The organism is Streptomyces sp. NPDC050549 (genome assembly GCF_040655035.1).
Classification (GTDB): Bacteria; Actinomycetota; Actinomycetes; order Streptomycetales; family Streptomycetaceae; genus Streptomyces.
Genome location: NZ_JBFAJD010000032.1, coordinates 55,444 through 108,035 on the forward strand (window position 1 = coordinate 55,444; position 52,592 = coordinate 108,035).

Consider the following 52,592-nt stretch of genomic DNA (forward strand, 5'->3'; position numbering starts at 1 on the left):
CGACATCGCGGTCCTCACCCTGGACCGCCCCCTGGACCAGCAGTGGATGCGGCTGGCCCACCTCAACGACCTCGGGTACGTCACCCCGGGCGCGAAGGCAACGGTCTACGGCTGGGGCCTGACCTCGGGCACCGGCACCGAGCTCTCCGCGAACCTGCGCAAGGCCACGCTGCCGGTCGTCGACGACGCGACCTGCGACAGCGCGATGAAGTCGGTCCTCGGGGACGACGAGTTCATCGAGGGCTCGATGTTCTGCGCGGGCACCCCCGCCTCCGGCACCGACGAGGGCACCACCAGCCCCTGCAACGGTGACTCCGGCGGCCCGGTGATCGTCGACAACAAGGTCATCGGCATCGTCTCCTGGGGCGTGGCCGGCTGCACCGCGAAGGGCGCCTATCCGGTCTTCACCAAGGTCGGCTCGTACGCCTGGGCCGCGCAGCCGCGCATCGACGACACGGACCTGTCCTTCGACGGTCGCGCCGACGTGCTGGGCCGTACGCCCTCGGGCGGCCTGTTCGAGCAGGACAGCAAGGGCACCTCGCTCGCGCAGCGCGCCTACCTGGGCAGCGGCTGGCAGACGGCCAGTTGGGGCCTGCAGGCCGACCTGGACCGGGACTACTACCAGGACCTGATCGTCCGCGACAAGACGGACGGCCACCTCTGGCGCGACTACCTGGACCACTCCACGGGCGAGTTCACGTGGATGCAGATCAGCTCGGTGTGGGGCGGCTACAAGTCGTACGCGATCCCCGGCGACCTGACCGGTGACGCCCGCCCCGACCTGGTCGCGGTGGACGCCGACGGCTCGGTCTACCTCTACCCGGGCAAGGGCAACGGCCAGTTCTACGGCCGGGTCAAGGTCGTCGACAAGGCGTGGAAGAACGTCAAGATCTTCGGTCACGGAGACCTGACCGGCGACGGCCGCGCCGACCTCCTGGTCCGCAACTCCTCCGGTGTCCTGTACCTCTACGCGGGCACCCAGGCCGAGCACACTCCGTGGAAGCCCCGCGTCCAGGCCCGTACCGGCTGGAACTTCACGTCCTACGTCGCCAACGGTGACGTCACGGGAGACGGCATCGCGGATGTGATCACCCGCGACTCGGGCGGCACGCTGTGGCTCTACCCGGGCACCAACAAGGCGACGACCGCGCTCTTCGGGACGCGGATCAAGCTGGGTACCGGCTACAACCAGTACAACCTGCTGTTCTGATCCGAACGCCGTGACTCGGCGGTCCGGTCAGGCTTCGCAGCCGCAGGACCGCCGGGTCACCAGGCGGGAGGGAAACACCTTCAGCCGCTCACGACGGGAGCCCGCCACGCGGAGCCCGTCGTCGAGGACGAGGTCCACGGCCGCCCTGGCCATCGCCGGACGGTCCGAAGCGATCGTCGTCATCGGCGGATCGGCGAGGGCGGCTTCCTTGATGTCGTCGAAGCCGATCACGCCGAGTTCGCGGGGTACGTCGATGCGCAGCTCGCGTGCGGCCCGCAGCAGGCCGATCGCCTGGTCGTCGGTGGAGCAGAAGATCGCCGGCGGCCGCCGCGGCCCGGAGAGGATTCCCAGGGCGACCTTGTAGGCGTCGTAGCGGTTGTACGGCGCCTCGAAGAGCCGGTCCTCGGTCGGCAGTCCGGCCTCGGTCATCGCGCGCCGCCAGCCCTCGACGTGGTCGGAGACCGGGTCGCCGACGGCCGGGGTGTCCGCCGTACCGCCCATGCAGGCGACGTAGTCGTAGCCGTGCTCCAGGAGGTGGCGGACGGCGAGCTGGGCGCCGCCGAGGTCGTCCGTGACGACGGCGACGTCGTCGATGGCCTCGGGGCGTTCGTGGAGAAGGACCACGCGGGCGTCCCAGGCCTCGATCTCGGCGGCGGCGAGGTCGTTCAGCGCGTGGCTCACGAGGATCAGGCCGGAGACGCGCATCCCGAGGAACGCGCGCAGGTAGTGGACCTCACGCTCGGCGACGTAGTCGGAGTTCCCGACCAGCACCATCTTTCCGCGCTCGGACGCGGCCTGTTCGACCGCGTGCGCCATCTCCCCGAAGAAGGGCTGGCGCGCGTCCGGCACGATCAGGCCTATGAGGTCCGTGCGCCGCGACGCCATGGCCTGGGCCACCCGGTCCGGTCGGTACCCCAGTTCCTTGATCGCGGCGAGGACACGCTCGCGCGTGGCCGGGGCAACCGGCCGGGGTCCGTTGTTGATGACATAGCTGACGACGGCGGTCGAAGTACCCGCCAGTCGCGCCACATCATCCCGAGTCACCTTGGCCACGCGCGGAGTCTACGCGGATTGACCTGCTCTGGGCAGGGCGTTTCGAAGCTTCTCGTCGCTTCCGCACAGCATCTCCGTGCGGAAGCGACGAGAAGCCGTGCGGGAGCGATGCCCTGCCCGGACGCGGGTTACGCCTGCGCCGGGATCTCGGCCGCGTCCAGGGCGGCCGAGTCGGTCGTCTCGTCCGCATCCTCCGGCTTTGCACCTGCGAGAGCGGCGCTCGCCTTGAGCTTCGCCTCCTCGCCGCCCCGGTCGCCCTTCTCGGGCGTAACGAATCGATAACCGACGTTCCGGACGGTCCCGATCAGCGACTCGTGCTCGGGGCCGAGCTTGGCGCGCAGGCGTCGTACGTGGACGTCGACCGTCCGTGTGCCGCCGAAGTAGTCGTAGCCCCAGACCTCCTGCAGCAGCTGGGCGCGCGTGAAGACGCGGCCCGGGTGCTGGGCGAGGTACTTGAGGAGCTCGAACTCCTTGAAGGTCAGGTCGAGGACCCGGCCCTTGAGCTTGGCGGAGTACGTCGCCTCGTCCACGGAGAGGTCGCCGTTGCGGATCTCCATGGGGGAGTCGTCGTTGACGATCTGCTGGCGGCCCATGGCGAGGCGCAGCCGCGCCTCGACCTCGGCCGGGCCGGCCGTGTCGAGGAGCACGTCGTCGATGCCCCAGTCGGCGGTGACGGCGGCGAGGCCGCCCTCGGTGACGACGAGGATGAGCGGGCATCCAGGTCCGGTGGAGCGGAGGAGCTGACACAGGCTGCGTACCTGAGGCAGATCCCGGCGGCCGTCGATGAGGATGACGTCGGCACCGGGGGTGTCGACGAGAGCGGGGCCTTCCGCCGGTGCCACGCGCACGTTGTGCAGCAGCAGGCCAAGGGCCGGAAGCACCTCCGTAGACGGCTGGAGGGCATTGGTCAGGAGCAGCAGAGAACTCATAAGTCTGGTTCCTCCTCGGTCCCTGCGAGGACGTGTGTCATGCGGCACAGCGTTTGCGGTCCCGGGGGCCCTGTACCACCGGCGGCCACCTGTGGTTTCCCGTGGTGTACCGCTTCGTATACAACGCTCCTGGAAGCACAAAAGGACCCGGGGGCTTCTCTGCCCGAGTCCTCTGTCCAGCAGAATAGCCCACATGAGCGCTGGTACGGCAGGTCATGTGGCACGATCCACCGTTCGTCCGAACTCTGAGACGATCAGACGCACACCTTTGCGGACGTTTCTGCACACCGACGACGGGGTGACGATCGATTCCGTATACGACCCGGCAGCGGCCGTATACGACGCCTCCGCGCCATCTTCCGGTGACCTGGTGTTCGTCGTCGCGCACGGTTTCACGGGCGATGTGGACAAGCCGCATGTGCGTCGGGTGGCCGAGGCGTTCGCCCAGTACGGGGCCGTGGTCACGTTCTCCTTCCGGGGCCACGGAAGGTCCGGCGGACGCTCCACGGTCGGCGACCGCGAGGTGCTCGATCTGGCGGCGGCGGTCGCCTGGGCGCGCGAGCAGGGGCACGCGCGCGTGGTCACCGTCGGCTTCTCGATGGGCGGTTCCGTGGTGCTGCGGCACGCGGCGCTCTACCGCCCGGAGGGTGACGCGGACGGTCAGGGGCGCAGGGGGCGCACAGAAGCGCACACGGACGCGGTGGTTTCGGTGAGTGCGCCGGCCCGCTGGTACTACCGGGGCACCGCCCCCATGCGGAAGCTGCACTGGCTGGTGACCCGCCCCGAGGGCCGCCTCGTCGGCCGCCTCGGCCTCAAGACCCGTATCGAGCGCGGCGGTTGGGACCCGGTCCCGCTCTCCCCGGTGGAGGCCGTCCCGCGTATCGCGCCCACCCCGCTGCTCGTCGTGCACGGCGAGATCGACGGCTACTTCCCCCTCGACCACCCCCGCATGCTGGCCGAAGCCGCCGGTGACCACGCCGAACTCTGGCTGGAGCCCGGCATGGGCCACGCCGAACACGCGGCCGGCGACGACCTGCTGGCCCGCATCGGACGCTGGGCCTGTTCGCAGGGCGGCTAGCCTGGCCGTTGCAGCCCCCGATCGATTGAGGAAGCGGATGCCAAAGGTCACGGTGCGCTACTGGGCCGCCGCGAAGGCCGCGGCCGGGATCGCCGAGGAGCCGTTCGACGCGGCCACCCTCGCCGAGGCCCTCGCCGAGGTGCGCGAGCGACACCCCGGGGAACTCGCCCGCGTACTGCTGCGATGCTCCTTCCTCGTCGACGGTGACCCCGTGGGCACCCGCGGGCATGAGACGGTACGGCTGGCCGAGGGCGGCACGGTCGAGGTGCTCCCGCCGTTCGCAGGAGGATGAGCGAAGCGATGAGCAACCAGCCGTACGAGGGCTATGGCGAGGGCTACGACCCCTACGCCCAGCAGCAACAGCCGCAGCAGGCCCAGCAGGCGCAGGCCTGGCCCGGGCAGCAGCAGGCGTACGACGACCCGCAGGCCGCGCAGCAGTACACCCAGCAGTGGCAGGGCCAGACCTGGGACACCCAGGTCCAGCAGTCGAGACCCTCGGCGTCCGACCTGGCGTACTTCCCGCCGCAGAACTACCAGGCGCCGACGCCGAGTTACGACCCCTACGCGCAGGCACCCGTAACCGCGCCCCCGGCTCCCGCCGCCACGGAAGAGGCCGTCGCCTACGGCCCGCCCTCCCTCGCCGGGAACGCCCGGATCACCGACGCCCAGCGGGCCCGGCTGGAGGGCCGCTCGCCGATCATCGAACCCGGCATGCAGCCCGCCGGCCTCACCGCCCTCCTGGCGCTCCTCCTCTCCGTCACCGCGCAGATCGGGTCGTACGCCCTCGTCGTACCGCTCGTCGTGCTCCAGGCGGTCACGGCGGCAGGCTGGTTCCGGCTGAACGGAATGTGGCCCGCCCGGCAGGGCATCGCGCTGGCCTTCGCGGGCGCGCTCGTCGCGGACGTGGCGCTGCTCGCGGCCGGCCGGGACAACGGCCCCGCCGCGATCCTCGGCACCCTCGGCGTCTGGGTCCTGCTCTCCCTCGTGATGCAGATGCGCTCGCACGCCGACCCGGACACCCGGATCACGAGCCTGATGGCGACGGTCGCCTCGGTGGCCCTGGCCATCGTCGCGACCGGCCATCTCGCGGCCGACCCGGACGCGGTCACCGTCGGCGCGGCCGCCGTGGCGGTCGCGATCCTGGCCCGCGCGCTCCCGCTGCCGACCGTGGCGTCGGTCGGCGTCTCCCTCCTCGCCGCCGCCGGCGCGGGCATCGCGGTCGGCGGGACGACCGGCCTCGGCGCGAAGGGCGCGCTGCTCGGCGCGGTCGCGGCCGGCTGCGCGCTGATCGGCCACCGGGTGGCGAGCTACGACTACCCGTCCCGCTTCGTCCACTTCACGGCCGGTGTGGCCCTCCCGCTCGCCGCGGCGGCCCCGGCGGTCTACGTACTGGGGCGCGCACTGGCGTAAGCACGCTGCTTGTCACAGGTGATCGACAATTTCCTGCTGCACGCATCTCGCGGGACTACGCTCGCGATTCGCGGCCACTCGGTCGTTGCACCGCTTTCGTCGACGACCGCCAGGTGGGGGAACACCGTAAATGCGTGGGCTACGAATACTTCTGACCGTCGTGGTGATTCTGGGCATCCTGTTCGTGGTCGTGGACCGGGTCGCGGTCTACTTCGCGCAGGACGAGGCGGCGGGCAAGGTCCAGACGAGCGAGAACCTCGCCTCCGCCCCCGACGTCTCCATCAAGGGCTTCCCCTTCCTCACCCAGGTCGCCTCCGGTGAGCTGGACGACGTCGAGCTCGGCATCAAGACCTACGAGGCGACCACCGCGAACACGACGGGCAGCGGCACCTCCACGATCCGGATCGACGACCTCAAGGCCGACATGAAGGACGTCAAGTTCTCCAACGGCTACAGCTCCGCCACCGCGGCCAGCGCGACCGGCTCCGCGAGCATCGCCTACGACCAGCTGCTCAAGGCCGCCAAGTCCGAACCGACGAACATCTTCACGGGGGTCAAGGCCCAGGTCGTCAACCTCTCCGACGGCGGCGACGGCAAGATCAAGGTCGACGTCAAGATCTCGGTCGGCGGCCAGGAGACGACGTATCCGGTGCTCAGCACGGTCACCGTCGACGGCGACACCGTGAAGGTGCACGCCGACAACCTGCCCAAGCTGGTAGTCGACCTCGCCGACTCCCGGATCCGCTCGATCACCGACTTCCAGCAGACGATCGACCAGCTGCCGGGCGGGGTGAAGCTGGCCAGTGTGCAGGCCGCGCAGAACGGTGTGGAGATCAAGGTGAAGGGTTCGAACGTCAGGCTGGCCGGGTAGGACGGACCGGGTCCGGTGGACGGCGGCTGTCCGAGGGGCGAGACGGCAGTGTCCGTACGGCAGTTGTGAGGGCAGCGAAGGGCGTACGGATTCCCGGTGACGTGGCCGCTGCCACCCCGCCGATCTCACATCACGGACGATCGCGTCTCAAAATACGACACACCGGTGACATGTCCCGTCGTCCGTCCCTACGATCGACCCCATGAGGCAACAGGCGGATCTCACGAAGCGGCGGGCAGTGGACCTGTGCCGCGTCGCCGCCATGCTCTGTCGCACTTTCTGAGCGGAAGCGCAGGCTTCCGTCTTCCCCCGTGCCCTTGATCTCTGGGCACCCGCGCGAGCGCGCACCCCTCTCTCACGCACCGCACCGCCGTAACTGCCCCGGAGGAGAAACAGCATGAGCCGCAGTGACGTCCTGGTCGACGCCGACTGGGTCGAGGCAAACCTCGACAACGCGGACATCGCCATCGTCGAGGTCGACGAGGACACGTCCGCGTACGAGAAGAACCACATCCGCAACGCCATCCGGATCGACTGGACCAAGGACCTCCAGGACCCGGTACGCCGTGACTTCATCGACCAGGAGGGCTTCGAGAAGCTCCTCTCGGCCAAGGGCATCGGCAACGACACGCTGGTGATCCTCTACGGCGGCAACAACAACTGGTTCGCCTCTTACGCCTACTGGTACTTCAAGCTGTACGGCCACGACAGCGTCAAGCTGCTCGACGGCGGCCGCAAGAAGTGGGAACTGGACGCCCGCGAGCTGGTCGAGGAGGTCCCGACCCGGGCCACCACCGACTACAAGGCCAAGCCGCAGAACAAGTCGATCCGCGCCTTCCGCGACGACGTCGTGGCGGCCATCGGCTCGCAGAACCTGGTCGACGTCCGGTCGCCCGACGAGTTCTCCGGCAAGCTGCTCGCCCCGGCCCACCTCCCGCAGGAGCAGTCGCAGCGCCCGGGCCACGTCCCGTCCGCCCGCAACATCCCGTGGTCGAAGAACGCCAACGACGACGGCACCTTCAAGTCGGACGACGAGCTCAAGGAGCTCTACGCCGAGGAGCAGGTCGACCTCGCCAAGGACACCATCGCGTACTGCCGTATCGGCGAGCGCTCGGCCCTGACCTGGTTCGTGCTGCACGAGCTGCTCGGTGTCGAGAACGTCAAGAACTACGACGGCTCCTGGACCGAGTACGGCTCCCTGGTCGGCGTTCCGATCGAGCTCGGCGCCAACAAGTAATCCCCCGCACAACCGCTGCGACCTGAAGGAAACAAGACATGTGTGGAGCGAAGGCCGGCGGCCCCGACGCCTCGACGATCAAGCCCGGTGAGACCACCATCCAGGGCCAGGTGACCCGTAACGGCGAGCCGGTGACGGGCTACGTCCGTCTCCTGGACTCGACCGGCGAGTTCACCGCGGAGGTTCCCACCTCCGCGACGGGCCAGTTCCGCTTCTACGCGGCCGAAGGCACCTGGACCGTCCGCGCCCTCGTTCCGGGCGCCACCGCCGACCGCACGGTCGTCGCCCAGACGGGCGGGCTGGCGGAGGTGGCGATCGCGGTCTGACCGCCGATTCACTGTCGAGGGGCCGCACCTTTTCCTGGGCGCGGCCCTTTGGCGTGCCCGGGCCTACCCTGGAGACATGCTGGCACGCCGCCGTCGCACCTACTTCGTCATGATGGGCATCTGCATCGGGCTGTTCGTCCTGGCCTGGGGAGTCGTGCGGATCTGGTCTGTGCCCGCGGCCGTCGGTATGTGCGTGGTCGCGATGGTGATCCCGCCGGTCGCCGCGATGGTCGCCAACCGCAGGGGCCCCGACGACCGCTGGTGGGACGACCCGTCCGGCGACCCGAAGTCCGACGAGTGGTGGGACGAGCTGGACGGCAAGAAGCGCAGGCCGTAGGGCGGGTGGGTAGAGGGCGGGCATGTCGCCTACGAGACTGTCCACCGTGGTGCTCGACGCACAGGACGCGCACGAGCTGGCCGGCTTCTACCTCCGCCTCCTCGGCTACGAGATCCGGGCCGAGGAACCCGACTGGGTCCTCATCGGCCCGCCCGACGGCGGCACCGGCCTCTCCTTCCAGACGGTGCCGGAGTACGTCCCGCCCGTGTGGCCCACGCGCAGACCCGGCGAGCAGCAGATGATGCTGCACCTCGACATCGAGGTCGACGACCTGGAGGGCGAGACGGCGAGGGCGGTGGCCGAGGGTGCCACGCTCGCGGCCGACCAGCCCCAGGGCGACGTACGGGTCTTCTTCGATCCGGCGGGGCACCCGTTCTGCCTGTGGCGACCTACACAACCGGCGGGTTGAGGCGGGCGAAGCCTTCCTGGCGCTGGTAGGGGAAGTACGGGTAGGGCGCTGTCCTGCCGCTCGCCGCATCGACTTTCGCCATCTGGTCGGGCGTGAGCGTCCAGCCGACGGCACCGAGGTTCTGGCGAAGCTGCTCCTCGTTGCGGGCGCCGATGATGACGGAGGAGACGGTCGGCCGCTGCAGCAGCCAGTTGATGGCGATCTGCGGAATGCTCTTGCCGGTCTCCTGAGCGATCTCGTCGAGGGTGTCGACCACGCGGTAGAGGTGTTCGTCCTCGACCGGCGGGCCGTAGTCCGCAGTGCTGTGCAGTCGGCTGCCTGCCGGTAGCGGTTGGCCGCGGCGGACCTTACCGGTGAGCCGTCCCCAGCCGAGAGGGCTCCAGACGAGGGCTCCGAGGTCCTGATCGAGCCCGAGGGGCATCAGCTCCCATTCGTAGTCGCGGCCGACGAGGGAGTAGTAGACCTGATGTGAGGCATAACGCGGGTGCCCGTGCTTCTCCGCGATCGAGAGGGACTTCATCGCCTGCCAGCCGGAGAAGTTGGAGATGCCGAGGTAGCGGACCTTCCCTGCTCGTACGAGGTCGTCGAGTGTGGACAGGACCTCCTCGATCGGCGTGCCGGCGTCGAAGGCGTGCAGCTGGAACAGGTCGATGTGATCGGTGTCGAGTCGGCGCAGGGCGTCCTCGCACGCGGTGATCAGGCGCGAACGGGAGGAACCCGCATCGCCCGGACCGTCACCCATCGGCAGGCCGGTCTTGGTGGACACGATCACCTGGTCCCTGCGGCCTTTGATGGCTTCGCCCAGCACCTCCTCGGAGGCGCCGCCGGAATAGACGTCGGCGGTGTCGAACATCGTGATCCCGGCGTCGAGGCAGATGTCCACGAGCCGGCGTGCTTGCTGTGCGTCGGTGGTGCCCCAGGCACCGAACAGCGGCCCTTGGCCGCCGAAGGTACCGGCCCCGAAGCTCAGTGCGGGGACCTTGAGGCCGGATGCACCCAGCCGCCTGTATTCCATGGCTGTTCCTCTCTCGCCGCCCGACTTGGCTAATGGTTCTGGAGTTCCATTAGTATGGGGCTCAACCTAGCAGGCGTGAGCGATTAACGAAACTGGAGTCCCGTTATGGGATTTGAGGATGCGGATCCAGGGACCGTCCGTCCCGGAGGGCGCACGGCACGGGTGCGTGCGGCGGTGCTGCGGGCGGCCGGGGACGCCTTGGCGGAGCATGGCTTTGCCCACCTGGACCTCGCCGACATCGCGCGCCGTGCCGAGGTGGGCAAGACCACGGTCTACCGCCGCTGGGGAACGGTGACCGGCTTGGTGGCCGATCTGCTGCTGGACATGGCCGAGCAGTCACTGCCGCGCACCGAGACCGGCTCGCTGCTCGGTGACCTCAAGGCCAACGCCCGGCTCGTGCAGCGCACGTTGGCCGACCCGCGGCAAGGAGCGCTGTTCAAGGCGGTGATCGCCGCCGCCACCTGCGAGGCGAAGACGGCCGAGGCGCTGCACCGCTTCTACGCCATCCGCGTCGGGGAGTGGGCACCCTGCGTCCAACAGGCCGTCGACCGGGGTGAGTTGCCCGAGGGCACCGATGTCCACGAGGTCGTCCGCGCTGTCTCCGCCCCCCTCTATTACCGCCTGCTGACCAGCGGCGACCGCCTCGACGAAGCCGCCGCGGACCGGGCCGCCGAGGCCGCCGTGGCCGCGGCGCGGGCAGGAGCGTACGTGCGGATCAAGCCGTCGCGATGATCGCCACCAGCAGGCCGCCGATGCAGAGCGCGGTGAGCGCGCCGGTCCAGAAGGCGTCGTCGCGGAGGGCGCGGGGTGCGCGGAACCGGCGACGGCGACGGGGTGCCTGTGGTGCGGGTGGGGGTGCGGCTGGTGGAGGTGCGGCGGGTGGGGGTTCCGGCGCTCGTACGGCCGGCATGAGCGGAGGCGGGACCGCCTGGACCGGGAGTACCTGGATCAGTTGATGGGGCTGGGGGCGGTTCATGCGGGGTGGGCCTCGCTGCGGTGTTTGCGGAGCAGGACGTTCGCGTCGGTCTCGGCGCTGTAGTCGTGTTCCGTACGGGCGTTGGCGCGGAGGCCGTCGAGTTCCGTGCAGGTGGGGCAGTCGTCGACGGGCCGGGGCGGGGCGGCGACCAGGAACGGACCGTCGGTCCGCGCACGGGAGTTGGCGGCGCGGACCCCGGCGCTGAGGCGTTCCTGGTCCGTCGCCGGTCGCAGTGCGGCGGGGTCGGCCTGCCATTCACGCCCACCGCCGACGGGGCGCAGCAGGGCGTAGGGGCCCGACCTGTCCTGGTACTCGCCGACCTTGTCCGTGGCCGGGTCGTACAGCAGCGCTCCGGTTTCCATCGGCTCCTCCTCCTTTTTGTGCAACTTCCGTACAGAATGCGACAGTTGAACTACTCTGTGTATTCCTGGGTGTTACGAGGATGACCCAGGGCGGAGGCGAATGCAGCGCCAACGGGCTCAACTTCCGCACGGGGCGCGCCAAATTCCACAAATTCCACAGGAGGTCGTCATGCCGCAACGGCTGGTGGTCACGGAACGCAGCCATGAGCCCAGGAAGCGGTTCGCCGAGGAGTTGCGGCGGTTGAGGGTCGAACGAGGCCTGACCCTGCGGGACTTGATGAAGGCGGTGGGGTGGGATGCGTCGCTGTTCGGAAAGATGGAGCGAGGCGGCACGCTGGGCGGTCCCGAGGTCGTACAGGCGCTGGACCAGTACTACGGGACGGAGCCGCTGCTACTCACCTTGTGGGAGTTGGCAGTTGGTGACCCGAGGCAGTTCAAGGAGCAGTACCGGCGGTACATGACGTTGGAGGCCGAGGCTTTGGGGTTGTGGCAGTACTCCGTGAGCGCCCCGCCAGGTCTGCTCCAGACGGACGGGTATGTGAGGGAGGCCCTCGCGGCAGGCGGGCTCCGAGGCGAAGAACTGGAGCAGCAGGTCGAAGCGCGCGTGCGGCGACGGAAGTTGCTGGAGGGCGAGGATGCACCGCCGTTCCGCGCCATCATCTCCGAAGCGGTGTTGCGCATGGGGATGCGCGACAAGCAAGCATGGCGTCAGCAGTTGGAGTTCCTGGCTGAAGTGGCGGAGCACCCGAACATCACGCCCCACGTCCTGCCGTTCGGCAGTGGAGTCCACGGTCTGACGAACACTGACACCATGTTCCTGAGGCTGCCCGACGGTCGTACTGTGGCTTACACAGAGAACGATGTGCGCGGCGAACTCATCGAGGAAACCGAACGGGTTGAGCGCCTCCAACGTGCATATGATGCGGTACGCGACCTGGCGATGTCCCCGGCGGAGTCGCGATCGTTCGTCCTGCGGATGTTGGAGGAAGTGCCGTGCGAGCCATCGACCTGAGCAACGTGACGTGGCGCAAGAGCAGCTACAGCAACACCGACGGCGGCAACTGTATCGAGGTCTCCGACAACCTCCCCCTCGTCCCCGTCCGCGACAGCAAGAACCCCACCCACGGCACCCTCCTCTTCGGCGTCGACGCCTGGGCGGAGTTCGTCGGCTCGGTGAAGGGGCAGGCTCAGTAAACGAGGGCCTGCGTCTCGTCGGTCATCGCCTCCTGCACGAACACCTGGGCCCCGGCGATCCGTACGCCCTCGATGACGTCCTTCTCCGTGATGTCCCGCCGGGCCGCGCACTGCGTGCACAACGTCACGCGGCCGGCGGCGAGGATCGAGTCGATCAGGTCGGGCAGCGGTGCGGCGTGCGGGAGTTGGAACTCGGCGGCGCGGCCCGGCAGCGCGAACCACGCCGACTCGCCGGTCAGCCACAGGGAGACGTCGACCCCGCTGGCAACGGCAACCGCCGCCACCGTGAACGCCTGTGAGCAGCGTTCGGGGGCGTCGGCCCCCGCGGTCACCTTGATCACGAGCTTCTTCGACATGACCGAATCGTAATCAACTTCCCTACAACTCCCTGCAACGGCCACGAGTCTCCTGTGCGCGCATATGGAATGCGCATGCCAGGTTCCGTGGGGGACGTTGTGGAAGTACCGGAAGTACCCGAAGAAACAGCCTCGGAAACACCCGGGGGAACAACCGAAGAGGTGCCCCGGCCACCGCGCCGCCGTGGCCGCACCACACTCCTGATCGCGGTCGCAGCGGTGCTCGGTGTCGTCGCCGGTACCTGCACGGGCTTCGTGGTTCAGGCCAACCGCGCACCCGACAAGCTGCCCTCGCTCTCGCAGGCGAAGCTGACACAGGCGAAGGGCCCGGCTCCGGAGCCGTTGTCCGCCGCCGAGGACCGCAGGGTCAAGACGGACGGCGACCTGCGCAAGCTGCTGCTGATGCGGCCGAGCGGGGCGCGGGACGCGGGCTACGACGTCGGTCTGGACGGGTGGATGGACCTGGCCGAGGACGCGGAGACGTTCGACAAGCCGGCCGGCGCGTTCAGCGACCTCGTCGCGGGCGAGTTCCGCCGCGCCGCCGTCGCCAACTGGCGTGAGGGCAGCTCGCTGTACGTCGAGATCCGGCTGGTGCAGTTCCGCCAGGACGACGAGCTCACGGTCGCTTCCGACGCGGACGACGCCTACTACTGGGCCGAGGAGAAGGGCCACACCGACAGCTGGCCCATCCCGGGCACGGGCGACGGAATGGCGTACGTCCACAACTCGCCGGACACCAAGGCCGGTTACACCGACGTCTACAACGCGGAGGCGCACGCCTGGCGCGGTGACGTCGAGATGCACATCTGGGTCTCCTCGTCGAAGCCCGTCCCGAAGAAGAAGATCATGGACCTGGCCGAGCGGCAGATGGAGCGGCTGTGACCACCGAGAACCAGCCGGAGACAGACGTACTCGTGCCTGAACTCGTCGGCAGCTCCGAGGAGTTGACCGCCGATGCCGTCGGGAAGCCGGTGCGCAGGGGCCGTATCGCGGCGATCGCCGGGGCCACGCTGCTCGCCGTCGCCGTGATCGGCGGGGTCGGGTTCACCGTCGTGGCCGTGAACGGCGCGGACCGGGACGCGGGGGACGCCGTATGGACGCTCCCGAAGGTGACCGCGGAGAAGGCGACGGGCGGCAGGCCGAGCGCGCTCGCGGCGGCGCTCGTGCCGTACGGGCCGGACGGGTGGAGCCAGGGGCCCGACATCGCGGAGTACGGGCACGACGTGGACCTCACGGGGGCGCAGGCGACGGCGCTGCGCAAGGACGCGCTGAAGGAACTGCCGCTCAAGCAGCGGGTTCCGCTGGAGAAGCAGATCGACAAGCAGCACACCAAGGGCCTGGCGATGCGCAGCTATGTCAGCACCGACGCGCAGGCGTCCGTCTACACGGACAAGGCCTCGACGGTGAGCATCGTGCTGGCCCAGATCGCGGACAAGACGGCGGTACGGAACGCGTCCCGCTTCCAGAACGAGCTCTTCGACTCCCTGGGCGTCTTCCGCCCCGGCCCGTCGATCAACGGCTACAAGGACGCCAAGTGCTTCCTCTCGCCGAAGGACGCCGACGAAAAGCTCGACACGATCTACTGCTCCGCCTACCAGGGCGAAATCCTGGTCAGCCTCACCGCGAAATCCGCCCGCCCGATGCAGACGTACGCCATCGGCCGCCTGCTCCAGGAACAACTCGACCGCATCAAGGACCCGGGGGAGGCGGTATGACCGACCAGCAGCACGAGACACCAGCACCGACACCGACGGACACACCACCGGCCTCGACACCGACGATCCCTGCGCAGGCCTCGGAGCCCGCGATCGACGTCACTGAGGTCCCGGTCACGCCGGTCGCTGCCGACTTGCCGGCTGCCCCGGCTGCCCCGGAACCTCCGGCCGCCTCCGAGTCTCCGGCCGTCCCGGTCGTCGTCGACGAGGCTCCGGCGGCTCCGGTTGTCCCGGTCGCTGCCGAGGCGCCGGCCGCACCGACGGTGGCTGAATCCCCGGCAGTCCCCGCTGCCTCCGAGTCTCCGGTCGTCGCGGCCGCCGCTCCGGCCGTCCCCGTGGGTACCGAGCCTCCCGTCGTCCCGGTACCCACGGACCCCCCGCTCCCCTCGGCGCTTGCCTCAGAAGCCCAGCCCCTCTCGGTGGCCGCCCCTGAACCCCCGCCCTTCCCCCCGGCTGCCTCTCTGAGCCCCACCCCCCGCAAGGACCGCCGGACCCTCCGTGCCGTGCTGCGGTGGGGTGCCGCCGTCGTCGTGTTCGCGGTGGTCGGGGCCGGGACGGCCTACGGGATCAGCGGGATGAAGCGGTCGGACGTGCCGGGGCTGGGGACGGCGTCGGACGGGCGGTGGACGTTTCCCACGCTCACCAAGCCGCCGTTGCCTGTGGGCGGCCCGGGGCCGTTCGCCACGGCGAACGCGGCGGGGGCCCACTTCGCCGACCTGCGGTCGCTGGTGCTGCCGGCGCCGAAGAGGGCCGTAGGGGACAAGGCGCTGGACGGCAGCGACGGCTGGCTGGCGACGAAGGTGTTCCTCGCGGAGTTCTCGACCGCCGATGCCCGCACCGCGATCGCCCAGAAGCTGACCGACCAGGGCCTGCGGCACATCGCCGCGCGCGGCTGGACCACCCCGGACGGCACGCACACCAGGATCTACCTGCTCCAGTTCGACACGGCGACGGTCGCCGACGAGATCTCCAAGGGCCTGGCCGGATACGCGTCCCCCACCTACCTGGTCCGCGGCGCCGACGGCTACGAGTCGGACGACGACTTCCCGGACGCGGCCAAGGTCACGAACGTCCAGCTCCAGCCGTACGTCGAGACGAAGCCGTACGGCGCCGAACAGGTCCGCCTGGGCTTCGTCACGGCCGGCGACACCCTCGCGATGATCGTGCAGTCGAGGAAGGGGCAGGCCGAGGCCGTCCCGTTCCAGCAGACGGTGACGTTGCAGAGCGAGCTGCTCGGCTAGCCGTACCTCGCAGAGAGCACCGGGCCCCGGCCGACTAAGCTGGGGCCCGGCCCGCGTACACGCACCGCTCGTACCGCTCAAGGAGCACCCGTGGAGATCTTCTTCGAAACCCTGCTGGTCCTGGTCTGCGTCGGCGTCCTCGCCTTCGCCGGACTGACCGTGAAGAAGCTGTACCAGGGCCAGCGCTGACCCCCACCGAGGAACTGCTGACGTCATGATCGAGATCCCGTCCGACCTCCACAAGGACCTGGTCCCCCTCGTCTTCCTGCTCGGCGAGTGGGCCGGCGCGGGTGTGCACGACTTCCCGGGCTCCGAGAAGTGCAACTTCGGCCAGGAGGTCTCCTTCACGCACGACGGCCGCGACTTCCTGGAGTACCGCTCCCACACCTGGGTCCTGGACAACGACGGCAACAAGGTCCGCCCCCTGGAGACCGAGTCCGGCTTCTGGCGCATCGACGCGGACCGCAAGGTGGAGGTCACCATGACCAGGGACGACGGAGTCGTCGAGATCTGGTACGGCGACCTCGCCAAGCAGAAGCCCCAGATCGACCTCGTCACGGACGCCGTCGCCCGCACCGCCGCCTCCGGCCCCTACACCGGCGGCAAGCGCCTCTACGGCTACGTCAAGAGCGACCTCATGTGGGTCGGCGAGAAGCAGACCCCCGAGGTCGAACTCCGCCCCTACATGTCCGCCCACCTGAAGAAGGTCGTCACCCCGGAAGACGTCGAACGCTGGGCGAAGGCCCTCCCGGACGACATGCCGGACGACGGGATCGCATTCTTCAAGTAGGCCTAGACTCGTGGGTGTGGTGAGCACCCAAGGCACAGACCAAGGCACTGACCAGGGCACCGACTGGAAGAGTGATCTGCGGCAGCGCGGTTATCGGCTGACCCCGCAGCGGCAGCTCGTGCTCGAAGCCGTGGACACCCTGGAGCACGCGACCCCCGACGACATCCTCATCGAGGTGCGGAAGACCGCCTCGGGGGTCAACATCTCCACGGTGTACCGGACCCTGGAGCTCCTGGAGGAGCTCCAGCTGGTCAGCCACGCCCACCTCGGGCACGGGGCGCCGACGTACCACCTCGCCGACCGGCACCACCACATACACCTCGTCTGCCGGGACTGCACGAACGTCATCGAGGCCGATGTCGAGGTCGCCGCCGAGTTCCGGGCCAAGCTGCGGGACACCTTCGGCTTCGAGACCGACATGAAGCACTTCGCGATCTTCGGCAGGTGCCGGGACTGTTCCATGAAGACTTCAAGTGAGTCTTCAATTACCGAGTCGTAGGCTTACCTGTATGAAGAGCCCTCTGCTGTCCCTGCCCGGCGCCGTCTCCGCCGAAGGAGTGGACGAAGGCGTCGCCGCCCACTACGGCGACCTGTTCCGCGAGCAGCGCGCCCTAGCCGACGGCAACGGTTTCGTGGACCTCTCGCACCGCGGTGTGGTCGCCGTCACCGGCGACGACCGGTTGAGCTGGCTGCACCTCCTGCTCACCCAGCACGTCACCGACCTCCCCGTGGGCGTCGCCACCGAGGCGCTGATCCTCTCCGCGCACGGCCACATCGAGCACGCCCTGTACCTCGTCGACGACGGCACCACGGTGTGGATGCACACCGAACCCGACACCCAGGAGGCGCTGATCGCCTACCTGGAGTCGATGAAGTTCTTCTACCGCGTCGAAGTGGCCGACCGCACAAGCGAGTTCGCGGTCGTGCACCTCCCCGCCGGTTCCATCGCCCCGGTGCCCGACGGCGTCGTCGTACGCGAGACGCCGTACGGCCGTGATCTCTTCCTCCCGCGTGCGGACCTGGAGTCGTACGCCGAGAAGGCGGGCCCGCCGGCCGGGCTCCTCGCGTACGAGGCCCTGCGCGTCGAACACCACCGCCCCCGCCTCGGCTTCGAGACCGACCACCGCACCATCCCGCACGAACTGGGCTGGATCGGCACGGCGGTTCATCTGCAGAAGGGCTGCTACCGGGGCCAGGAGACGGTCGCCCGCGTGCAGAACCTGGGCAAGCCGCCGCGTCGGCTCGTCTTCCTCCACCTCGACGGCAGCGAGGTCCATCTCCCGGGCCACGGCACGGAGTTGAGGCTTGCGGAGGAGGGGGCGGACGGCCGGAAGATCGGCTTCATCACCACCTCCGTACGCCATCACGAGCTGGGACCGATCGCCCTGGCACTGGTGAAGCGGAACGTGCCGCTGGACGCGCCTCTGCTGGCCGACTCGACGGCGGCGGCCCAGGAAGTCGTCGTAGAACCCTAGAACCCTAGAGGTCCACGACCACGGTGAACGGGCCGTCGTTCGTCAGCGCGACGCGCATCTGCGCGCCGAAGCGGCCCGTCGCCACCGTGGCGCCCAGGGCGCGTAGTTGGGCCACTACCTCGTCGACCAGCGGCTCGGCGACCTCGCCGGGCGCCGCCGCGTTCCAGGTGGGGCGGCGCCCCTTGCGGGCGTCGCCGTAGAGCGTGAACTGGCTGATGACGAGCAGAGGCGCATCGATGTCGCTGCACGACCTCTCCTCGTGCAGCATGCGGATCGACCAGAGTTTGCGGGCCAGTTGGGCCGCCTTCTCCTTGGTGTCCTCGTGGGTGACGCCGACGAAGACGCACAGTCCTTCGCCCTCGATCGCCCCGACCGTCTCGCCGTCCACGACGACGCTCGCGCCGTCCACCCGCTGCACCACTGCTCGCATGGGTCCCATGATGCCGTGCGGACGAGAACGACTCCGGGCGGGCCTATTTTTGTTCCTTAACCCCCCATCTGGGGCCGTTCGGGGGCACTCGGTCACATAGCGGCCAGTTGGGGTGGCACGATGCTGTCCACACGCCGGTCGAGGGGACGGGTAGAGGCACATGAGCACACCGAGTACCGGGCAGCCCCCCGGGACTGTCTCGCTGATCCGCGCGGGAGGACCGGCCACGCGCCGCCCGCCCGTGCAGCGCGTCGACAGCCCGCTGCTGGCCGCCGAACCGGCCGCACCCGACCTGACCGCACTGCGCCTCACGGAGTTGCGTGCGGTGCGCCGCGACGCCCAGCGCGACGAGGCCGACCTGAGCTACGTACGACGGCTCCTCCAGGGCCGTATCGACATCCTGCGGGCCGAACTGGCCCGCCGCTCCCCGGCAGGCGCGGCCTCGGTGGTGGACCGTCTCTCGGAGATCCTCACCGACGCGCCCGCCCGGCACCGTTCCTCGGCCCGGCACGTCACGCTGGGCACGCCGCACAGCGAGGAGTACCGGCTGCTGGCCGCCGAGATGCTCGCCGAGGTGGAGCTCTCGGACCTGGAGGCGCGCACCGACCTGGAGCTGACCACCGCAATGGGCCGGCTGGTGCGGTACGAACAGCAGGTGTCCCGGCGCCGTCAGGTCCTCCAGCACACGGCCGACGGCTGCAGCGGGGAGATCGCCCGCAGGTACCGTGAGGGCGAGGCGCAGGTGGACGACCTGCTCGTGTGACTCGTGTGAGGGGTGCGCGTGACGGCTGAGGATTCCTTCATCGCACCCCCGGTGCTCGCCGAGGTGGTCCGCTCCGGCTTCGTCGAGAGCCGCCACCGGGGCAGCCTGGTGGTACTGGCGCCGGACGGCTCCGTGGAACTGTCCCTGGGCGACCCGCACACCCCCGTCTTCCCCCGCTCGTCCAACAAGCCCATGCAGGCGGCCGGCGTCCTCCACGCGGGCCTCGACCTCACCGGCGAACGCCTCGCCCTCGCCGCCGCGAGCCACTCCGGCGAACTCTTCCACCGAGATCTCGTACGACGGCTTCTCGCCGAACACGGCCTGGACGCCGGGCAGTTGCAGTGCCCGCCGGACCTGCCGCTGGACCCCGTCGAGCAGGAGACATACCTCGCCTCGGGCGCCGTACGCGACCGGGTCGCCATGAACTGCTCCGGCAAGCACACCGCGATGCTGGCGGCGAGCGTGCTCCGCGGCTGGCCCCTGGAGTCGTATCTCGACCCGGACCACCCGCTCCAGAAACTTATCCACAGGGTTGTGGAAGAAGTGTCGGGGGAGCGGGTGGCGGCCGTGGGCACGGACGGCTGCGGCGCCCCGCTGCTCGCGATCACCCTCACCGGCCTGGCCCGCGCCTACCGCTCCTTCGTCCTGGCCGCCCCCGACACCCCGGAACGCCGAGTCGCCGACGCCATGCGCGCCCACCCCGAGTACGTCGCCGGCACGCGCCGCCCCGACACCCTGCTGATGCGCTCGGTGCCGGGCCTGCTGTCGAAGATGGGCGCGGAGGCGGTACAGGCCGCGGCCCTGCCGGACGGACGTGCCGTGGCGTTCAAGGTGGAGGACGGGGCGGGGCGGGCGCTGGGGCCCGTGCTGGGGCGGGCGCTGGATCTGATGGGGGTGCGGGTGGCGGGGTTCGGGAAGGTGGCGGTGCTGGGCGGGGGGCGCGAGGTGGGGGAGATTCGGGCGGCGTTCTAGCGGTCACTTTTCGGGGTGCGTGAACGCTCGGCCCGTCCGGCGCCTTGCGGACGCGGGCCGACATCATCCGGCCCGTCCGTGGCTTTTCAGACGCGGGGCGGCACATCCAGGCCGTCAGTGGTTTTTCCGACGCGGGCTGGCACCATTCAGGCCGTGGTGGTTCTTGCGACGCGGGCTGGCACCATTCAGGCCGCCCCTGGCTTTTCCGGCGCGGGGCGGCACTATTCAGGCCGTCGGTCGCCTTTCCAATCCGGGCCGGCGTCATCCAGCCCGTCCGGCGTTTGAGGACGAGGCCGTTCAGGCCGAAGCGGGGGTCTGGGGGCGCAGCCCCCAGGGACGGGACGGGCAGGGGCGGCGGGGGCGAAAAATCCCCGCCGCACCAGCCCCCACCCGACCTACCGTGACCCCATGACCAGCCGTGAAGACGACCTCGCCGTCCGCCCCGTCACCGAGCCCGAGATCCCCGACTGGATCCGCGCCCTGAACACCGGTTTCCTGCGCACCCCCACCGTCGACGAGGCAGAACTCACCGACCGCAGCAGCTACTTGGACCCGACCCGCACCCTCGGCGCCTTCGACTCCGGCCGCTGCGTCGCGACCTTCCGCTCCTTCCCCCAGGAGATCACGGCCGTCGGCGGCACCCCCGTCCCCGCCGACGCCATCACGAACGTCAGCGTCACGGCCACCCACCGCCGCCGAGGCCTGCTCACCCGCATGATGACCCAGGACCTCGCCGCGGCGAAGGAGCGCGGAGACGTCGTGGCGACACTCATCGCCGCCGAGTACCGGATCTACGGCCGCTACGGCTTCGGCCCCGCCACCTCCGGGACCCGCTGGGCCATCGATGTCCAGCGCACCGGCCTGGACCCCCGTTGGTCGGGCCCCGAGGACGGCGCCCGTATCGACCTGGTGGACGCCGAGGACGTACGCAAGCTGGGCCCCGAACTCCACGAGCGGCTGCGCCGCCTCCAGCCCGGCGTGATCAACAGGGACGACCGCTGGTGGCAGGTCACCACGGGTGCCGTACGGCCGGGACGGGTGTCGTGGACCGAGCCGTTCCACGCCGTCTACCGCGCGGCGAACGGCGAGGTGGAGGGTCTGGCCGCGTACTACTGCGACGGCACCTGGACCGACGCCAAACAGCCGGGCGACACGGCCACCGTGAAGCAGCTGATCGCGACCACCCCGGCCGCCGAGCGCGCCCTGTGGCAGCACGTCTGCTCGCTGGACTGGGTGACGAAGGTGAAGTCGGACTGGCGTTCCCCCGACGATCTGCTGCCCCACTTGCTGCCGGACCCGCGCGCGGCCACGATCACCACGCAGGCGGACTGGCTGTGGGTGCGGATCCTGGATGTCGTACGGGCCATGGAGGCGCGGTCGTACGAGGGGGAGGGCTCGCTGGTCTTCGAGGTGACCGACGGGGCCGGACTGGCCGGCGGGCGCTACCGGTTGGTGGCCTCGGCGCAGGGGGCGTCCTGTGCGCCGACCACGGAGAGCGCGGAACTCACGCTGGATGTCCGGGAGTTGGGGGCGCTGTGGCTCGGTGACGTGTCGGTGCCGCGGCTCGCGGCGCTGGGCCTGGTGCGGGAAGAACGAGCGGGCGCCGCCCGAGTGGCCGACGCCCTGCTGCGTACGTCCAGGCGGCCTTGGTGCCCGGACATCTTCTGAACGCTCCTTGCTGTGCGGCCGGTTGGCGGCGGGTGGGTGGACTCATCCGTAGCTGTTCAGTTGTCGTTGTCGTGCGGTCGAGCCGGCCGACCGGGCTCTCGGCTCCCCTCCAGGAGAGAGATCCGGTCGGCCAAGTTACCTAAGTTGGTAACCAACTCTTCTCTAGTTATCTCCTCTTGGATGCGTCTCATAACCACCTTTCCATGAACTGCCCAAAGATGGCGAGAAGTTGTAGGGTTTGGTCGTGGAGCCCGAACACGCCACCGTCAATGGACGGTCGAGGTCACCGCGGCCACAGTGGTCACACCGCGAGCTGGCCGACGAGCTGCGCACCAGGATCAGGTCCGGTGTCCTGCGGCCCGGCCAGCGCATGCCCACCCAGGCCAAGCTGGCGGACGAGTTCGGCGTCGAGCGCGGAGCCATACGGCAGGCCCTGCGCATCCTGCAGTCCGAGCGACTGCTCACCAATGTGTCCAAGGGGAGCCCGGCGACCGTCGCCCCCGACCTCGGACTGGCACTGACCGGCCCCGGAGCCCCGCCGCAGCCCACGATGGTGGGCCTGGCCCCGCGCATTGCGGAGGCCTTCGCGCAGCCGCACGTGGAGATCGAGGCGCTGTGCCTGACGGCGGTCTCGCTCACGCTGGCCATCGGCGAGCCGCTGCGCCAGATCCACGCCGGGGAGCTGAATCCGGCCAAGGTCGATGTGCGGGTGCTGCTGCCGAGCAGTGACATCGAACTCGCGTTCCCGTCCCTGGTGGACTCCCCGGAGGACGGCCGGCTGCAGCGGCGCTGGCTGGCCCAACGCAACGCGCAGGGCCAGGTGTTGAGCCACAATCTGCTGGCCCTGCGCGCGACGCACGGCATCGACGTGCACATCACGTTCCGCGCGCTGCCGTTCACGCCTCCGGTGAAGCTGTACCTGCTCAACGGCTCGGAGGCGCTCTTCGCGTACTACACGCTGAGCCAGCGCGAGGAGGAGATCGGTCAGGAGCAGGTGGAGATGTACGACGCGGAGGGCACCCAGTCGATGCTGTTCGCGTTCGAGCAGGGCGCCGGGCTGCGGGACACGACGTTCGTGGAACAGTCCCAGCTGTGGTTCAACGCACTGTGGGAGACGATCAGTTCGGAGCTGAGGCTGACGAGCTGATCGCCTCCCGCGGTGGCTGATCCGGAGGGCGGTTTACGGATCACAGAGCGGGTCCGGTGAACAGCAGGGCCAGGACGACGGCCCCGATGGAACTGATGGCCGGACTCTTGGCCTTGATGCCGATGGAGATCAGGAGCAGGCCGATGATGCCGGTGGCGCCGAACTTCCACTGGACGATCTGTTCGAAGCCGACGACGAAGACGGCGGACAGGAGGGCGATGGCAGGCACGGTGGTTCCCCCTTCGGGCTGCGGAAGCAAAACTTCCACCAACTTGGATAAGTTGGCAGCCAACTCTGCTTAAGTTGTTCCCATTTGGTACCTACTCACACCTACTCGCCATCAAGTTCCAAACAACTCCCCTTAGATGGGGCAGAGTTATACCGTTTGGTCGTGACCCAGGAGAACGTGGCAGTGAACGGCAGCAGAAGCTTCTCGCCCCAGGAGATCGCCGACGCCCTACGGGACCGTATCCGTGCCGGCGACCTCAAGGCGGGAGACCGCCTGCCCACCCAGGCAGACCTGGCGGAGGAGTTCGGCGTCGAGCGCGGCGCCGTACGGCAGGCGTTGCGGGTGCTCCAGGAGGCCGGGTTGCTCACCAACGTCAGCAAGGGGAGCCCGCCCACGATCGCGGAACCGGCACCCGGGCTGGACGGGCCCCAGACGACGATGGTGGGGTTGGCACCGCGCCTGGCGGAGGCGTTCTCGGAGACGGACGTCCGCATCGATGTCGTATGCCACACCGCCGAGACCCTGATGGTGGCCATCGGCGAGACCCTCCGCCAGATTCACGAGGGCCGCCTCAGCCCCCGGTCGATCGAGGTCCGAATCCTGGTCCCGTCCAGGGAGATCACCCTCGCCTTCCCCGTCCCGGTCGACGACACCGGCGAGGACGACTCGGTCCACAAGCGCTGGCTGTCGATGCGCAACGCCCAGGGGCAGGTGCTCCAGCACAACCTGCTGGCCCTGCGCGCCACCCACGGCATGGACGTCAAGGTCACCTTCCGGGCACTGCCCTTCACTCCGCCCGTGAAGCTGTATCTGCTCAACGGCAAGGAGGCGTTGCTCGGTTACTACATGCTCACGAGACGGGAGGAGGAGTACGGCAGCCAGACCCTGGACATGTACGACGTGCTCGGCAGCCAGTCCCTCCTCTTCTCCTTCCAGCGGCAGGCCGGCCAGCGCGACGCCGCGTTCGTGGAGGAATCGCAGAAGTGGTTCGACGCCCTCTGGGAAACCATCACGACGGACCTGACACTCTCCTAGTGACTCCTGATACGGCGCAGACTGTTCCGGTGACAGAAGAGACAGGCAACGTACGAGAATTGATCACCGGCGCTCGCTTCGTCCTTTTCGACTTCGACGGCCCGATCTGCCGGCTGTTCGCGGGACTCTCGGCGGAGGGCGTGGCGAAGGACCTTGTGTCCTGGCTGGAACGGCAGGGGCTGAGGGAACTGCTGACGGAGAGCGAGCGGGTGCACCCCGATCCGCACGTCGTCCTGAACGCGGTCAACAAGCGCCACCCGCGCAGCGATCTGGTCGACGAACTGGAGGAGTTGCTCACCCAGCACGAACTCAAGGCCGTCGACTCGGCGTACCCCACCCCGTGGGCGGACCCCCTGATACGCACCTGGAACGCCGTCGGCATCCATCTCGCCATCGCCACCAACAACTCCCCGCGCACGGTGACGGAGTACCTCCACGGCCGGGGGCTTCTGGAGTGCTTCACCCCGCACGTCTACGGCCGCACGAACGACCTCGACCTCCTCAAGCCGAACCCCCACTGCCTGAACCGCGCCCTGCGCGCGATGGGCGCCCGCCCCGGCGACGCCCTGATGATCGGCGACACCCCCTCGGACTTCGAAGCGGCCCGCCAGGCGGGCATCCCGTTTCTCGGCTACGCGCGTAACGAATTCAAGGAAACGTTGCTGCGCCGAGCGGGCGCCGAGTCCGTGGTGGGTTCGTTGCGGCCGGTACTCGACTCGGTACGGCGGGTTTAGCAACGCAGTCACGCCGCTGACCTCGGTCGGACGTGCGTCTCGTCGCTCGCGGCGGTTAATGGGCGGGTTCTCCGGCGTTGCTTGACGCCTCTGGAGTAACGTGCCTCATCCCTTACTCATCGGCTCAACCGGAACGGGCTGAACCCAGCGAATGACACCCCAACTCACCGGTGTTCGGCAGCGCGCCGACGAACTGGTCGGCGAACGCGGCGTGGTGGACGGCCCCCTCAAGGGCTACCACCACGAGACATATGTGCTGACCATGCCGGGCGAGACGCGGATCGTGAAACTCCGTGAACCGCGCGAACGGATCCTGTGGTTCGACCGCAGGTGCTTCCGGTCGGAAGAGGCCCTGCTCCGCGAACTGGAGGGACGGATCAGCCGTATCCCCGTCATCCACGAGGTGGAGGGCATGGCGCTGCAGGTCTTCATCGAGGGCCGCACCCTCAAGTCCCGCCCGTGGGGCGACCGGCGGATCCCGGAGGGGGTCCACGGTCAGATCGTCGACCTGTTCCGGGAGTTGGCGCATGTCACGCCCAACACCCTTGAGGTGGAGCGCAGTTGCGAGGCCGAGGACCGTGCTGAGGACGGCGACTGCGACGACTTCCTGGAGCGTCTCATCGTCTTCGTTGAAAAGAAGGTCTACAAGAAGAACTCCGAGCGTTTCGGGCAGCTCTTCCACGAACTCGGCCTCACCCCCGACGCGTTCGTCCAGCTCAGAAAGAACGTTTCCGGGCTGACGCGACGCGACTTCTGCCTGCTCCACGCGGACCTGCACCGGGAGAACTTCATCCTCGACCCGCTCAACCAACTCTGGTCCATCGACTGGGAGTTGGCGATGCTGGGAGATCCTCTCTACGACCTCGCCACCCACCTCTACCTGATGTCCTATCCGGAGGACCAGGAACGCCGGATGGCCGAGGACTGGGCGCGAGCCGTCCGTGGAGTACGTCCCAGCAGCGCGCGGGGCTGGGCGGACGACCTGGACCGCATCCTCGCCTTCAAGCGAGCGCAGTCGGTGTTCACCGACGTCATCCGGCAGTCGATGTTCCTGCGTGAGGGATCGACCGTGAAATGGGCCCGGTTCCCGTCGGCGGTCCGGAAACTCCAGGCGATCATGACGGCCGCCGGGGGCACCCTGGGCCTGGCCGAGATTCCGAGCAGGCCCCGGATCGCCGGAGCACTCGCGCGCTGGGCCATGGCCGACACGGCAGCCGGTGAAGGGCAGGTAGCGTCCGGGGCATGACTGAAGCCACCGACTTCGAGGACATCCCCACCACCACTCTCGCCGAACTCCTGGGCCGCGAGCGGGTCATGGACATCGGTATCCGGCCCCTGTGGGGTCCGCTGCCGCGTCTCGCCGGGCCGGCCTTCACCGTGCGGTGCCCGCCCGGCGACAACCTCATGCTGCACGCCGCCATCTACCGCGCCGAGCCGGACTCGGTCGTCGTGGTGGAGTCGGGCGACCTGGACTACGCCCTCGCCGGCGGGAACGTCTGCGCCATCGCCCAGCAGCGGGGCATCGCCGGCTTCGTCGTCGACGGGGTGATCCGTGACCTCGGCGAGGTAAGGGCTGCGGGCTTCCCCGTCTTCGCGCGCGGTGTCATCCCGATCCCGGGCGGCAAGAAGGCCGTACTGCCGCTGAACGAGCGCGTGCGCTGCGGGGGAGCCACCGTCGACGCCGGGGACATCGTGGTGGCCGACGAGGAGGGGATCGTCGTCGTACCGGCCGCGCGCCGGGCGGAGATCCTCACCGGGGCACGGGCCCGCCTGGAGAAGGAGGCCGCCCAGACCCTCGACGACTGGGAGAAGGCGCATCGGGCGCGGGTGGACGAACTGCTGCGCGCGGGCGGCTTCGAGGGCTGACGTGGGAGGGCCTCCTGATGCTTCTCTTCCTCGATGTCGACGGGACGCTGCTGCCCTTCGGCGCGTCCCGGCCGTACCCGGTCCACAACTCCGGCTTCGCGCCGCCCGCAGCCGACGCCCCTCCACTGCTGACCCGCATCGACCCCTCGCTCGGGCCACGGCTCGCGGCCTTGCGGTGCGAACTGGTGTGGGCGACGACCTGGATGGACGACGCGAACGAGTGCGTCGCTCCCTGGCTCGGCCTGCCCCGACTCCCCCTGGTGGACTGGCCCGACCCGGCCGAGGACGGGGTGGGGGACGGTACGGGCGGGCGGCTGCACTGGAAGACCCGGCCGTTGGTCGCCTGGGCCGCCGGGCGGCCCTTCGTGTGGGTGGACGACGAGATCGGGGACGCCGACCGCGACTGGGTGGAGGCCCATCACCCCGGGCGGTTCCTGTTGCAGCGCGTCGACCATCGGTACGGGATCACGGATGCCGATCTCGCGGCGATGGAGGCGTGGTTGGCGGTGAATCGGTGACGGGGTCGTCTTCTGGAACATGACGGGGTCGTCCTCTAGAACAGGGGCTCGTCCGGGGACAGCTTCAGCAGGGACTTGGCGCTCTCCGTCGCGCCCGCCGTACGGGTTGACGCGGAGGCGCCCGGGAAGTGGCGATTCCAGGACGCCGCGCGGCCGATGACCCCGAGGCGGGTCGCGAGGGTCAGGGCGCGGCGGAGTTCGGTGGTGGTGTGGCCGTTTCCCGTCCAGGGTTCCAGGTAGGCGTCCCGCAGTCGGGGCAGTGCCTCGGGGCCGTAGCGTTCGTGGACCCGTCCGGCCGGGACCAGGAAACTGCAGAAGGGGTGCGAGACGGCGGCGTCACCCCAGTCGAAGAAGGTGTAGCGGCCGGGGGCCGGGTGGAAGAGCTGGCCGTCGTGCAGGTCGGAGTGGTCGAGGGAGTCGGGGATGCCCAACTCGGCCAGTTCGGCGCACAGTTCGAGCAGCAGCGGCCGCAGGGCATGCAACTGTGCGGGATCGACGGCTGGTTCGGTGGTGGCCTCGATGAACTGCACCACCTGGTCGAAGACTTCGGGGAGGGCCGTCGTGCGTGCGCTGGGGACGCCGAGTTGTTCGAGGTCTTTGGTGTGAGGGATCAGGGCGTGCTGCATCGTTGCGTACTGGCGGAGCGGTTCTTCCCAGGCGCGGGGGTCTGCGGGGGTGCGGTCGAGGACCTGCCAGAAGAGTTCGCCGCCGTGGGGGAGCAGGAACCAGCCTCGGTCGGCGTCGACGGCGAGGGGTTCCAGGACGTACTCCGGGACCCAGCGGGCGAGCGCGGCGGTGAGCGGTGCCTCGAAGGCGCCGGAGGGAGGATTTGCCTTCAGCCATACGGCAGTTCGGGCAGCGGCGGCACCTGAAATTTCGACCGGCCCTGCTACGGGTATCCGGACCAGGACCGACCAAGGACGCAGCCGCACACCCAGTCGGCCCGCCTCGCGCAGGCCCCGCGCCGTGAGTTCGCGCCGGGCCCAGCCGAGGGCCGCGTTCCGCCAAGTCGACTGATCCCAGGGCGTCTTGGCGTTCTCGTGCTGTCCGCGGTCGATGAACTGCGGCATCTCGTCGTCGTGCATCGCGCCATTCCAGCATCCGGGCCGATGGGCGCTCCATCGAGTTACCGGCCCGCGCTACCGTGGTGATCATGGCGGACTGGGAGATACGGCCTGCGGCGCGGACGGACGTCGGGACGGTCGCCGAGCTGCGTGCCGTCGTACTGCGGGCGGATCTGGAACGGCTCGGGCGTTACGACGAGCGGCGGGTGCGACAGCGGCTGCGGGACGGGTTCGAGCCGGAGCACACCTGGGTGATCGAGGTGGGTGGTGAGTTCGCGGGCTGTGTGGCGCTGCGGCCGGACGCGGACGCCCGCTGCCACTGGCTGGAGCACTTCTATCTCGCGCCGGGGTTCCAGGGCGCCGGTATCGGGTCCGGTGTGCTGGGCGAGCTGCTGGAGCGGTGCGACCGTGACGGTGTCCCCGTCGTGCGGCTGAACGTGCTGCGGGGGAGTCCGGCCCGGCGGCTGTACGAGCGGTACGGGTTCGCCACGGAGACCGAGGACCTGGTGGACGTGTTCATGGTGCGCGAGGCGCCCGGCCGGCCTCGGCCCTGACATTCCCGGAGGCTGCGTCGTCGTAGACGTATGAACAGAATCCGGTACGTCGGCCTCGGCCTGCTGGCCGTGGCCAGCCTGTACACAGGTACCTGGGCCTATTTCTCGCCGACGGGGTGGTACGCGAACTTCCCGGGGCTCGCACTGAGCTGGTTGCCCCAGCTGGGGCCCTACAACGAGCACCTCGCCAAGGACGCGGGCGCCATGTTCCTCGCGCTGGCCTGCCTGACCCTCGTCGCGCTGAGCCAGGTGCGGAACACCAGGCTGGTGCAGACGACGGGTGCGGTGTGGCTGGTCCTCAACGTGCTGCACTTCAGCTATCACGTACAGCACCTCGACATGTACGGCACCCGTGACCAGGTACTGAACGTGGTCTTCCTGGCCACGCTCGTCCTGTTGGCGGCCGTGCTGCTGGCGCCGGTGACGGCCCTCTCGGCGCGACGGGGTGACACCAAGTGAAGGAGCGGGACGGTATGCGGATCGCGGTGGCGGGCGGGACCGGGGTGGTCGGCCGGTACGTGGTCGAGGAGCTGGCCGCGGCCGGACAGGAACCGGTGGTGCTGAGCCGCTCGCGGGGCGTGGACCTCCTCGCGGGCGGCGCGGGGCTCGATGCCGCCCTGGAGGGGGTGGACGTGGTCGTCGACGTGAGCAATGTGACGACGACCAGCGCGAAGAAGGCCGTCGGGTTCTTCGACACCGTCGGGCACAACCTGCTCGACTCGGGCGCACGGGCCGGTGTACGGCATCACGTGGTGCTGTCCATCGTCGGCATCGACCGGGTCGGCCTCGGCTACTACCGGGGCAAGCTCCGTCAGGAGGACGTGGTGCAGAACGGCCCGCTGCCGTGGACGGTGCTGCGCGCCACCCAGTTCCACGAGTTCGCCGCGCAGACCCTCGACCGGGTCCCCGGGCCCCTCGCGGTGGTGCCCCGCATGCGGACCCAGCCCATCGCTGCCCGCGAAGTGGCCCGGCACCTGGTCGGACTCGCCCTCGCCCCCGCCCGGGGCATGGCCCCCGATCTCGCCGGGCCGCGCGTCGAGCAACTCGTCGACATGGTGCGCCGGTTGCTCCGGGCCCGGCACCAGCGCCGGCTGCTGCTGCCGGTACGGATGCCGGGCGCGATGGGGGCGGCGATGACCGGGGACGGGCAACTGCCGCTCCCGGGTGGGCCGTTGGGACCGCGTGGCAGCCAGACCTTCGACGAATGGCTCCGACAGCAGGTCGGGCCGCGTTCTGTCCAGGGAGGATGACCGCGCCGTGCCCACCTCGCCACCGCCTTCGCCGCCCGAACCGGGCGACCCCACCCTCGGCTCCCTCATGGCCGAGCGCCGCCGACTGCTCAACCTCGGTTACCGGATGCTCGGTTCGGTGCAGGACGCCGAGGACGTCGTACAGGAGACGTACGCCCGTTGGTACGCCCTGTCGGAAGAGGCGCAGCAGGAGATCGAGGCGCCGCTCGCGTGGCTGACCCGGGTCGCCTCGCGGATCTGCCTCGACCAGCTCGGGTCGGCGCGGGCCCGGCGCGAGCGCTACACCGGGGAGTGGCTGCCCGAGCCGGTCCGGCACAGCGGCACCTGGGCCAGCACGGGCGGCGCGGGCGCGGACGATCCCGCCGACCGGATCACCCTCGACGAGTCGGTCAGCATGGGGATGCTCGTGCTGCTGGACTCGATGACTCCCGCGGAACGCGTCGCCTTCGTCCTGCACGACGTCTTCGGTCTGCCGTTCACCGAGATCGCCGAGACGGTGGGCCGCACCCCGGCCGCCTGCCGCCAGCTCGCCTCGTCCGCCCGCCACCGACTGGCCCGCAAGCCGCCCGGTGCCAGTACGGCCGCGGAGCACCGGCGGGTCGTCTCCGCGTTCCGCGAGGCGTGCGAGACCGGTGACTTCGACGCGCTCGTCGCCCTGCTCGACCCCGACGTCGAGTCGCGCAGCGACGGCGGCGGCAAGGTGCGGGCCGCACTGCGGCCGGTCGTCGGCCGGGACAAGGTGGCCCGTCTCTTCCTCGGCCTCATGCGCCGGGCTCCCGAGATGGAACTCGTCGAGGACGACGTCAACGGCATGCCCGGTGTCGCGGTCCGGATCGCCGGCACGACCTTCGCCGTGCTCGCGGCACAGGTGCGCGACGGGCTGATCACCGACCTGTGGCTGGTGGTCAACCCGGACAAGCTGCGGGCGTGGACGGGGTACGACGACGGTGATGCGGATGCTCTCGACTAGCCGGTGTCCGCTAACCGGACTTCCGGGCGCGCGCGGCCCTCTCCGCGCAACTGCGGGCGACCGTGTCGGCGAAGGTGCGGGCGAGCGGGCTGAGGGCGTCCCAGCGGCGGACGGCCCAGCCGACCGGGAGCGGGGGAAGACCGGGGAGGGGGACGAGGCGGAGCGGGCCGGTGCCGGGTGTCTCCCAGCCGGGCAGGAGGGGAACGACGGCGTGACCGAGGCCGAGTTCGGCCAGCAGGAGTGCTGTGTCCCAGTCGGCGACGCCGGTGTCGGAGCTGCTCCGGACGCCGAGTCCGGCGAAGGCGGCGTCGAGACGGGCACCCGAGGTGGAGTTCGGGGGCAGGCGGATGAGGCTGATGCCGTCGAGTTCGGCGGTGTCGACGCGGGACCGGGCAGCGAGCGGATCGTCGGCGCGGACGGCCAGTACCCAGGGCAGGTCTACGACGGGACGCTGCTCGATACCGCGCACCGGCCCGTCGATCGTGACCCAGGCGAGGTCCAGGTTCCCGGCGGCGAGAGCCTCGAAGCAGTCGCGGCTGGAGGTCTCCGTCCGGAACTCCAGACCCACCCTCGGATAGCGCTGCCGGAAGGCGACGACCGCCTCCGACATGAAGTGCCGCACGGTGGTCCCGCCCGTCGTGACCCGCACCGAGCCGCTGTCGCCGTCGACGAGGTCCCCGAGCCGCCGCATGGCCAGTTCCAGACCGGCGACGCTCTCCGAGGCGGCCTCGCACAGCACCCGCCCCGCCTGGGTGGGCACGACACCTCGCGGCCGGCGCTCCAGAAGGCTCAGGCCGGCCTCCCGCTCCAGCCGCTTCACATGCTGGCTCACCGCCGACTGGGTGCGGCCCAGTTCGCGGGCGACGGCGCTGAGACTTCCCGCCCGGCACACGGCCACGAAGACACGCAGATCCTCCAGAGTCACAACTCCAAGCTACAGCTTGGGTGTTGGCGGAAATCCATAGGATTGACCGGGGTCACGGACTCGACCATGCTCAGTGCAGGGCCCAGGCGGCAACCCGTCCGGCGCCTTCGCCGGGTCCGGACCAGGGCGAAGACACGGACGGGTGCCGACCTCCGACGAGCGACGGATCGCGGGATCGACGGAAGGACGCCGGGTCGTGTCTGACTCTCCTACGTCAACTGGTCATTCCCCCAGTGGTGTTGGTGCTGTTGATGCGGCTGCGGCGCTGCTGCTCCGGCTCGGCGCCGCGGACATCGCGCACCCCGGCGGCACTCTCGTCGCCCACCTCCAACGCGTCCGGGACCGCCTCACCGGATGGGGAGCCCGCCCGGCCCTCCAACTCGCGGGCCTGTGCCACGCCTGCTACGGCACCGACGGATTCCCCACCGCCTTGTTGCCGGTGGACACGGGCCGCGCCGAACTCGCCGAGGCGATCGGCTCGGAGGCGGAAGGGATCGTGCATCTCTACGGGGCGTGCGACAGGAAGGTGACGTATCCCGGTCTCGCGGAGGCCGACGGCGTCTTCCGGGACCGTTTCACCGGCGCCCTCCACTCGCCCGGTCCGCAACTCCGTCGAGACCTCGCCGAACTCACCGTCGCCAACGAACTCGACCTGGCCCGCCACGACTTCGCCTTCCGTGAGCGCTGGGGACCTCAACTCCTTGCTCTCTTCACCCGGTTCGAGCCCCTGCTGAGCCAACCCGCCTGGTCGGACTGTCAGATGGACCTCGCGCCGTGAGGGTCGCCGCGATCCGCGGGGCGGCTCGGGTCGGTCACGTCGGCTGCTGGGCCAGTTTGACGGCCACCGCGTCGAGGACCCATTCCAGGCCGGTCGTGAAGGAGGTCTCGGCGTCCACGTCCGTGCCGTCGTGCACGGCCTTGGCCAGCGCGGGGAAGCGGCCCGTGGCCAGCATCCTCGTCACGTGCGGGCCACGGGCGCGCTGCCAGTCGCGCTTGGACAGGCCCGTGGCGCGCTCGGCCCGCAGGTTCGCGATCTCGCGTCTGATCGCGCCGGTGAAGTAGGCGCTGACGGTCTCCACGGCGCGCATGACGGTGTCGGTGTCGGCGAGACCGTCGAGGGCGGCCAGCGTGGCCTCGGTCACGGCGAGGCCGTTCGGGCCCAGGCTCGGACGGCCGCCGAGCAGGTCGGCCAGCCATTCGTGGCGGAGAGCGGCCCGCCTGGTGCGGTGGGCGAGGTTGCGCAGCGCCTCCCGCCAGTCACCGGGCCGTTCCTCGGGAAGGATCTCGGCCTGGACCTCGTCCACCATGAGGTCGAACAACTCCTCCTTGGTGGCGATGAACCCGTACAGCCGCATCGGACCGGCGTTCAGCCGGGCGGCGACCTTGCGCAACGACACCGCCTCCAGCCCGCCCTCGTCGGCCAGCGCGACAGCCGCGGCGACGATCCGCTCCCGGTCGAGCGGCACGGGCCGGGTCGGCGGCTCCGGACGGTCCCACACAGTCATGGATGCATCGTACTGTTGCGATACATCGCACCGAATCAATACAGTGTATCGACATGAGACATCGCATCGCTGTAGTCGGTGGCGGCCCCGCCGGCCTCACCTTCGCCCGAGTCCTGCACCGCCACGGCCACCCCGTCACCGTCCTCGAACGCGACCCCGCCCCCGACGCCCGTCCCCCGGGCGGCACGCTGGACCTGCACGAGAAGCTGGGCCAACTCGCGCTGGAGAAGGCGGGGTTACTCGCGGAATTCCGGGCGCTCTCGCGTCCCGAGGGTCAGGCCATGCGCATCCTGGACCCGGACGGAACCGTCCTGCGCGACTGGCGGCCCAGCCCGGACGACCTGGCCAATCCCGAGATCGACCGAGGGCAACTCCGTGACCTGCTGCTCGGCCCGCTCGACGTCCGGTGGGGCCGGGGCGTGACGCGGGTGGTGCCGGGGGGCCGGGACGGCGTACTCGTCCATTTCGCGGACGGGCGGCAGGAGACGTACGACCTCGTCGTCGGCGCGGACGGCGCCTGGTCCCGGGTCCGCCCGGCCCTCTCGCCGGTGATGCCGCACTACACCGGCGTCAGCTCGCTGGAGACCTCGCTCGACGACGTCGACACCCGCCACCCCGACCTCGCCCGTCTGATCGGCGACGGTTCCGTGGCCGTGTACGGCGCGAACCGCAGCCTCGTCGCGCAGCGCAACAGCGGCGGCCACGTGAAGGTGTACAGCAAGTTCCGCGCACCGCTGGACTGGCACAAGGACCTGGACCTGGCCGACGCCGAGGCCGTGCGATCGAGCCTGCTGGCCCTGTTCGACGGCTGGTCCGCCCCCGTCCTCGACCTCCTCCGCCGCGGCACCGCCTTCGCCCACCGCCCCTTCCACGTCCTCCCCGTGTCCCACACCTGGCCCCACACCCCCGGGGTGACACTCCTGGGCGACGCCGCCCACCTGATGCCCCCGCTCGGCGTCGGCGCGAACCTCGCGATGCTGGACGGCGCCGAACTCGCCGAGTCCGTCGCCACCGCCCCCGCGGCCTTGGACGAGACCGTCCGCGCCTTCGAGGAACGGATGTGGGCCCGGGCCCACAAATGGGCCGAGCTCACGACGGCCGGCCTGGAACGCCTGGTGAGCCCGGACCCCGCCGAGGCGATCGCGGTCTTCGACGAGGTGCAGTCGTAGTGACCCCCAAGGGTTCCTACTGGCCGCCCAGTCGCTCGTGCAGCGTGTCGAGTGTCGGCCAGGGCGGACCGTCGTGCAGTGCGCGCAGGAGTCCCTCTCCGAACCGCCTCCCGTTCGGAAACTGGTCGCCAAGCTCCCAACGCCACGCGGCGACCATCGCGAGGACGACCTGTCGGCACTCGTCCAGCAGCCCCTGGTCGACGTTCGGGTAGTGCTCCCAGACCGCCTCGGGAACGTGGGCGAGGTCGAACTCGACGGGGCCGCGGCAGCACGTCTCAAGGTCGATGAACATCGGGCCGTCCGTCGTGCTGAGCACATTGCCCGGATGCGGCTCGCCGTGGAGCAGCTGTTCCACGGCGCCGCGGTCGTCGATCGCTCGTCGCAGGCCCGCCAGCCTGCCGCTGAGGAACACGCGTTCCGCCTCGGCGAGCTCCGGCGAGCGAACCGGGTCGGCGACGACCTCTTCCGCCTCCGCGATCCGGTCCGTGAACCTCGGGCTCGGCAGGTTGACCTCGCGCATGCCGGCGTGCAGTTGCTCCAGCGCCTTGGCGTAGTCGACCGGTGCGGTGTGAGGCGACACGGGCTCGTAGTAGGTCCACAGCGTCACCGCGAAGCCGTCGCGCGTGTGCACACGCGGGTCCGCCCGAGGCTCCAGGGGACACACCGGGCATCCGGCCTCGGCGAGCCGCTGGGCGAGCTCGACCTCGAACTGCGCGACCTCTTCCCCCACATGGGCGACCCGGGCAAAGACGTCGCACGGCGTCAACCGCAGGGCCAGCTTGTTCGAGTTGTGCAGAACGGTCGCGCCGTCGGCCGACAGGCCGAGCGATACGGCGACCGAAGTCGCAGCCGTGATCGCACGCGTGACGTCGGTCGTATCCATCCGCGAATCCTGGCACGGATGAACGAGTGGCGTGGCGCACTTTTGCAAGCGGGTGCTTGCAATAGTTAGCAGGGTTGGTGCAACATGGAGGCATGGCAACGCTCAACGTCGGCAATCTTGGTGAGTATCTGCGGGAACAGCGGCGCAACGCGCAGCTGTCCCTGCGGCAGCTCGCCGATGCCGCCGGGGTGTCGAATCCGTATCTGAGCCAGATCGAGCGCGGGCTGCGCAAGCCGAGCGCGGAGGTGTTGCAGCAGGTCGCCAAGGCGCTGCGGATCTCCGCCGAGACGTTGTACGTGCGGGCCGGCATCCTCGACGCCGAGCGGGACCGGGACGAGGTCGAGACACGTGCGGTCATCCTCGCCGATCCCACGCTCACCGAACGGCAGAAGCAGGTGCTGCTTCAGATCTACGAGTCCTTCCGCAAGGAGAACGGATTCGAGATCGCCGACGGGGACGAAGGCGTGGAGAGCGGTCCCGGCGTGAGCGACGGTGCCGACGGCAGCGACGCCGACCCGCGGGAGCAGACGGCCGGTTGACGACGACACAACGCGTTGACGACGACACGGCCCGTCCGCCGAGCGCGGAAGCAACCCAAACCCTCAGCTGATAGCGACCGGGAAGGACCATCACCATGGCCATCACCGATGACCTGCGCAAGACCCTGAGCGACCCCACCCCCCTCTACTTCGCCGCCGGCACCGCCGACCTCGCCCTCCAGCAGGCCAAGAAGGTTCCGGGCCTGGTCGAGCAGCTGCGTGCCGAGGCCCCGGCCCGGATCGACGCCGTGCGCGGCACCGACCCGAAGGCCGTGCAGGAGAAGGCCGCCGCCCGCGCCAAGGAGGCGAGTGCCAAGGCCAAGGAGGCGCAGGAGACCCTCCAGACCAAGGTCAACGAGTTCCTCACCAGCCTCGACGGCGACCTCAAGAAGCTCGGCAGCACGCTCGACGCCGACCTGAAGAAGTTCGGCGAGTCCGCCCAGGACCTCGCGCTGCGCGGCGTGGGCGTCGCCGCCGAGTACGCGGTCAAGGCCCGCGAGGCGTACGAGAAGGTCGCCGAGCACGGCGAGCAGGCCGTGAAGACCTGGCGCGGCGAGGCCGCCGACGAGATCGAGGAGCTGGCCGTCGCGGTCGAGCCCGACCCCGAGCCGGTCGCCAAGCCCGTCGTGGTGAAGGCCGAGGAGTCCGCCCCGGCCCCGGCCGCTGCCGCGCCCGCTCCGGCGAAGAAGCCCGCCGCCAAGAAGGCCCCGGCCCGCAAGACCACCGCGAAGAAGACCACGCCGCCCGCCAAGTGACACGGACGGGTGATCGGTAACGGGTCGGGCACTCCATGAGTGCCCGGCCCGTTCTTCGGGTACCGGCAATCCGGTTGCGGGTACGGTGACCGCGTAGATGACTAGCCGAGTCTGGTGGTGGACGTAGTGCTGATGCAGGGCTTCACAGGGTTCATGTGGCTGTTGAGCACCGCCCTGATCGTGTTCAGCGGCTTCGCGCTCGTCGACGCCGCGACGCGCCGCGAGGACGCCTATCGCGCGGCGGACAAGAAGACCAAGCCGTTCTGGCTGATCATTCTCGGGCTCGCCTTCGTGGTGAACCTCATCTTCAACATCCTGTCGTTCCTGCCGATCATCGGCCTCGTCGCGACGATTGTGTACATGGTCGACGTCCGCCCGGCCCTCCGCGGCCTCCCGGGCGGCGGCCGCAGCCGCCGGGGCGGCTCCAGCAGCGACGGCCCCTACGGCCCGTACAACGGCGGACGCTGAAGTCCTACGGCCAGGCAGCCGGGGTTACGGCGCCCGGTCCAGCAGTACCACCGCCACGTCGTCCGTCAGCTCGCCGCCGTTGAGGTCGCGGACCTCGTTCACCGCCGCCCGGAGCAGTTCCTCGCCCCGCAGGCCCTCCGCGAGCTGGCGGCGGACCATCGCCACCATCCCGTCCTGGCCGAGCCGTTCGCGGCGGCCCTCGCCGACCCGGCCCTCGATCAGACCGTCGGTGTAGAGCATCAGGCTCCACTCCGCGCCCAGCTCCACCTGCATCCGCGGCCAGCGGGCGCCGGGGAGCAGGCCGAGGGCGGGGCCGTTGTTGTCGTAGGGGAGGAGCTCGGCCGGGCGGCCGGGACGGACGAGCAGCGGGGACGGGTGGCCGGCCAGGCACAGGCCGGCGCGGCGGCCGTCGGGGGCGATGTCGACCGTGCAGAGCGTCGCGAAGATCTCGTCGTCGGAGCGCTCGTGCTCCAGGACCTGTTGCAGCGTGCCCAGGAGCTGGTCGCCGCAGAGGCCGGCCAGGGTGAGCGCACGCCAGGCGATGCGGAGTTCCACGCCGAGCGCGGCCTCGTCGGGGCCGTGGCCGCAGACGTCGCCGATCATCGCGTGCACAGTGCCGTCGGGGGTGCGCACGGTGTCGTAGAAGTCGCCGCCGAGCAGTGCGCGGGAGCGGCCGGGGCGGTAGCGGGCGGCGAAGTGCAGCGGGGAGCCGTCGAGGAGGGGCGTGGGCAGCAGGCCGCGTTCGAGGCGGGCGTTCTCCTGGGCGCGCAGCTTGGACTCGGTGAGCTTGCGCTCGGCCCTGTCGGAACGTTTCCGCTCCACCGCGTAGCGGATCGCGCGGCTCAGCAGGCGGCCGTCCAGCTCGTCCCGGAAGAGATAGTCCTGCGCGCCCACCCGGACCGCCTCGGCGCCGCGCTCGGTGTCGCCGGACGCGGTGAGGGCGAGAACGGCGTGGCGGGGCGCGATCCTCAGCACGTGCTTGAGTACGGCCAGCTCGTCGTCGGCGCCCTCCGCGGCCCGGCCGGGGGCGGGCAGCGCGAGGTCGAGCAGGATGCAGTGGACGTCGTCGGTGAGCAGCCGCTCGGCCTCGGTGAGGTTGCGGGCGGTGCGGACCCGGATCGGCTTGCCGGTCGGGTCGAGCAGCTCGGGCACGATCGGCGAGCCGCCGGGGTCGTCCTCGATCATCAGCAGGGTGAGCTGACCGGCGGGACCGCCGGGACCGGCGCGGTGCGCGGCGTCAGCGCCGGTGACCGTGCCGTCGTCGGCCGTGTCCTGCGTGCGCGGGGTCTCCGGGCGCGCGGCTTCCATGCCTTCGGAAGCGCTCCCCGGCGCCTCGCCGGACGTGGCCCCGGGGGTGTCTCCCGAGGTGTTGCCGATCGTCGGCGCGGCCGGCGCCTGACCACTTTCCGCGGCCGGGATCGCTCTCTGCCGCGGTATGGGTGCGGGCATCGTCCTGTTTCCTTCCCTCCCCCCGAGGGCGCGGTGGGGCGAGGGACCTCGACCCACCGACCGGGACCATAGCGGTAGTGGGCGCCGGAAAGGAATGGTGTGAGGCAGGTCGCCCGGCAGGCGGCCACTGTCATATGCCGTGTTCCGTACCGCAGTTGGGCAGGACGGCGGTGGGGCCGGGATGACGAAGGTCACGCCGGGCCGGGGTTTGGGGCGGGTGGTGCGTGTGCTGGGTCACGTGGTCAGGGTCACCGGTCGCAACCACGCCTACCGGACGGGCGAATCACGCATCCGGTCGTACAACACCCAATATCGGCATCGAGCCGGCCCCCGCGATCGTCACCGTACGCCCCGGTCGCGGAGCGTGGATGATCGCGCCGTCGCCGATGTACATCGCGACATGGCTGGCGTCGTCGAAGTAGATGATCAGGTCGCCCGGGCGCATGTCCTTGACGTCCACGTGCGGCAGCTGCTTCCACTGCTCCTGCGAGGTGCGCGGGATCGGGTCGCCGGCGCTCGCCCAGGCCTGTGAGGTCAGCCCCGAGCAGTCGTACGACTTCGGGCCCTCCGCGCCCCACTCGTACGGCTTGCCGAGCTGGGCCGTCGCGTAGGCGACCGCCGCCTTGCCCGCGGCGGACGCCTTGCCGCTGATGTCCTTGAGGACGCCGGAGTCGAGCCAGGCGGTCTGTGACTTCAGCGCGGCCTGCTGCTCCAGCTTGGCCAGGCGTTCCTTCTCCTGCTTCTCCAGCTGGGACTCCAGCTTCTCGGCCGCCGCGATCCGGGTCGTGATCTCCTTCTTGGCGGCGGCCTTCGCCTGGCGGTTCTTCTCCAACTGCTGCCACTGGGTGGAGGCGTCGGCGGTGTACTGCTTCAAGTCCTGCTGGGTGCGGGTCAGTTCGGCGATCAGGCCCTTGGTGGCGCGCTGGCCCTGGAGTATCCGCCCGGCACCGTCCAGGAAGGCCTGCGGGTTGTCGCTCAGTATCAGCTGCGCCTCGTCCGGGAGCCCGCCCGTGCGGTACTGGGAGCGGGCCGCGGCGCCGGCGCGGTCCTTCAACTCGTCCAGTTTCTCCTGGCCCTTGACGATCTTCTTGGCCAGCTCGACGATCTGCGCGGACTGCTTCTGCGCCTGCTCCTCGGCCGCGTTGTAGGCGTCCGTGGCGACGGCGGCGTCGTGATAGAGGTCGTCGAGCTTCGCGCGTACGGCCTCAAGGTCCTTGCTGGTCACGGGGGTCGGGGACGCGGAGGTCGACGGGGTCGGCGTGGGTGCCGGGCTCGCGAAGGCGATGCCGGGTGCCGCCAGCACGGTGACCGCGCAGACGACCGTGACGGCCGTCGTGATCAGGGCTCGCCTGCCCGCTCCCATACCCCTGCCCCCACATCCCGTATCTGATTGACCGTCAGTAACTTACGGACACCTGGGGGATCGTGCCATGTCCGAACAGAAATCGACAGAGGCAGCACTTCCCGTACTTCTCCCCTTTCCTTCCAGGTCATGACCTGCCGTGAACTGCACGACCTGTTGCGGCGATCTCCCGCCCATGTGACGAACGGCCCCCGGAGATCGTTCCCCCGCAGGCCGCCCGTTCACCCGCTCACCCGCGCGCCGCGATTCACCCCGACGGGGCCAAGGCCCCCCATTCCACGGTCGCTTCGCCCTGCCGCCACCGCACCGGGCCGTCCACCACCGGCCAGTCGGCGGCGAGGTCACGCACCGCGCGGATCCAGCGCTGACGGGCGCCGTAGGAGGCGTAGGGCGCGGCGGCGGCCCAGGCGCGGTCGAAGTCGCGGAGGAAGGCGTGCACCGGTTCGCCGGGCACATTGCGGTGGATGAGGGCCTTGGGGAGGCGTTCGGCGAGGTCGGACGGCCGCTCCAGGGAACCGAGCCGCGCCGCGAAGGTGACCGTCCGCGGCCCCTCGGGACCGAGCGCGACCCACACGTGCCGCCGCCCGATCTCGTCGCAGGTCCCTTCGACGAGCAGCCCCCCTCGGGAGAGGCCGGTGGCCGGGGCGAGCCGCCCGCACAGCCGCGCCCAGACCTCGGCGACCTGAGCCTCGTCGTACTGCCGCAGCACGTTCGCCGCGCGGATCAGCGAAGGCCGCTGCGGTACGGGGATCTCGAACCCGCCGTGCCGGAACACCAGCCCCTCCCGCTCGTACGGCCGGGCCGCCGCGACCCGCGCCGGTTCGATCTCCACCCCGACCACACGCGCGTGCGGGGCGACGGAACGGAGCCGCTCCAGCAGCTCCACGGCCGTCCAGGGCGCGGCACCGTACCCGAGATCGACGGCGAGGGGCTCGTCGGCCCGCCGCAGCTCCGCCCCGTGCGTCGCCACGATCCAGCGGTCCATACGGCGCAGCCGGTTGGGGTTGGTCGTCCCGCGGGTCACTGTTCCTACGGGGCGGGCGGCTGCGCGGGCTGTCATGTGTACGAGGGTAGGCGGGTGCGGTCACGGCGAGAGGCGGAGCGGGTGCGGGGCGATCGCGATGCCGACGGGCCGAGGGGCCGGCGGGTCGGTGGATCGCGGTGCCGATGTGCTGACGGCATCCGTGCGCGGTCCAGGCGACGGGTGTACGACGGATCCGCGCCCCCGGCGGGACTGAAGTGGGAGGCTCCGGCCCGGCCGCCCGCCGGGTCAGCGCGAGCCGCGACCTGCCCTGCGGCGCAGCGCCACGACGATGCCGCCCCCGGCCGCGACCAGGGCGGCCGCGGTGCCCGCGAACGCGATGGTCCCGTTGCCGGCACCGGTCTCGGCGAGGTGGGTGCCACCGCCCGCGGGCGACGGGGCGCCGCTCGCCGCGGGCACGGGGCTGCTGCTCTCCAAGGGGGACGGGAACGATGCGGAGGGCGGAGGCGTGGAGGGGGTGGACGACGGCTCCGACGACGTCGAGGGCTGCGCGGAAGCAGACGCAGGGGCGGAGGCGGAGGCGGACGCTGACGCGGAGGCGCCGCACGTCACGTCCGGGACGACGACCATCGGCGTGATGTCGTCGTCGACCTGGTCGCCCGCCTTCACGTGGACCCGGAAAGTTACACCGGCGTACCAGTCGTCGAGCTTGAAGTCGACGCTGACGCCCCCGGCGGTCGGGTGCGCGATGGTCTTGGTGGCGACCAGCCGCTCCTGGTCCGACCCCGTGGGGAAATTCAGTTGCAGCCACAGCTCGATCGTGGCCGGAGTCCCGCTCGCGTCCTTGTCCGTGACGCGGATGACGCCGTTGTCCTGGGCGTCGCAGAGCGGGACCGCGGTGAAGTCGCCGATGCTGCAGGCGAGCGCGGTGTGGGCGGCGGCGAGGGAGAGCGCGACCGCGGCGGTCGAGGTGCCTATGACACGGGCCGCCCTGGCGGCACGGGGGGAGAGGGACACGCTTGTCCTTAGGTCGAAGGGCCCGGGACCACGTCGAAGAGTCCGAGCGCCCGACACGTCTACAAGCCCTGTGACCCCGCTGTCAAAGGTTGTATCGGCGCAGGTCAAGAGGTGGCGAAAGGGTGGTCGGTGACGGCTCTGGGGGAGGTCAAGTGATGGTCATGTGCATGACCGACGACAGCTCGGTGCACCAACTGCCCACGCAGTAACGGCTCGAACGGTTGAGCGACCACCAGTAATGTCCGGGCAAAATCCCCATGCGCCGGAATGAGAATCCCGGCCCCCGGCGTTGCACCCCCTTGGAGGGAGCCCCACACCCTCCCTCAGGCATGCCCGCAGCGAGGAGGAACGCCACGTGAGCCAGTACGTCAGCAGGCTCGGGCGGCGTTCGACGGCCTCGTCCGCCCGGCTGCGGCTGCACCGCAAACCCCGCCGGGTCGCCATGCTCTCCGTGCACACCTCGCCGCTGCACCAGCCCGGCACGGGCGACGCGGGCGGCATGAACGTCTACATCGTGGAGCTCGCGCAGCGCCTCGCCGCGATCAACATCGAGGTGGAGATCTTCACGCGCGCGACCACCGCCGTCCTTCCCCCGACCGTCGAGCTGGCCCCGGGCGTCCTCGTCCGGCATGTCGACGCGGGGCCGTACGAAGGTCTCGCCAAGGAGGAACTGCCCGCCCAGCTCTGCGCGTTCACGCACGGAGTGATGCAGGCGTGGGCCGGTCACCGTCCGGGCTACTACGACCTCGTCCACTCGCACTACTGGCTCTCCGGTCACGTCGGCTGGCTCGCCGCGCAGCGCTGGGGCGTCCCCCTCGTGCACGCGATGCACACCATGGCCAAGGTCAAGAACGCCAACCTGGCCGACGGCGACACCCCCGAGCCCGCCGCCCGTGTCATCGGCGAGACCCAGATCGTCGCCGCCGCCGACCGCCTCATCGCCAACACGGCGGAGGAGGCCGACGAACTCGTACGGCACTACGCGGCCGACCCCGCCAAGGTCGCCGTAGTCCACCCGGGTGTGAACCTCGAACGCTTCCGGCCGGCGGACGGCCGGGCGGCTGCCCGCGCCCGACTCGGGCTCCCGCAGGACGCCCTGATCCCGCTCTTCGCCGGCCGCATCCAGCCCCTCAAGGCGCCGGACGTGCTCCTGCGCGCGGTCGCCGTGCTGCTGGACGAGCGGCCCGAGCTGCGCTCGAACATCGTCGTCCCCGTCGTCGGCGGGCCCAGTGGCAGCGGCCTCGCCAAGCCCGAGGGGCTGCAGAAGCTGGCCGCGCGGCTGGGCATCGCGGATGTCGTGCGGTTCCGGCCGCCGGTCGGGCAGGAGCAGCTCGCGGACTGGTTCCGGGCCGCGTCCGTGCTGGTCATGCCGTCGTACAGCGAGTCCTTCGGACTGGTCGCCATAGAGGCGCAGGCGGCCGGTACGCCGGTGCTCGCGGCCTCGGTCGGCGGGCTCCCGGTGGCGGTGCGCGACGGTGAGACCGGCTTCCTGGTCCAGGGTCACGACCCCGCCGCCTACGCGCGCGTGCTGCGCACCCTCGCCGACGACCCGCACCTCGCGCCCCGCATGGGCGAGGCCGCCGCCCGGCACGCGCAGTGCTTCGGCTGGGACACGGCTGCCGCCGCCACCGCGGACGTGTACGCGGCCGCGGCCCAGGCCCACCGCCGTCACGTACGCTCGCACCATGGGTGAGAAAGCGGACCAGGACCGGGCGGCGCAGGTCATCGAGGCATTCCTCAAGGGCGCCGAACTCGACTGGGAGAGCCCGGAGTCGGGCACGTTCGTGGTGCAACTCCCAGGCACCCGCAAGCTGTCGACGACCGTCTCCCTCCTCGTCGGCCGCCACTCCCTCTCGCTCAACGCCTTCGTCATCCGTCACCCCGACGAGAACGAGACGGGCGTCCACCGCTGGCTCCTGGAGCGCAACCTCAAGCTGTACGGCGTGAGTTACGCCGTCGATCAGCTCGGTGACGTGTACGTCACCGGCCGCCTCCCGCTGTCCGCCGTCACCGAGGCCGAGGTCGACCGCCTCCTCGGCCAGGTCCTGGAGGCCGCCGACGGCAGCTTCAACACCCTCCTGGAACTGGGCTTCTCCTCCGCGATCCGCAAGGAGTACGCGTGGCGGGTGTCGCGCGGGGAGTCCACGCGGAATCTCGACGCGTTCACTCATCTGACCCAGAGGCCGACCGACTGATCGCAGCCCAACCCCTTCCTTATCGAAGGGGCTCCGTGGCATGCTCACCGCCAGCACATTTATGAACGTCGTTCACATCGATGAATAGTCGCATGGGGGGACGTACGTATATGAGCCACCCCCGTCACAGCCGTCTCACCAGACGAACCCTGCTCGGAAGCACGCTGGCCCTGGCGGTCCCCCTGCCGAAACCGGGACCCGCGGGCCCCCGGGGCGAAGTCCCCTCCCTTTGGCGGGAGTTCACCCGCACCCCCTTCACCCACCCGCAGATCCCCTACATCGGCGCCGCGGGCGCCAGGCGCCGCCCCCGCCCCACCCGGGTGTTCGACGTCCTCCGCTACGGCGCCGCCGGGGGAGGTCGGCACCACCGACTCCGCCCCCGCGATCAGGGCGAAGGCCTGGCCCTTCGAGGGCTGGACCGGCAGCAGGCGTGACGAATGGCGGCAGTTGACGACCGTCGAACCCGCCCGGCAGGGCGAGTGGACGGTGCGGGTCGCGGACGCCTCGCAACTCAGGCCTGGCACCCTGGTGTTGCTCCGCCTCGCCGACGACACCGCCCACACCCTCCTCCGGCACTTGGCGGGCGGCGGCCCCGGTCCCGAGGCGTACTACTGGGACGACAAGACGAAGCTCCTGTCGTACGTCCCCTACGAATGGCCCGTCCGCATCGCCCACGTGGACGGCCGCAGGGTGACTCTCGAACGCCCCCTGCCCCTCGATCTCCGCCCCGAGTGGAACCCCCAATTCACCACTCATGTGGAGGAGTTGACGGGGTCGGGCGTCGAAGGCCTCACCCTGGAGGCGGTCGAGACCCCGCAGCAGCCGCACCTCCTCGACAAGGGCTGCAACGGGGTCGTCCTCCAATGCGCCTACGACTGCCGGGTGGACGACGTGACGGTCCGTCATGTGGACAACGGCTTCGGCCTGGTGGCGGCCTCGGCCTGCACCCTGCGCGGTACGACGGTCGCGGGCCGCGGCTCCCACCACCCCTACTTCTGCCGCGAGGGCTCGCACGACAACCTCATCGAGGGCTTCACGATCGAGGAGCGCACCGTCCCGGCCCCGCCCAACACCCAGCTCCACGGCATCAACGTCGAGGGCCTGTCCTCCTACAACGTCTGGTCGCGCGGCGACATGCGCATGGGCACCTTCGACAGCCACCGCGGCCTGCCCATCGCCAACATCCGCACCGACATCACGGTCGACAACAACGGCCGCCACGGCGGCGACGCCAACGCCGGCCCGCTCTTCGGCGCCCGCTTCACCCACTGGAACATCCGCGTCACCAACGGCCGCGCCGGCCTGATGAAGATCGACCAACTGGCCCCGTACAGCGCCACGGTGGGCCTGAACACGGTCACCGAGTTCGACCAGTCCGACGTCCCCGGCTTCACCGGCGACCCGCACTCACGCCTGGAGCTCTACGGCACGACGGACGCCGTACGGCCGCGGAACCTGTACGAGGCACAGCGGGAGCTGTGACTTACGAGCGCCGCACGGCTCCGTGCCTCAGGCGCGCCACAGGGTGTCGTAGCCGATGAAGTCGAACATGCGCTGTCCGGGCGGGAGTCGGCGGTTCTCACCGGTGAAGCGGTGGGCACCCACGGACGCGGTGAGCGCGGGATCGGAGACCCACAGCCGTTCGAAGCCGCGCTCCTCCAGCCAGGCGCAGATCCGCGGGACGAGGTCCGGGGCCTTGCGGTTGCGGGTCCAGACGACCGTGCCCCCGGTCCGGCACAACGCGGTGCAGTGGTCCAGGAGACGTTCGACGTCAGGGTCGGTGATGTTGCCGAGGACACCGCACAGCAGGACGAGGTCGGCGGGTGCGAGGTCGGCGTACTGGTCCGTCAACGAGGCGTCCCCGGCGACGACTTCGACCCCGGGGAGGCCGGCGGCCCGGGCGGCCTCCGTCGCGTGGGCGACGTTGCGTTCGTCCAACTCGACCAGCCGGGCGCGGACTTCGGTCCCGCGCGGATGGTCCGCCAGTACGCCGATCAGGTCGCGACCCTGTCCGGCGCAGAGGCTGATCGCGGAGAGCGGGCCCGCCGGGGCGGTGTCGAGGGCGTACCGGATTCGCTCCTGGACGCGAGCGAGGCGCTCGCTGAGGTAGGAGTCGGGGGAGTCGTAGGCGTCGTGCCACTCGTGCCAGTCCATGCCGCGAAACTAACCGCGGTGCTGGTCCCTGTCGCGTGAATAACGCCCCGGCGTGACCCCCACCAACTTCCGGAAATGGCGGGTGAGATGGGACTGGTCGTAGAAGCCGGTCGCCGCCGCCACCTCGCCCGGCGGGCGGCCGTCGAGGAGGAGCCGGCGGGCGCGGTCGACGCGGCGGGACATCAGGTACTGGTGCGGTGCGATGCCGTAGGCGCCGCTGAACGCCCGTACCAGATGGGCGGGATGGGCGTGCACGAGCCGCGAGGCCTCGTCCAGCGCGATGCCCTCGGTGACACGCTCGTCGAGGAGTTCGCGCAGGGTGCGGGCGAGGGCGGGGTCCCCGGTGGGGGCGGGGGCGGACGGCCGTAGGTGGGCGTGCAGCCGTTCGGCGATGAGCGTCAGGCGGCTCTCCGCCTCCAGTTCGTCACCGGGGTGGTCGAGCACGGTGTGCAACTGGCCCACGCGCAGCCGGAGTCGGGGGTCGCGGAGGTCGGGACGGTCGACGGCGGACCCGATCAGGCCGTCCGGGAGGTGGGTGCCGTCGAGATAGAGGACCCGCTTGCGGAAGCCGTGCGGGGTGGCGGGGGAGCCGTTGTGCGGGACATGCGGCGGGAGCAGGGACACCGTGTCGTGCGGGGTGCCGTGCTCGTGCCGGTCGAGGTCGTACCGTACGGCACCGTCGTCCACGATCAGCAGCGTCCACGCCTCGTGCACATGCATCGGGTAGGAGTACTCGGTGAAGTGGGCGTGGAAGACCTCGACGACACCGGGGATGCGGGGCCGCCACGCGGAGACTTCCTGCTCGGGGCGGGCAGGGCCGTGGTGCGGGGCCATGCAAAGAACGTACAAGACGGGGGCGCGGGGCGGTCGGCAGTCTCGGTGCATGAGCACTGACATGACCACTGAGGCGATCACCGAACCGATGCGCTTCGACACGAAGATCGCCGTCCTGCTGCGGGACGACCTGGAGCCCTGGCAGCGGCTGAACGTCACATCCTTCCTGGTCAGCGGTCTGGGCACGCAGATCCCCGAGGTGATCGGGGAGCCGTACGAGGACGCCGACGGGGTCGGATATCTGCCGATGTTCCGGCAGCCGGTGATGGTCTTCGAGGCCACGAAGGAGGTCCTGGTGGCGGCCCACGGCCGGGTCCTGTCCCGGGCCCTGCCACGCGCGGTCTTCACGTCCGACCTGTTCGGTACCGGCAACGACCGGGACAACCGGGCAGCGGTAAGGGCTGTCCCCACGGCCGGGCTGGATGTGGTGGGGCTGGCGGTGTACGGGCCGCGGAACGGGGTCGACAAGGTGGTGAAGGGGGCGCGGATGCATCCGTGACGCCGGCCGTGACGCCATCCATGACCGAATCTGCACAGGGCGTGCGCAACCGCGGGGCGGGTGGGGCCCGTTGGGGCCGAGTTGTCCGGTTCGAACCGGCCGCCGTACTGTCCGTCAGCCCGCTGTGCGCCGCCGCGTGTAGAGAACCCGGACCCAATTCGTGTGCACACTCACACGGTTCGGTCGCCGCCGGGTTCAACTGCCCTGCGGGGAGCGGGTTCGGACTGGCTGCCCCGCACGTCGCGTGGTTTGATCCTGCGCATCGCGGCCCGCAGCCCGTCCCCAGCGGGACCGCATCCCCATGTGGACCACCACGCGAAGGGCAGCTTCCCCATGAACTCCGCTCCCCAGGTTCAGACCCTTGAGATCTCCGACACCGAGCTCGACACAGTCTCCGGCGGCGTGAGCCCGCAGGTCAGCGTCAGCGTCGGCTCGACGACCCTCAGCAGTGCTGACCTCCTCGCCGAGGTCGACTCGGCCAAGGCAACTGTCCTGGGCACCCTCGGCGGCACCCTCGGTGCGCTCCCCCACAGCGTCGGCGTGAACGTCGGCTACTGACCGGCGCCTGTCGGCGGTCATCGCAGCACGACGGTGAGCCCCCTACCCGCAGAAGACGTGCGGGTAGGGGGCTCACCGTCGGGTACGCCGCCGTCGGGAAGGTGACGGCGTGGCCGTGTCGTCGCAGGGCCGTCAGGCCGCGCTGACCTCCGGTGCCGCCACGGCGGCAGAGGACTCGGGGGCTGCCGTCTCGTTCGCCGGGAGCCGCCGCATCAGCGCCCCGTACCCCACCGCCGCCCCCGTCCCCACGACCGCGCACAACCCCCACAGCCACTCCGCGCCGAAGCGGTCGATGACGAAGCCGGACATCAGCGGGGCGACGAGCGCGGCGACGGCCCACGACAGGGTGTACATGCCCTGGTAGCGCCCGCGTCCCTGGACCGGGGAGAGGCGGACCACGAGGCCCGTCTGCGTAGGGGCGTTGATCATCTCGCCCAGGGTCCACACGCACACCGTGAGGGCGAAGACACCGACCGAGCCGGCGAACGCGGTGAGCCCGAAGCCGTAGCCCGCGAGGAGCGAGGAGACGACCAACAGCCGCTTGGCGTCGCGGTGTTCGATGAGGCGGGTGACCGGGATCTGGAGGGCGACGATGAGGAAGCCGTTGACGGCGATCGCGGTGCCGTAGTCGGCGGGGGTGAAGCCGGCCTCGCCCATCGCGACCGGCAGTCCGACCGAGCCCTGCTGGAAGACGAGCGCGACGAGGAAGGACAGTCCTACGACGCTCATGAACCGCCCGTCGCGCAGTACGGTCCCGAGGCCCACCGGGTCCACGGACTTCTTGCCGTCGTCGTTTGTGGCGACCGTGGGCCGGGACTCGGGCAGCTTCAGGAAGACGACGACCGCGCAGGCCGCCGTCATCCCCGCCTCCAGCAGGAAGCCGGCGCGGTAGCTGACCTCGGCGATGAACCCGGCGGCCATGGAGGAGATCGCGAAGCCGAGGTTGATCGCCCAGTAGTTCAAGGAGAACGCGCGGACGCGGTCCTCGGGCCGCACGATGTCGGCCATCATCGCCTGCACCGCGGGCCGGGACGCGTTGCTCGCCATCCCGACGAGGAAGGCGACACCCGCGATGGCGAGGGGGTCGTGCATGAAGCCGAGCAGTGCCACGGCCGCCGCGGTCGAGGACTGGGCGATGAGGAGGGTGGGGCGGCGGCCCAGCCGGTCGGTCATCACGCCCGCGCCGACGGACGAGACGACCCCGCCGAGCCCGTGCAGCGAGGCGACGAGACCGGCGTAGGTCGCGGAGTAGCCGCGGTCGAGGGTCAGATACAGGGCCATGAAGGTCGAGACGAACGCCCCGAGCCGGTTGACGAGGGTGCTGGTCCACAGCCACCAGAACTCGCGAGGCAGACCGGAGACGGTTTCCCGGGCGGCACGTCTCAGAGCGGCGAGTGACATGGATCGATCCCCCACGGTCGGACAGGTGTAAGTGGCCAAGGCGGCGATCACAACTTACGAAGGGGGAGGGTCGGCGGACCACTCAATTAACAGAAGCCGTCAACTGTCGGACCGGGAGGCGGGCACCCGACCGTGGCCCGAATGCGTGGATTACGCTCTGGGGCATGGCCGACGCACCGTACAAGCTGATCCTCCTCCGCCACGGCGAGAGCGAGTGGAACGCGAAGAACCTGTTCACCGGCTGGGTGGACGTCAACCTGAACGCGAAGGGCGAGAACGAGGCAGTCCGCGGTGGCGAGCTCCTGAAGGACGCCGACCTCCTCCCCGACGTCGTTCACACGTCCCTCCAGAAGCGCGCGATCCGCACGGCGCAACTCGCCCTCGAATCCGCGGACCGCCACTGGATCCCGGTCCACCGCAGCTGGCGCCTGAACGAGCGCCACTACGGCGCCCTCCAGGGCAAGGACAAGGCGCAGACCCTCGCGGAGTTCGGCGAGGAGCAGTTCATGCTGTGGCGCCGCTCCTACGACACCCCGCCGCCGCCCCTCGAGGACGGCACGGAGTTCTCCCAGTCCGCGGACCCGCGCTACGCCTCCATCCCCCCGGAGCTGCGCCCCCGCACGGAGTGCCTGAAGGACGTCGTCGTCCGCATGCTCCCCTACTGGTACGACGGCATCGTCCCCGACCTCCTCGCAGGCCGCACGGTCCTCGTCGCCGCCCACGGCAACTCACTCCGCGCCCTCGTCAAGCACCTCGACGGCATCTCCGACGCCGACATCGCGGGCCTGAACATCCCGACGGGCATCCCGCTGTCGTACGAACTCGACGCATCCTTCAAGCCGCTCAACCCCGGCGGCACCTACCTCGACCCGGCCGCGGCCGCGGCGGCGATCGAGGCGGTCAAGAATCAGGGCAAGAAGAAGTAGCCCGTACTGCCTGCTCGACCAAGCCCCCTGCCTGCGGATTCTTCGCAGGCAGGGGGCTTGTTGCGGTGAAGGCGTCGGGTGATGTCTCGACGGCCTCGCATTCGAGTGTGCCGAAGCGCAGGGAGCGGGTCCGACGTGAAGCGTGCCAACCAGGGTGCTGCTCATGACCACTTCTCCTGATCACGTCAACAGCAGAGAAGACCTGTTTGCCTTCGTCGTGGCCCTCCAGCACAGCTTCACCGAGGAGGGCCACACATGGGAGAACGAGGACCTCGGGCGTTTCCTGGAGGCGCTGGCAGCGTGGATCAACGACGCGGACGGCTGGTACAGCAACTTCGGCCGTACTCTGCCCGAAGGCGGTGACTGGAGCTTCTTCGCACGAGCCCTGGGAGCCGCGAGGAACTACGAGTAGTAGCGGAACCAACTCGGCAGCCCACCCCAACTACACTCGGAAACCAGCGATTTGGGGGAGCAGCGATGCTGCAGGTCATGGACTGGTCCGTAGTGGCCATGGGATGTCCGCTGATCCTGGTGGCTCTGGGCGGTCGATGGTGGGAGCGGGTCAAGGCGCGCAAGGGAGCCGGTCCTGTTCGGGGTACGCGCTTCTTCTGGGCGTGGCTCCCTCTGTTGCTGGGGCTGGGGATGATCGGCGGCAACCTGCCGCGACTGCTGCACGCGTCCCACTCCGTCGTCATGACGATGGACACGCTCAACCTCGTACTGGCGGTCACGACGGTGGTCCTGGTCCTCCGGGTCGCACGTCACTTCTACTGGCGACGAGGTCTTCGCACCCCCGAATAGCACCTTCCGGTGGGCACCGCCACCCGGGATTCGCTTGGGACGCGGACGGCCCGGGTTCGCATCGGATGCGAACCCGGGCCGTCCGTACGGGAGTTCAGAGGGTCCCGCGATGCCTCAGTGCCTCAGCGCTTCCAGCTCGCCTTCGCCAGCGCCGGAACGAAGCGCAGCGCGTCCACCGTGCCCACGCCCGTCGCCATGTCGTAGCCGTTGCCGGCCGTGTAACCGGTCACGCCCGCGTACGTGTTGTTCGTGCCGTCGTTCACGTCGACGATGCCGTTGCTCCTGGCGCCGTGCCGAGCGAGCGCGTACAGCGCCGAGTTGATGTCGCCCACCCGGTGTCCCGCCGCCTGGTCGGCGAGGGCGACGATGCCCGAGAAGAGCGGGCCGGCCTCGCTGGTGCCGCCGTAGACGTCCCAGCCGATCGCGGTCGGGTCGTAGCTGGAGTAGACCCAGGCGCCGCCGTTGACCGCCGCGGCCATCGACACGTCGGGCGTGGCGCGCTGGGTGCCGACGACGCTCTTCACGCCGTTCTGGAAGGACGGGCGGGAGAACACGTGGGACTGGCCGCCTCCGCTCGCGCCGTAGTCGTTGTAGACGCTGTCCGGGGTGACGCGGTTGCCCTTGTCGTCGAGGTGGAGCTGCGTGCCGCCGATCGACGTGACCAACGGGTCCGAAGAAGGCCAGGAGTTGACGGGCTTGTCGTAGAAGGCGGTGCCGGCCAGGTTGTAGTCGGTTGCGCCGCCGTCGCCGGAGGAGGCGAGGACGGTGACGTGCTTGCGGTGGGCGTCCTGGAAGGCGTAGCGCAGCTTCTTGATGCTGGAGAAGTCGCCCTGGTCGAAGCCGGGGAAGGTGTTCTCGGTGGCGCCGAAGCTCTGCGTGATGACGTCGCCGACACCGTGGTCGATCAGGTACTTCTCGGCGTTCATCATCTCCGGCAGACCGGTGACGCCCTCGGTCTCGGCGACCGCCGTCTCGACGAGCACGA

At 70.1% G+C, this 52,592-nt stretch carries 64 protein-coding genes and 1 pseudogene (2 of these 65 only partly in view); 45 read left to right on the top strand and 20 right to left on the bottom strand.

What is annotated here, in order from left to right:
- Positions 1-1,210 carry the 3' portion of a trypsin-like serine protease gene (locus AB0I51_RS35050; protein ID WP_362982256.1) on the top strand. It extends 545 nt beyond the left edge of the window, so only the last 1,210 of its 1,755 coding nucleotides appear in the window; its start codon lies off the left edge, out of view; it ends in the stop codon at positions 1,208-1,210.
- Positions 1,211-1,237: 27 nt separating this feature from the next.
- Here AB0I51_RS35050 and AB0I51_RS35055 read toward each other — a convergent pair whose 3' ends face one another.
- Both AB0I51_RS35055 and AB0I51_RS35060 read right to left on the bottom strand, forming a co-directional pair.
- Positions 1,238-2,263 carry a LacI family DNA-binding transcriptional regulator gene (locus tag AB0I51_RS35055; protein WP_362982258.1) on the bottom strand — a complete coding sequence of 342 codons (1,026 nt, stop codon included), beginning with the start codon at positions 2,261-2,263 and terminating at the stop codon, positions 1,238-1,240.
- Between the two features lie 128 nt (positions 2,264-2,391).
- Positions 2,392-3,192, bottom strand: coding sequence for a response regulator transcription factor (locus AB0I51_RS35060; protein WP_362982260.1), 801 nt, complete (start codon positions 3,190-3,192; stop codon positions 2,392-2,394).
- A 193-nt stretch (positions 3,193-3,385) separates the two neighbouring features.
- On the opposite strand from AB0I51_RS35060, the gene AB0I51_RS35065 reads away from it, so the two are divergent.
- The 9 genes from AB0I51_RS35065 (at position 3,386) to AB0I51_RS35105 (ending at position 8,860) form a co-directional block, all read left to right on the top strand.
- Positions 3,386-4,270: an alpha/beta fold hydrolase gene (locus tag AB0I51_RS35065; RefSeq protein ID WP_362982262.1), complete on the top strand. Its 885-nt coding sequence runs from the start codon at positions 3,386-3,388 to the stop codon at positions 4,268-4,270.
- Between the two features lie 37 nt (positions 4,271-4,307).
- Positions 4,308-4,562: a MoaD/ThiS family protein gene (locus AB0I51_RS35070; protein ID WP_019073733.1), complete on the top strand. Its 255-nt coding sequence runs from the start codon at positions 4,308-4,310 to the stop codon at positions 4,560-4,562.
- Between the two features lie 8 nt (positions 4,563-4,570).
- Positions 4,571-5,680: a hypothetical protein gene (locus AB0I51_RS35075; protein ID WP_362982264.1), complete on the top strand. Its 1,110-nt coding sequence runs from the start codon at positions 4,571-4,573 to the stop codon at positions 5,678-5,680.
- A 130-nt stretch (positions 5,681-5,810) separates the two neighbouring features.
- Positions 5,811-6,551, top strand: a complete 741-nt coding sequence (locus AB0I51_RS35080) for a DUF2993 domain-containing protein (protein WP_362982266.1) — start codon at positions 5,811-5,813, stop codon at positions 6,549-6,551.
- A gap of 202 nt (positions 6,552-6,753) precedes the next feature.
- Positions 6,754-6,834 carry a putative leader peptide gene (locus AB0I51_RS35085; protein ID WP_353963781.1) on the top strand — a complete coding sequence of 27 codons (81 nt, stop codon included), beginning with the start codon at positions 6,754-6,756 and terminating at the stop codon, positions 6,832-6,834.
- A gap of 114 nt (positions 6,835-6,948) precedes the next feature.
- Positions 6,949-7,788 (top strand): sulfurtransferase, encoded by an 840-nt coding sequence (locus AB0I51_RS35090; protein ID WP_093628219.1) that lies wholly within the window; start codon positions 6,949-6,951, stop codon positions 7,786-7,788.
- 38 nt (positions 7,789-7,826) lie between these two features.
- On the top strand, positions 7,827-8,114 hold the full coding sequence (locus AB0I51_RS35095) for a DUF1416 domain-containing protein (protein WP_019064558.1): 288 nt from the start codon (positions 7,827-7,829) through the stop codon (positions 8,112-8,114).
- 76 nt (positions 8,115-8,190) lie between these two features.
- Positions 8,191-8,451 (top strand): DUF3099 domain-containing protein, encoded by a 261-nt coding sequence (locus AB0I51_RS35100; protein ID WP_262061484.1) that lies wholly within the window; start codon positions 8,191-8,193, stop codon positions 8,449-8,451.
- Between the two features lie 22 nt (positions 8,452-8,473).
- A complete protein-coding gene (locus tag AB0I51_RS35105; protein ID WP_362982269.1) occupies positions 8,474-8,860 on the top strand; it encodes a VOC family protein in 387 nt (128 codons plus the stop codon).
- Here AB0I51_RS35105 and AB0I51_RS35110 read toward each other — a convergent pair.
- Complete coding sequence (locus tag AB0I51_RS35110) at positions 8,841-9,875, bottom strand: aldo/keto reductase (RefSeq protein WP_362982271.1); 1,035 nt, start codon at positions 9,873-9,875, stop codon at positions 8,841-8,843. The genes AB0I51_RS35105 and AB0I51_RS35110 overlap by 20 nt on opposite strands.
- Before the next feature lie 105 nt (positions 9,876-9,980).
- Between AB0I51_RS35110 and AB0I51_RS35115 the strand changes: the two genes are divergently transcribed.
- Positions 9,981-10,607, top strand: coding sequence for a TetR/AcrR family transcriptional regulator (locus AB0I51_RS35115; RefSeq protein ID WP_362982273.1), 627 nt, complete (start codon positions 9,981-9,983; stop codon positions 10,605-10,607).
- On the opposite strand, the gene AB0I51_RS35120 is transcribed toward AB0I51_RS35115, so the two are convergent.
- Entirely contained in the window at positions 10,591-10,851 is a 261-nt protein-coding gene (locus AB0I51_RS35120; protein ID WP_362982275.1) for a hypothetical protein, read from the bottom strand. The two genes, AB0I51_RS35115 and AB0I51_RS35120, sit on opposite strands and share 17 nt — an antisense overlap.
- Complete coding sequence (locus AB0I51_RS35125; protein ID WP_362982277.1) at positions 10,848-11,213, bottom strand: hypothetical protein; 366 nt, start codon at positions 11,211-11,213, stop codon at positions 10,848-10,850. The genes AB0I51_RS35120 and AB0I51_RS35125 overlap by 4 nt, the downstream gene beginning before the upstream one ends.
- A 169-nt stretch (positions 11,214-11,382) precedes the next feature.
- Between AB0I51_RS35125 and AB0I51_RS35130 the strand changes: the two genes are divergently transcribed.
- Both AB0I51_RS35130 and AB0I51_RS35135 read left to right on the top strand, forming a co-directional pair.
- Positions 11,383-12,225, top strand: coding sequence for a helix-turn-helix transcriptional regulator (locus AB0I51_RS35130; RefSeq protein ID WP_362982279.1), 843 nt, complete (start codon positions 11,383-11,385; stop codon positions 12,223-12,225).
- Positions 12,207-12,407, top strand: coding sequence for a DUF397 domain-containing protein (locus AB0I51_RS35135; RefSeq protein WP_362982281.1), 201 nt, complete (start codon positions 12,207-12,209; stop codon positions 12,405-12,407). Before AB0I51_RS35130 ends, AB0I51_RS35135 begins: the two co-directional genes overlap by 19 nt.
- Here the strand turns inward: AB0I51_RS35135 and AB0I51_RS35140 are convergent.
- A complete protein-coding gene (locus tag AB0I51_RS35140; RefSeq protein WP_362982283.1) occupies positions 12,401-12,763 on the bottom strand; it encodes a DsrE family protein in 363 nt (120 codons plus the stop codon). The genes AB0I51_RS35135 and AB0I51_RS35140 overlap by 7 nt on opposite strands.
- Before the next feature lie 162 nt (positions 12,764-12,925).
- On the opposite strand from AB0I51_RS35140, the gene AB0I51_RS35145 reads away from it, so the two are divergent.
- From AB0I51_RS35145 to AB0I51_RS35170, 6 genes are all read left to right on the top strand, one after another.
- A complete protein-coding gene (locus tag AB0I51_RS35145; protein ID WP_362982285.1) occupies positions 12,926-13,645 on the top strand; it encodes a hypothetical protein in 720 nt (239 codons plus the stop codon).
- On the top strand, positions 13,642-14,478 hold the full coding sequence (locus AB0I51_RS35150; RefSeq protein WP_362982287.1) for a hypothetical protein: 837 nt from the start codon (positions 13,642-13,644) through the stop codon (positions 14,476-14,478). The genes AB0I51_RS35145 and AB0I51_RS35150 overlap by 4 nt, the downstream gene beginning before the upstream one ends.
- Positions 14,479-14,981: 503 nt before the next feature.
- A complete protein-coding gene (locus tag AB0I51_RS35155) occupies positions 14,982-15,719 on the top strand; it encodes a hypothetical protein (protein ID WP_362982289.1) in 738 nt (245 codons plus the stop codon).
- A gap of 214 nt (positions 15,720-15,933) precedes the next feature.
- Positions 15,934-16,509: an FABP family protein gene (locus AB0I51_RS35160; protein ID WP_262061470.1), complete on the top strand. Its 576-nt coding sequence runs from the start codon at positions 15,934-15,936 to the stop codon at positions 16,507-16,509.
- Positions 16,510-16,519: 10 nt separating this feature from the next.
- Entirely contained in the window at positions 16,520-17,008 is a 489-nt protein-coding gene (locus AB0I51_RS35165; RefSeq protein WP_362982291.1) for a transcriptional repressor, read from the top strand.
- A 10-nt stretch (positions 17,009-17,018) separates the two neighbouring features.
- Positions 17,019-17,984: a folate-binding protein gene (locus AB0I51_RS35170; RefSeq protein ID WP_362982293.1), complete on the top strand. Its 966-nt coding sequence runs from the start codon at positions 17,019-17,021 to the stop codon at positions 17,982-17,984.
- Positions 17,985-17,988: 4 nt separating this feature from the next.
- On the opposite strand, the gene dtd is transcribed toward AB0I51_RS35170, so the two are convergent.
- Positions 17,989-18,414 (bottom strand): D-aminoacyl-tRNA deacylase, encoded by a 426-nt coding sequence (gene dtd, locus AB0I51_RS35175; protein ID WP_362982295.1) that lies wholly within the window; start codon positions 18,412-18,414, stop codon positions 17,989-17,991.
- A gap of 160 nt (positions 18,415-18,574) precedes the next feature.
- Here dtd and AB0I51_RS35180 point away from each other — a divergent pair, with 160 nt between their 5' ends.
- The 4 genes from AB0I51_RS35180 (at position 18,575) to AB0I51_RS35195 (ending at position 22,964) form a co-directional block, all read left to right on the top strand.
- Positions 18,575-19,177 (top strand): aerial mycelium formation protein, encoded by a 603-nt coding sequence (locus tag AB0I51_RS35180; RefSeq protein WP_362982297.1) that lies wholly within the window; start codon positions 18,575-18,577, stop codon positions 19,175-19,177.
- A gap of 12 nt (positions 19,178-19,189) precedes the next feature.
- On the top strand, positions 19,190-20,149 hold the full coding sequence (locus AB0I51_RS35185; protein ID WP_362982299.1) for an asparaginase: 960 nt from the start codon (positions 19,190-19,192) through the stop codon (positions 20,147-20,149).
- 408 nt (positions 20,150-20,557) lie between these two features.
- On the top strand, positions 20,558-21,817 hold the full coding sequence (locus AB0I51_RS35190; RefSeq protein WP_362982301.1) for a GNAT family N-acetyltransferase: 1,260 nt from the start codon (positions 20,558-20,560) through the stop codon (positions 21,815-21,817).
- Between the two features lie 238 nt (positions 21,818-22,055).
- Positions 22,056-22,964: a winged helix-turn-helix domain-containing protein gene (locus AB0I51_RS35195; protein WP_362982303.1), complete on the top strand. Its 909-nt coding sequence runs from the start codon at positions 22,056-22,058 to the stop codon at positions 22,962-22,964.
- Between the two features lie 40 nt (positions 22,965-23,004).
- On the opposite strand, the gene AB0I51_RS35200 is transcribed toward AB0I51_RS35195, so the two are convergent.
- The gene (locus AB0I51_RS35200; RefSeq protein ID WP_200715320.1) at positions 23,005-23,193 is read right to left on the bottom strand and encodes a hypothetical protein; all 189 of its coding nucleotides are present in this window, start codon (positions 23,191-23,193) and stop codon (positions 23,005-23,007) included.
- A gap of 156 nt (positions 23,194-23,349) precedes the next feature.
- Between AB0I51_RS35200 and AB0I51_RS35205 the strand changes: the two genes are divergently transcribed.
- The 5 genes from AB0I51_RS35205 to AB0I51_RS35225 all read left to right on the top strand — a co-directional run bounded on the left by AB0I51_RS35205 (position 23,350) and on the right by AB0I51_RS35225 (position 27,346).
- Positions 23,350-24,228 carry a winged helix-turn-helix domain-containing protein gene (locus AB0I51_RS35205; protein ID WP_362982305.1) on the top strand — a complete coding sequence of 293 codons (879 nt, stop codon included), beginning with the start codon at positions 23,350-23,352 and terminating at the stop codon, positions 24,226-24,228.
- Positions 24,228-24,962 (top strand): HAD-IA family hydrolase, encoded by a 735-nt coding sequence (locus AB0I51_RS35210; protein ID WP_362982307.1) that lies wholly within the window; start codon positions 24,228-24,230, stop codon positions 24,960-24,962. The genes AB0I51_RS35205 and AB0I51_RS35210 overlap by 1 nt, the downstream gene beginning before the upstream one ends.
- Before the next feature lie 151 nt (positions 24,963-25,113).
- Positions 25,114-26,208, top strand: a complete 1,095-nt coding sequence (locus AB0I51_RS35215) for a phosphotransferase (protein WP_362982309.1) — start codon at positions 25,114-25,116, stop codon at positions 26,206-26,208.
- Positions 26,205-26,828: an RraA family protein gene (locus AB0I51_RS35220; RefSeq protein WP_362982311.1), complete on the top strand. Its 624-nt coding sequence runs from the start codon at positions 26,205-26,207 to the stop codon at positions 26,826-26,828. The genes AB0I51_RS35215 and AB0I51_RS35220 overlap by 4 nt, the downstream gene beginning before the upstream one ends.
- A gap of 17 nt (positions 26,829-26,845) precedes the next feature.
- The gene (locus AB0I51_RS35225; RefSeq protein ID WP_362982313.1) at positions 26,846-27,346 is read left to right on the top strand and encodes an HAD domain-containing protein; all 501 of its coding nucleotides are present in this window, start codon (positions 26,846-26,848) and stop codon (positions 27,344-27,346) included.
- A gap of 35 nt (positions 27,347-27,381) precedes the next feature.
- Here AB0I51_RS35225 and AB0I51_RS35230 read toward each other — a convergent pair whose 3' ends face one another.
- Complete coding sequence (locus AB0I51_RS35230) at positions 27,382-28,431, bottom strand: aminoglycoside phosphotransferase family protein (protein WP_362982315.1); 1,050 nt, start codon at positions 28,429-28,431, stop codon at positions 27,382-27,384.
- Between the two features lie 68 nt (positions 28,432-28,499).
- On the opposite strand from AB0I51_RS35230, the gene AB0I51_RS35235 reads away from it, so the two are divergent.
- The 4 genes from AB0I51_RS35235 to sigJ all read left to right on the top strand — a co-directional run bounded on the left by AB0I51_RS35235 (position 28,500) and on the right by sigJ (position 31,184).
- Positions 28,500-28,964: a GNAT family N-acetyltransferase gene (locus tag AB0I51_RS35235; RefSeq protein WP_362982317.1), complete on the top strand. Its 465-nt coding sequence runs from the start codon at positions 28,500-28,502 to the stop codon at positions 28,962-28,964.
- A 30-nt stretch (positions 28,965-28,994) separates the two neighbouring features.
- Positions 28,995-29,423 (top strand): hypothetical protein, encoded by a 429-nt coding sequence (locus AB0I51_RS35240; protein ID WP_362982319.1) that lies wholly within the window; start codon positions 28,995-28,997, stop codon positions 29,421-29,423.
- 14 nt (positions 29,424-29,437) lie between these two features.
- Complete coding sequence (locus tag AB0I51_RS35245; RefSeq protein ID WP_362982321.1) at positions 29,438-30,214, top strand: NAD(P)H-binding protein; 777 nt, start codon at positions 29,438-29,440, stop codon at positions 30,212-30,214.
- Between the two features lie 67 nt (positions 30,215-30,281).
- On the top strand, positions 30,282-31,184 hold the full coding sequence (gene sigJ / locus AB0I51_RS35250; protein ID WP_362982380.1) for an RNA polymerase sigma factor SigJ: 903 nt from the start codon (positions 30,282-30,284) through the stop codon (positions 31,182-31,184).
- 10 nt (positions 31,185-31,194) lie between these two features.
- Here the strand turns inward: sigJ and AB0I51_RS35255 are convergent, their stop codons facing one another.
- A complete protein-coding gene (locus AB0I51_RS35255; RefSeq protein WP_362982323.1) occupies positions 31,195-32,109 on the bottom strand; it encodes a LysR family transcriptional regulator in 915 nt (304 codons plus the stop codon).
- Between the two features lie 196 nt (positions 32,110-32,305).
- Here AB0I51_RS35255 and AB0I51_RS35260 point away from each other — a divergent pair, with 196 nt between their 5' ends.
- The gene (locus tag AB0I51_RS35260; RefSeq protein WP_362982325.1) at positions 32,306-32,887 is read left to right on the top strand and encodes a DUF6817 domain-containing protein; all 582 of its coding nucleotides are present in this window, start codon (positions 32,306-32,308) and stop codon (positions 32,885-32,887) included.
- A 34-nt stretch (positions 32,888-32,921) separates the two neighbouring features.
- Here the strand turns inward: AB0I51_RS35260 and AB0I51_RS35265 are convergent, their stop codons facing one another.
- The gene (locus AB0I51_RS35265) at positions 32,922-33,614 is read right to left on the bottom strand and encodes a TetR/AcrR family transcriptional regulator C-terminal domain-containing protein (protein ID WP_362982327.1); all 693 of its coding nucleotides are present in this window, start codon (positions 33,612-33,614) and stop codon (positions 32,922-32,924) included.
- 53 nt (positions 33,615-33,667) lie between these two features.
- On the opposite strand from AB0I51_RS35265, the gene AB0I51_RS35270 reads away from it, so the two are divergent.
- Complete coding sequence (locus tag AB0I51_RS35270) at positions 33,668-34,783, top strand: NAD(P)/FAD-dependent oxidoreductase (protein WP_362982329.1); 1,116 nt, start codon at positions 33,668-33,670, stop codon at positions 34,781-34,783.
- A 16-nt stretch (positions 34,784-34,799) separates the two neighbouring features.
- Here AB0I51_RS35270 and AB0I51_RS35275 read toward each other — a convergent pair whose 3' ends face one another.
- The gene (locus AB0I51_RS35275) at positions 34,800-35,666 is read right to left on the bottom strand and encodes an aminoglycoside phosphotransferase family protein (RefSeq protein ID WP_362982331.1); all 867 of its coding nucleotides are present in this window, start codon (positions 35,664-35,666) and stop codon (positions 34,800-34,802) included.
- Between the two features lie 92 nt (positions 35,667-35,758).
- Here AB0I51_RS35275 and AB0I51_RS35280 point away from each other — a divergent pair, with 92 nt between their 5' ends.
- The 3 genes from AB0I51_RS35280 (at position 35,759) to AB0I51_RS35290 (ending at position 37,428) form a co-directional block, all read left to right on the top strand.
- The gene (locus AB0I51_RS35280) at positions 35,759-36,205 is read left to right on the top strand and encodes a helix-turn-helix transcriptional regulator (protein WP_362982333.1); all 447 of its coding nucleotides are present in this window, start codon (positions 35,759-35,761) and stop codon (positions 36,203-36,205) included.
- A gap of 95 nt (positions 36,206-36,300) precedes the next feature.
- Positions 36,301-36,960, top strand: a complete 660-nt coding sequence (locus AB0I51_RS35285) for a hypothetical protein (RefSeq protein ID WP_362982335.1) — start codon at positions 36,301-36,303, stop codon at positions 36,958-36,960.
- Positions 36,961-37,092: 132 nt separating this feature from the next.
- A complete protein-coding gene (locus tag AB0I51_RS35290) occupies positions 37,093-37,428 on the top strand; it encodes a DUF2516 family protein (RefSeq protein WP_078532710.1) in 336 nt (111 codons plus the stop codon).
- Between the two features lie 24 nt (positions 37,429-37,452).
- Here AB0I51_RS35290 and AB0I51_RS35295 read toward each other — a convergent pair whose 3' ends face one another.
- The 4 genes from AB0I51_RS35295 to AB0I51_RS35310 all read right to left on the bottom strand — a co-directional run bounded on the left by AB0I51_RS35295 (position 37,453) and on the right by AB0I51_RS35310 (position 42,239).
- On the bottom strand, positions 37,453-38,877 hold the full coding sequence (locus AB0I51_RS35295) for a SpoIIE family protein phosphatase (protein WP_362982337.1): 1,425 nt from the start codon (positions 38,875-38,877) through the stop codon (positions 37,453-37,455).
- Positions 38,878-39,160: 283 nt separating this feature from the next.
- Entirely contained in the window at positions 39,161-40,240 is a 1,080-nt protein-coding gene (locus tag AB0I51_RS35300) for an NlpC/P60 family protein (protein ID WP_362982339.1), read from the bottom strand.
- Positions 40,241-40,487: 247 nt separating this feature from the next.
- Positions 40,488-41,300 (bottom strand): class I SAM-dependent methyltransferase, encoded by an 813-nt coding sequence (locus AB0I51_RS35305; protein ID WP_362982341.1) that lies wholly within the window; start codon positions 41,298-41,300, stop codon positions 40,488-40,490.
- Between the two features lie 210 nt (positions 41,301-41,510).
- Positions 41,511-42,239: an LAETG motif-containing sortase-dependent surface protein gene (locus tag AB0I51_RS35310; RefSeq protein ID WP_362982343.1), complete on the bottom strand. Its 729-nt coding sequence runs from the start codon at positions 42,237-42,239 to the stop codon at positions 41,511-41,513.
- A 355-nt stretch (positions 42,240-42,594) separates the two neighbouring features.
- Between AB0I51_RS35310 and mshA the strand changes: the two genes are divergently transcribed.
- The 3 genes and pseudogenes from mshA to AB0I51_RS35325 all read left to right on the top strand — a co-directional run bounded on the left by mshA (position 42,595) and on the right by AB0I51_RS35325 (position 45,916).
- A complete protein-coding gene (gene mshA / locus AB0I51_RS35315; RefSeq protein ID WP_362982345.1) occupies positions 42,595-43,932 on the top strand; it encodes a D-inositol-3-phosphate glycosyltransferase in 1,338 nt (445 codons plus the stop codon).
- On the top strand, positions 43,925-44,434 hold the full coding sequence (locus AB0I51_RS35320) for a YbjN domain-containing protein (RefSeq protein WP_362982347.1): 510 nt from the start codon (positions 43,925-43,927) through the stop codon (positions 44,432-44,434). Before mshA ends, AB0I51_RS35320 begins: the two co-directional genes overlap by 8 nt.
- 110 nt (positions 44,435-44,544) lie before the next feature.
- Positions 44,545-45,916: pseudogene (locus AB0I51_RS35325) on the top strand (hypothetical protein).
- A gap of 27 nt (positions 45,917-45,943) precedes the next feature.
- Here AB0I51_RS35325 and AB0I51_RS35330 read toward each other — a convergent pair.
- Positions 45,944-46,588: a class I SAM-dependent methyltransferase gene (locus tag AB0I51_RS35330; RefSeq protein WP_362982349.1), complete on the bottom strand. Its 645-nt coding sequence runs from the start codon at positions 46,586-46,588 to the stop codon at positions 45,944-45,946.
- Between the two features lie 9 nt (positions 46,589-46,597).
- A complete protein-coding gene (locus tag AB0I51_RS35335; protein WP_362982351.1) occupies positions 46,598-47,422 on the bottom strand; it encodes an AraC family transcriptional regulator in 825 nt (274 codons plus the stop codon).
- A gap of 49 nt (positions 47,423-47,471) precedes the next feature.
- On the opposite strand from AB0I51_RS35335, the gene AB0I51_RS35340 reads away from it, so the two are divergent.
- Together AB0I51_RS35340 and AB0I51_RS35345 are read left to right on the top strand one after the other, a co-directional pair.
- The gene (locus AB0I51_RS35340; protein ID WP_362982353.1) at positions 47,472-47,921 is read left to right on the top strand and encodes a DUF2000 domain-containing protein; all 450 of its coding nucleotides are present in this window, start codon (positions 47,472-47,474) and stop codon (positions 47,919-47,921) included.
- A 333-nt stretch (positions 47,922-48,254) separates the two neighbouring features.
- Positions 48,255-48,479, top strand: coding sequence for a hypothetical protein (locus AB0I51_RS35345; protein WP_362982355.1), 225 nt, complete (start codon positions 48,255-48,257; stop codon positions 48,477-48,479).
- A gap of 132 nt (positions 48,480-48,611) precedes the next feature.
- Here AB0I51_RS35345 and AB0I51_RS35350 read toward each other — a convergent pair whose 3' ends face one another.
- Complete coding sequence (locus AB0I51_RS35350) at positions 48,612-49,880, bottom strand: MFS transporter (RefSeq protein ID WP_362982357.1); 1,269 nt, start codon at positions 49,878-49,880, stop codon at positions 48,612-48,614.
- Between the two features lie 164 nt (positions 49,881-50,044).
- On the opposite strand from AB0I51_RS35350, the gene AB0I51_RS35355 reads away from it, so the two are divergent.
- From AB0I51_RS35355 to AB0I51_RS35365, 3 genes are all read left to right on the top strand, one after another.
- Positions 50,045-50,806, top strand: coding sequence for a phosphoglyceromutase (locus AB0I51_RS35355; protein WP_362982359.1), 762 nt, complete (start codon positions 50,045-50,047; stop codon positions 50,804-50,806).
- Positions 50,807-50,969: 163 nt separating this feature from the next.
- Entirely contained in the window at positions 50,970-51,218 is a 249-nt protein-coding gene (locus AB0I51_RS35360) for a hypothetical protein (RefSeq protein WP_362982361.1), read from the top strand.
- 65 nt (positions 51,219-51,283) lie between these two features.
- Entirely contained in the window at positions 51,284-51,607 is a 324-nt protein-coding gene (locus tag AB0I51_RS35365; RefSeq protein ID WP_362982363.1) for a hypothetical protein, read from the top strand.
- Positions 51,608-51,729: 122 nt separating this feature from the next.
- On the opposite strand, the gene AB0I51_RS35370 is transcribed toward AB0I51_RS35365, so the two are convergent.
- Positions 51,730-52,592: the 3' portion of a S53 family peptidase gene (locus tag AB0I51_RS35370; protein WP_362982365.1), read on the bottom strand. 517 nt of this gene lie beyond the right edge of the window; 863 of the gene's 1,380 nt are visible here — the last part of the coding sequence; its start codon lies off the right edge, out of view; the stop codon is at positions 51,730-51,732.

Excerpts from the sequence above, each read along its gene's own strand:
- AB0I51_RS35110 (WP_362982271.1), bottom strand. The coding sequence starts at position 9,875 with ATGGAATACAGGCGGCTGGGTGCATCCGGCCTCAAGGTCCCCGCACTG.
- AB0I51_RS35285 (WP_362982335.1), top strand. The coding sequence starts at position 36,301 with ATGGCCATCACCGATGACCTGCGCAAGACCCTGAGCGACCCCACCCCC.
- AB0I51_RS35230 (WP_362982315.1), bottom strand. The coding sequence starts at position 28,431 with ATGCACGACGACGAGATGCCGCAGTTCATCGACCGCGGACAGCACGAG.
- AB0I51_RS35105 (WP_362982269.1), top strand. The coding sequence starts at position 8,474 with ATGTCGCCTACGAGACTGTCCACCGTGGTGCTCGACGCACAGGACGCG.
- AB0I51_RS35190 (WP_362982301.1), top strand. The coding sequence starts at position 20,558 with ATGACCAGCCGTGAAGACGACCTCGCCGTCCGCCCCGTCACCGAGCCC.
- AB0I51_RS35350 (WP_362982357.1), bottom strand. The coding sequence starts at position 49,880 with ATGTCACTCGCCGCTCTGAGACGTGCCGCCCGGGAAACCGTCTCCGGT.
- AB0I51_RS35295 (WP_362982337.1), bottom strand. The coding sequence starts at position 38,877 with ATGCCCGCACCCATACCGCGGCAGAGAGCGATCCCGGCCGCGGAAAGT.
- AB0I51_RS35100 (WP_262061484.1), top strand. The coding sequence starts at position 8,191 with ATGCTGGCACGCCGCCGTCGCACCTACTTCGTCATGATGGGCATCTGC.
- AB0I51_RS35130 (WP_362982279.1), top strand. The coding sequence starts at position 11,383 with ATGCCGCAACGGCTGGTGGTCACGGAACGCAGCCATGAGCCCAGGAAG.
- AB0I51_RS35290 (WP_078532710.1), top strand. The coding sequence starts at position 37,093 with ATGCAGGGCTTCACAGGGTTCATGTGGCTGTTGAGCACCGCCCTGATC.
- AB0I51_RS35360 (WP_362982361.1), top strand. The coding sequence starts at position 50,970 with ATGACCACTTCTCCTGATCACGTCAACAGCAGAGAAGACCTGTTTGCC.
- sigJ (WP_362982380.1), top strand. The coding sequence starts at position 30,282 with ATGGCCGAGCGCCGCCGACTGCTCAACCTCGGTTACCGGATGCTCGGT.
- AB0I51_RS35060 (WP_362982260.1), bottom strand. The coding sequence starts at position 3,192 with ATGAGTTCTCTGCTGCTCCTGACCAATGCCCTCCAGCCGTCTACGGAG.
- AB0I51_RS35085 (WP_353963781.1), top strand. The coding sequence starts at position 6,754 with ATGAGGCAACAGGCGGATCTCACGAAGCGGCGGGCAGTGGACCTGTGC.
- AB0I51_RS35365 (WP_362982363.1), top strand. The coding sequence starts at position 51,284 with ATGCTGCAGGTCATGGACTGGTCCGTAGTGGCCATGGGATGTCCGCTG.
- AB0I51_RS35095 (WP_019064558.1), top strand. The coding sequence starts at position 7,827 with ATGTGTGGAGCGAAGGCCGGCGGCCCCGACGCCTCGACGATCAAGCCC.
- AB0I51_RS35170 (WP_362982293.1), top strand. The coding sequence starts at position 17,019 with ATGAAGAGCCCTCTGCTGTCCCTGCCCGGCGCCGTCTCCGCCGAAGGA.
- AB0I51_RS35090 (WP_093628219.1), top strand. The coding sequence starts at position 6,949 with ATGAGCCGCAGTGACGTCCTGGTCGACGCCGACTGGGTCGAGGCAAAC.
- AB0I51_RS35265 (WP_362982327.1), bottom strand. The coding sequence starts at position 33,614 with ATGACTGTGTGGGACCGTCCGGAGCCGCCGACCCGGCCCGTGCCGCTC.
- AB0I51_RS35215 (WP_362982309.1), top strand. The coding sequence starts at position 25,114 with ATGACACCCCAACTCACCGGTGTTCGGCAGCGCGCCGACGAACTGGTC.
- AB0I51_RS35220 (WP_362982311.1), top strand. The coding sequence starts at position 26,205 with ATGACTGAAGCCACCGACTTCGAGGACATCCCCACCACCACTCTCGCC.
- AB0I51_RS35305 (WP_362982341.1), bottom strand. The coding sequence starts at position 41,300 with ATGACAGCCCGCGCAGCCGCCCGCCCCGTAGGAACAGTGACCCGCGGG.
- AB0I51_RS35300 (WP_362982339.1), bottom strand. The coding sequence starts at position 40,240 with ATGGGAGCGGGCAGGCGAGCCCTGATCACGACGGCCGTCACGGTCGTC.
- AB0I51_RS35065 (WP_362982262.1), top strand. The coding sequence starts at position 3,386 with ATGAGCGCTGGTACGGCAGGTCATGTGGCACGATCCACCGTTCGTCCG.
- AB0I51_RS35140 (WP_362982283.1), bottom strand. The coding sequence starts at position 12,763 with ATGTCGAAGAAGCTCGTGATCAAGGTGACCGCGGGGGCCGACGCCCCC.
- AB0I51_RS35330 (WP_362982349.1), bottom strand. The coding sequence starts at position 46,588 with ATGGACTGGCACGAGTGGCACGACGCCTACGACTCCCCCGACTCCTAC.
- AB0I51_RS35160 (WP_262061470.1), top strand. The coding sequence starts at position 15,934 with ATGATCGAGATCCCGTCCGACCTCCACAAGGACCTGGTCCCCCTCGTC.
- AB0I51_RS35340 (WP_362982353.1), top strand. The coding sequence starts at position 47,472 with ATGAGCACTGACATGACCACTGAGGCGATCACCGAACCGATGCGCTTC.
- AB0I51_RS35355 (WP_362982359.1), top strand. The coding sequence starts at position 50,045 with ATGGCCGACGCACCGTACAAGCTGATCCTCCTCCGCCACGGCGAGAGC.
- AB0I51_RS35240 (WP_362982319.1), top strand. The coding sequence starts at position 28,995 with ATGAACAGAATCCGGTACGTCGGCCTCGGCCTGCTGGCCGTGGCCAGC.
- AB0I51_RS35120 (WP_362982275.1), bottom strand. The coding sequence starts at position 10,851 with ATGAACCGCCCCCAGCCCCATCAACTGATCCAGGTACTCCCGGTCCAG.
- AB0I51_RS35180 (WP_362982297.1), top strand. The coding sequence starts at position 18,575 with ATGAGCACACCGAGTACCGGGCAGCCCCCCGGGACTGTCTCGCTGATC.
- AB0I51_RS35275 (WP_362982331.1), bottom strand. The coding sequence starts at position 35,666 with ATGGATACGACCGACGTCACGCGTGCGATCACGGCTGCGACTTCGGTC.
- AB0I51_RS35280 (WP_362982333.1), top strand. The coding sequence starts at position 35,759 with ATGGCAACGCTCAACGTCGGCAATCTTGGTGAGTATCTGCGGGAACAG.
- AB0I51_RS35345 (WP_362982355.1), top strand. The coding sequence starts at position 48,255 with ATGAACTCCGCTCCCCAGGTTCAGACCCTTGAGATCTCCGACACCGAG.
- AB0I51_RS35335 (WP_362982351.1), bottom strand. The coding sequence starts at position 47,422 with ATGGCCCCGCACCACGGCCCTGCCCGCCCCGAGCAGGAAGTCTCCGCG.
- AB0I51_RS35070 (WP_019073733.1), top strand. The coding sequence starts at position 4,308 with ATGCCAAAGGTCACGGTGCGCTACTGGGCCGCCGCGAAGGCCGCGGCC.
- AB0I51_RS35080 (WP_362982266.1), top strand. The coding sequence starts at position 5,811 with ATGCGTGGGCTACGAATACTTCTGACCGTCGTGGTGATTCTGGGCATC.
- AB0I51_RS35235 (WP_362982317.1), top strand. The coding sequence starts at position 28,500 with ATGGCGGACTGGGAGATACGGCCTGCGGCGCGGACGGACGTCGGGACG.
- AB0I51_RS35320 (WP_362982347.1), top strand. The coding sequence starts at position 43,925 with ATGGGTGAGAAAGCGGACCAGGACCGGGCGGCGCAGGTCATCGAGGCA.
- AB0I51_RS35245 (WP_362982321.1), top strand. The coding sequence starts at position 29,438 with ATGCGGATCGCGGTGGCGGGCGGGACCGGGGTGGTCGGCCGGTACGTG.
- AB0I51_RS35225 (WP_362982313.1), top strand. The coding sequence starts at position 26,846 with ATGCTTCTCTTCCTCGATGTCGACGGGACGCTGCTGCCCTTCGGCGCG.
- AB0I51_RS35270 (WP_362982329.1), top strand. The coding sequence starts at position 33,668 with ATGAGACATCGCATCGCTGTAGTCGGTGGCGGCCCCGCCGGCCTCACC.
- AB0I51_RS35075 (WP_362982264.1), top strand. The coding sequence starts at position 4,571 with ATGAGCAACCAGCCGTACGAGGGCTATGGCGAGGGCTACGACCCCTAC.
- dtd (WP_362982295.1), bottom strand. The coding sequence starts at position 18,414 with ATGCGAGCAGTGGTGCAGCGGGTGGACGGCGCGAGCGTCGTCGTGGAC.
- AB0I51_RS35125 (WP_362982277.1), bottom strand. The coding sequence starts at position 11,213 with ATGGAAACCGGAGCGCTGCTGTACGACCCGGCCACGGACAAGGTCGGC.
- AB0I51_RS35115 (WP_362982273.1), top strand. The coding sequence starts at position 9,981 with ATGGGATTTGAGGATGCGGATCCAGGGACCGTCCGTCCCGGAGGGCGC.